The organism is Nonomuraea sp. MG754425 (genome assembly GCF_021699195.1).
Lineage (GTDB): Bacteria > Actinomycetota > Actinomycetes > Streptosporangiales > Streptosporangiaceae > Nonomuraea.
Map to the genome: position 1 here is coordinate 1 of NZ_SSXE01000022.1, position 57,671 is coordinate 57,671.

The 57,671-nt window shown below is 73.6% G+C and carries 47 protein-coding genes (1 of these 47 running past the window's edge); 21 read left to right on the forward strand and 26 right to left on the reverse strand.

Annotation, left to right across the window (positions count from 1 at the left end):
* The first annotated feature begins 117 nt into the window (after positions 1 to 117).
* Positions 118 to 711 (forward strand): NADAR family protein, encoded by a 594-nt coding sequence (locus FAF44_RS10335; RefSeq protein WP_237102847.1) that lies wholly within the window; start codon positions 118 to 120, stop codon positions 709 to 711.
* Here FAF44_RS10335 and FAF44_RS10340 read toward each other — a convergent pair.
* Positions 687 to 1,232, reverse strand: a complete 546-nt coding sequence (locus FAF44_RS10340; protein WP_237102848.1) for an RNA 2'-phosphotransferase — start codon at positions 1,230 to 1,232, stop codon at positions 687 to 689. The genes FAF44_RS10335 and FAF44_RS10340 overlap by 25 nt on opposite strands.
* Positions 1,233 to 1,331: 99 nt before the next feature.
* Between FAF44_RS10340 and FAF44_RS10345 the strand changes: the two genes are divergently transcribed.
* Entirely contained in the window at positions 1,332 to 1,928 is a 597-nt protein-coding gene (locus tag FAF44_RS10345; protein WP_237102849.1) for a hypothetical protein, read from the forward strand.
* A gap of 69 nt (positions 1,929 to 1,997) precedes the next feature.
* Positions 1,998 to 4,973 (forward strand): FAD-binding and (Fe-S)-binding domain-containing protein, encoded by a 2,976-nt coding sequence (locus FAF44_RS10350; RefSeq protein WP_237102850.1) that lies wholly within the window; start codon positions 1,998 to 2,000, stop codon positions 4,971 to 4,973.
* Here the strand turns inward: FAF44_RS10350 and FAF44_RS10355 are convergent.
* Positions 4,970 to 7,123 carry an ATP-dependent RecD-like DNA helicase gene (locus FAF44_RS10355; RefSeq protein ID WP_237102851.1) on the reverse strand — a complete coding sequence of 718 codons (2,154 nt, stop codon included), beginning with the start codon at positions 7,121 to 7,123 and terminating at the stop codon, positions 4,970 to 4,972. The genes FAF44_RS10350 and FAF44_RS10355 overlap by 4 nt on opposite strands.
* 35 nt (positions 7,124 to 7,158) lie before the next feature.
* Entirely contained in the window at positions 7,159 to 8,313 is a 1,155-nt protein-coding gene (locus FAF44_RS10360) for an acetate/propionate family kinase (protein WP_237102852.1), read from the reverse strand.
* A 96-nt stretch (positions 8,314 to 8,409) separates the two neighbouring features.
* On the opposite strand from FAF44_RS10360, the gene FAF44_RS10365 reads away from it, so the two are divergent.
* From FAF44_RS10365 to FAF44_RS10375, 3 genes are read left to right on the forward strand one after another with little or no spacing between them, the layout of a single operon-like run.
* Positions 8,410 to 8,898, forward strand: coding sequence for a (2Fe-2S)-binding protein (locus FAF44_RS10365; protein ID WP_237102853.1), 489 nt, complete (start codon positions 8,410 to 8,412; stop codon positions 8,896 to 8,898).
* Positions 8,895 to 9,866, forward strand: coding sequence for a xanthine dehydrogenase family protein subunit M (locus FAF44_RS10370; RefSeq protein ID WP_237102854.1), 972 nt, complete (start codon positions 8,895 to 8,897; stop codon positions 9,864 to 9,866). The genes FAF44_RS10365 and FAF44_RS10370 overlap by 4 nt, the downstream gene beginning before the upstream one ends.
* On the forward strand, positions 9,863 to 11,893 hold the full coding sequence (locus FAF44_RS10375) for a xanthine dehydrogenase family protein molybdopterin-binding subunit (RefSeq protein ID WP_237102855.1): 2,031 nt from the start codon (positions 9,863 to 9,865) through the stop codon (positions 11,891 to 11,893). Before FAF44_RS10370 ends, FAF44_RS10375 begins: the two co-directional genes overlap by 4 nt.
* 11 nt (positions 11,894 to 11,904) lie before the next feature.
* On the opposite strand, the gene mnhG is transcribed toward FAF44_RS10375, so the two are convergent.
* From mnhG to FAF44_RS10415, 8 genes are all read right to left on the reverse strand, one after another.
* The gene (gene mnhG, locus FAF44_RS10380; RefSeq protein WP_237102856.1) at positions 11,905 to 12,228 is read right to left on the reverse strand and encodes a monovalent cation/H(+) antiporter subunit G; all 324 of its coding nucleotides are present in this window, start codon (positions 12,226 to 12,228) and stop codon (positions 11,905 to 11,907) included.
* Complete coding sequence (locus FAF44_RS10385; RefSeq protein WP_237102857.1) at positions 12,225 to 12,485, reverse strand: monovalent cation/H+ antiporter complex subunit F; 261 nt, start codon at positions 12,483 to 12,485, stop codon at positions 12,225 to 12,227. Before FAF44_RS10385 ends, mnhG begins: the two co-directional genes overlap by 4 nt.
* The gene (locus FAF44_RS10390; protein WP_237102858.1) at positions 12,482 to 13,033 is read right to left on the reverse strand and encodes a Na+/H+ antiporter subunit E; all 552 of its coding nucleotides are present in this window, start codon (positions 13,031 to 13,033) and stop codon (positions 12,482 to 12,484) included. Before FAF44_RS10390 ends, FAF44_RS10385 begins: the two co-directional genes overlap by 4 nt.
* Entirely contained in the window at positions 13,030 to 14,580 is a 1,551-nt protein-coding gene (locus FAF44_RS10395) for a Na+/H+ antiporter subunit D (protein WP_237102899.1), read from the reverse strand. The genes FAF44_RS10390 and FAF44_RS10395 overlap by 4 nt, the downstream gene beginning before the upstream one ends.
* An 86-nt stretch (positions 14,581 to 14,666) precedes the next feature.
* Complete coding sequence (locus FAF44_RS10400) at positions 14,667 to 15,464, reverse strand: Na(+)/H(+) antiporter subunit C (RefSeq protein WP_237102900.1); 798 nt, start codon at positions 15,462 to 15,464, stop codon at positions 14,667 to 14,669.
* A gap of 14 nt (positions 15,465 to 15,478) precedes the next feature.
* The gene (locus FAF44_RS10405; protein WP_237102859.1) at positions 15,479 to 18,283 is read right to left on the reverse strand and encodes a Na+/H+ antiporter subunit A; all 2,805 of its coding nucleotides are present in this window, start codon (positions 18,281 to 18,283) and stop codon (positions 15,479 to 15,481) included.
* 176 nt (positions 18,284 to 18,459) lie between these two features.
* Positions 18,460 to 19,878, reverse strand: coding sequence for an alpha/beta hydrolase (locus FAF44_RS10410; RefSeq protein ID WP_237102860.1), 1,419 nt, complete (start codon positions 19,876 to 19,878; stop codon positions 18,460 to 18,462).
* Positions 19,879 to 20,060: 182 nt separating this feature from the next.
* A complete protein-coding gene (locus tag FAF44_RS10415) occupies positions 20,061 to 20,474 on the reverse strand; it encodes an SRPBCC family protein (RefSeq protein WP_237102861.1) in 414 nt (137 codons plus the stop codon).
* A 136-nt stretch (positions 20,475 to 20,610) separates the two neighbouring features.
* Here FAF44_RS10415 and FAF44_RS10420 point away from each other — a divergent pair, with 136 nt between their 5' ends.
* From FAF44_RS10420 to rhaS, 8 genes are all read left to right on the forward strand, one after another.
* Positions 20,611 to 22,161, forward strand: coding sequence for a TIGR02677 family protein (locus FAF44_RS10420; protein WP_237102862.1), 1,551 nt, complete (start codon positions 20,611 to 20,613; stop codon positions 22,159 to 22,161).
* On the forward strand, positions 22,158 to 23,396 hold the full coding sequence (locus FAF44_RS10425; protein WP_237102863.1) for a TIGR02678 family protein: 1,239 nt from the start codon (positions 22,158 to 22,160) through the stop codon (positions 23,394 to 23,396). Before FAF44_RS10420 ends, FAF44_RS10425 begins: the two co-directional genes overlap by 4 nt.
* Positions 23,393 to 27,442, forward strand: coding sequence for a TIGR02680 family protein (locus FAF44_RS10430; protein WP_237102864.1), 4,050 nt, complete (start codon positions 23,393 to 23,395; stop codon positions 27,440 to 27,442). The genes FAF44_RS10425 and FAF44_RS10430 overlap by 4 nt, the downstream gene beginning before the upstream one ends.
* Positions 27,439 to 28,674 (forward strand): TIGR02679 family protein, encoded by a 1,236-nt coding sequence (locus FAF44_RS10435; RefSeq protein ID WP_237102865.1) that lies wholly within the window; start codon positions 27,439 to 27,441, stop codon positions 28,672 to 28,674. Before FAF44_RS10430 ends, FAF44_RS10435 begins: the two co-directional genes overlap by 4 nt.
* Positions 28,675 to 28,837: 163 nt before the next feature.
* The gene (locus tag FAF44_RS10440) at positions 28,838 to 30,343 is read left to right on the forward strand and encodes a sugar ABC transporter ATP-binding protein (protein ID WP_237102866.1); all 1,506 of its coding nucleotides are present in this window, start codon (positions 28,838 to 28,840) and stop codon (positions 30,341 to 30,343) included.
* Entirely contained in the window at positions 30,340 to 31,365 is a 1,026-nt protein-coding gene (locus FAF44_RS10445; RefSeq protein ID WP_237102867.1) for an ABC transporter permease, read from the forward strand. The genes FAF44_RS10440 and FAF44_RS10445 overlap by 4 nt, the downstream gene beginning before the upstream one ends.
* Complete coding sequence (locus tag FAF44_RS10450) at positions 31,358 to 32,371, forward strand: ABC transporter permease (RefSeq protein WP_237102868.1); 1,014 nt, start codon at positions 31,358 to 31,360, stop codon at positions 32,369 to 32,371. Before FAF44_RS10445 ends, FAF44_RS10450 begins: the two co-directional genes overlap by 8 nt.
* Before the next feature lie 28 nt (positions 32,372 to 32,399).
* Positions 32,400 to 33,461 (forward strand): rhamnose ABC transporter substrate-binding protein, encoded by a 1,062-nt coding sequence (rhaS, locus tag FAF44_RS10455; protein WP_237102869.1) that lies wholly within the window; start codon positions 32,400 to 32,402, stop codon positions 33,459 to 33,461.
* A 29-nt stretch (positions 33,462 to 33,490) separates the two neighbouring features.
* Here the strand turns inward: rhaS and FAF44_RS10460 are convergent, their stop codons facing one another.
* Positions 33,491 to 34,429: a carbohydrate kinase gene (locus FAF44_RS10460; protein ID WP_237102870.1), complete on the reverse strand. Its 939-nt coding sequence runs from the start codon at positions 34,427 to 34,429 to the stop codon at positions 33,491 to 33,493.
* 163 nt (positions 34,430 to 34,592) lie between these two features.
* On the opposite strand from FAF44_RS10460, the gene FAF44_RS10465 reads away from it, so the two are divergent.
* Genes FAF44_RS10465 through FAF44_RS10480 form a run of 4 tightly spaced genes read left to right on the forward strand, consistent with a single transcriptional unit; the run spans position 34,593 to position 38,423 of the window.
* Positions 34,593 to 35,576 carry a sugar ABC transporter substrate-binding protein gene (locus FAF44_RS10465; RefSeq protein WP_237102871.1) on the forward strand — a complete coding sequence of 328 codons (984 nt, stop codon included), beginning with the start codon at positions 34,593 to 34,595 and terminating at the stop codon, positions 35,574 to 35,576.
* Positions 35,577 to 35,578: 2 nt separating this feature from the next.
* Entirely contained in the window at positions 35,579 to 36,550 is a 972-nt protein-coding gene (locus FAF44_RS10470) for an ABC transporter permease (protein WP_237102872.1), read from the forward strand.
* The gene (locus FAF44_RS10475; RefSeq protein WP_237102873.1) at positions 36,547 to 37,359 is read left to right on the forward strand and encodes an ATP-binding cassette domain-containing protein; all 813 of its coding nucleotides are present in this window, start codon (positions 36,547 to 36,549) and stop codon (positions 37,357 to 37,359) included. Before FAF44_RS10470 ends, FAF44_RS10475 begins: the two co-directional genes overlap by 4 nt.
* 53 nt (positions 37,360 to 37,412) lie before the next feature.
* A complete protein-coding gene (locus FAF44_RS10480) occupies positions 37,413 to 38,423 on the forward strand; it encodes a LacI family DNA-binding transcriptional regulator (RefSeq protein WP_237102874.1) in 1,011 nt (336 codons plus the stop codon).
* Between the two features lie 19 nt (positions 38,424 to 38,442).
* Here FAF44_RS10480 and FAF44_RS10485 read toward each other — a convergent pair whose 3' ends face one another.
* The 7 genes from FAF44_RS10485 to FAF44_RS10515 form a co-directional block, all read right to left on the reverse strand.
* Positions 38,443 to 39,594, reverse strand: coding sequence for a sorbosone dehydrogenase family protein (locus tag FAF44_RS10485; RefSeq protein WP_237102875.1), 1,152 nt, complete (start codon positions 39,592 to 39,594; stop codon positions 38,443 to 38,445).
* A 208-nt stretch (positions 39,595 to 39,802) separates the two neighbouring features.
* Positions 39,803 to 40,636 (reverse strand): PIG-L family deacetylase, encoded by an 834-nt coding sequence (locus FAF44_RS10490; RefSeq protein ID WP_237102876.1) that lies wholly within the window; start codon positions 40,634 to 40,636, stop codon positions 39,803 to 39,805.
* 80 nt (positions 40,637 to 40,716) lie between these two features.
* A complete protein-coding gene (locus FAF44_RS10495) occupies positions 40,717 to 42,120 on the reverse strand; it encodes a tetratricopeptide repeat protein (protein WP_237102877.1) in 1,404 nt (467 codons plus the stop codon).
* A 61-nt stretch (positions 42,121 to 42,181) separates the two neighbouring features.
* A complete protein-coding gene (locus FAF44_RS10500; protein ID WP_237102878.1) occupies positions 42,182 to 43,288 on the reverse strand; it encodes a glycerophosphodiester phosphodiesterase in 1,107 nt (368 codons plus the stop codon).
* Between the two features lie 83 nt (positions 43,289 to 43,371).
* Positions 43,372 to 44,985, reverse strand: coding sequence for a GMC oxidoreductase (locus tag FAF44_RS10505; protein WP_237102879.1), 1,614 nt, complete (start codon positions 44,983 to 44,985; stop codon positions 43,372 to 43,374).
* A gap of 10 nt (positions 44,986 to 44,995) precedes the next feature.
* On the reverse strand, positions 44,996 to 45,508 hold the full coding sequence (locus FAF44_RS10510) for a carboxymuconolactone decarboxylase family protein (RefSeq protein ID WP_237102880.1): 513 nt from the start codon (positions 45,506 to 45,508) through the stop codon (positions 44,996 to 44,998).
* Complete coding sequence (locus FAF44_RS10515) at positions 45,505 to 46,584, reverse strand: dihydrodipicolinate reductase (RefSeq protein WP_237102881.1); 1,080 nt, start codon at positions 46,582 to 46,584, stop codon at positions 45,505 to 45,507. Before FAF44_RS10515 ends, FAF44_RS10510 begins: the two co-directional genes overlap by 4 nt.
* Before the next feature lie 229 nt (positions 46,585 to 46,813).
* On the opposite strand from FAF44_RS10515, the gene FAF44_RS10520 reads away from it, so the two are divergent.
* Positions 46,814 to 48,922 (forward strand): ATPase, encoded by a 2,109-nt coding sequence (locus FAF44_RS10520; protein ID WP_237102882.1) that lies wholly within the window; start codon positions 46,814 to 46,816, stop codon positions 48,920 to 48,922.
* Positions 48,923 to 48,936: 14 nt separating this feature from the next.
* On the opposite strand, the gene FAF44_RS10525 is transcribed toward FAF44_RS10520, so the two are convergent.
* Positions 48,937 to 50,271: an amidase gene (locus FAF44_RS10525; protein ID WP_237102883.1), complete on the reverse strand. Its 1,335-nt coding sequence runs from the start codon at positions 50,269 to 50,271 to the stop codon at positions 48,937 to 48,939.
* A 53-nt stretch (positions 50,272 to 50,324) separates the two neighbouring features.
* On the opposite strand from FAF44_RS10525, the gene FAF44_RS10530 reads away from it, so the two are divergent.
* A complete protein-coding gene (locus FAF44_RS10530; protein WP_237102884.1) occupies positions 50,325 to 51,617 on the forward strand; it encodes a hypothetical protein in 1,293 nt (430 codons plus the stop codon).
* Here the strand turns inward: FAF44_RS10530 and FAF44_RS10535 are convergent.
* The 6 genes from FAF44_RS10535 to FAF44_RS10560 form a co-directional block, all read right to left on the reverse strand.
* Entirely contained in the window at positions 51,556 to 52,365 is an 810-nt protein-coding gene (locus FAF44_RS10535; protein WP_237102885.1) for an amino acid ABC transporter permease, read from the reverse strand. The two genes, FAF44_RS10530 and FAF44_RS10535, sit on opposite strands and share 62 nt — an antisense overlap.
* A complete protein-coding gene (locus FAF44_RS10540; RefSeq protein WP_237102886.1) occupies positions 52,362 to 53,030 on the reverse strand; it encodes an amino acid ABC transporter permease in 669 nt (222 codons plus the stop codon). Before FAF44_RS10540 ends, FAF44_RS10535 begins: the two co-directional genes overlap by 4 nt.
* A gap of 6 nt (positions 53,031 to 53,036) precedes the next feature.
* A complete protein-coding gene (locus FAF44_RS10545) occupies positions 53,037 to 53,873 on the reverse strand; it encodes a glutamate ABC transporter substrate-binding protein (RefSeq protein ID WP_272894323.1) in 837 nt (278 codons plus the stop codon).
* Positions 53,874 to 53,881: 8 nt separating this feature from the next.
* On the reverse strand, positions 53,882 to 54,625 hold the full coding sequence (locus FAF44_RS10550) for an amino acid ABC transporter ATP-binding protein (protein WP_272894324.1): 744 nt from the start codon (positions 54,623 to 54,625) through the stop codon (positions 53,882 to 53,884).
* Positions 54,626 to 54,724: 99 nt separating this feature from the next.
* Positions 54,725 to 55,555 carry a glutamate ABC transporter substrate-binding protein gene (locus FAF44_RS10555; protein WP_237102888.1) on the reverse strand — a complete coding sequence of 277 codons (831 nt, stop codon included), beginning with the start codon at positions 55,553 to 55,555 and terminating at the stop codon, positions 54,725 to 54,727.
* Positions 55,552 to 56,235 (reverse strand): response regulator, encoded by a 684-nt coding sequence (locus FAF44_RS10560; RefSeq protein WP_237102889.1) that lies wholly within the window; start codon positions 56,233 to 56,235, stop codon positions 55,552 to 55,554. The genes FAF44_RS10555 and FAF44_RS10560 overlap by 4 nt, the downstream gene beginning before the upstream one ends.
* Before the next feature lie 155 nt (positions 56,236 to 56,390).
* Here FAF44_RS10560 and FAF44_RS10565 point away from each other — a divergent pair, with 155 nt between their 5' ends.
* Positions 56,391 to 57,671, forward strand: the 5' portion of a protein-coding gene (locus tag FAF44_RS10565; RefSeq protein ID WP_237102890.1) for a hybrid sensor histidine kinase/response regulator. 1,605 nt of this gene lie beyond the right edge of the window; only the first 1,281 of its 2,886 coding nucleotides appear in the window; the start codon lies at positions 56,391 to 56,393; its stop codon lies beyond the right edge, outside the window.

Here is a 57,671-nt window from a genome sequence, read left to right on the forward strand (position 1 = left end):
ACCCCCGCCCGAAGTGACCCCGGCCCTCGCGCGCCCCCTCGACCTCCCGACCGCCGCGCGAGCCTGCCGATCAGCGCAAGCCCCGCCGACCGTTGGAGATGTGGCACGCTGGGCGGCATGTCCGACGTACTCCCCCTCACGGTCGAAGAGCTGGTCGCCGCCGAGCGGCGCGGTGCGCGTCTGAAATATCTGTACTTCTGGGGTCACCGGCCCACCCGCGACGGCGACGTCGGCAAGGGCTGCCTGAGTCAGTGGTGGCCGGTGACGTTCACCGAGGACGGTCACACGTTCGCCTCGGCCGAGCACTACATGATGGCCCACAAGGCGTGGCTGTTCGGCGACGAGGAGAGCGCGGCCCGGATCCTGCGGGCGGGGCACCCGAGGGACGCCAAGCTGCTGGGCCGGGCCGTGCGCGATTTCGACCACGCGGTGTGGGAGCGGCAGCGTTTCGACATCGTCGTACGCGGCAGCGTGGCCAAGTTCGGCGGCCACCCCGGCCTGGCCGCCTTCCTGCTCGGCACCGGTGAGCGGGTCCTCGTCGAGGCGAGCCCCACCGACCGCGTGTGGGGCATCGGCCTGACCGCCGACGACGACCGCGCCGGCGCGCCCGAGCGGTGGCAGGGCCTGAACCTGCTCGGCTTTGCCCTGATGGCCGCCCGAGCGAGCATGGCCGCCCGCGCGAACCTTCAGGCGGACGGGAACCTGAGGTAACCCGCGGGCACCCGCTCCACCAGCCAGACCCCGTTGTCGCTGCGCAGGAACGCGTGCCCGTCGGCGTGCATCACCCCCGCCGCCACCACCAGCACCACGGGAGCGCCTCGCCGCGCTCCCACCCGTCCGGCGGTCTCCCGGTCGGGCGACAGGTGCACGTGGTGGCGGTTCATCGGCCGCAGGCCCTCCCGCCTGATCGCCGCCAGGAACCGGCCGACCGTGCCGTGGTAGAGCACCTCGGGTGGTTCGCGCGCGGGCAGTCCGAGTTCCACCGGCACCGAGTGCCCCTGGCTGGCCCGGATCCGGCCGGCTTCGATCGCGTACCGGCGCTTGTCGTTGGCCGCGACCACCTCCCGCAGTTCCTCGGGCGTGATCGGGAAGCCGTGTGCGGCGGCGGCCCGCAGCAGGTCGTCCACCTCGACCCAGCCGGCCGGGTCGAGGGTGAGGCCGATGCGTTGCGGATCGTGCCGCAGATGCCTGGCGAGGTACTTGGAAATGCGTACCATGCGACGTTCGTCCATTAAGTGCAATGGTGCCGTGTCGTGACTGCCCGACGCCAACCGATTACGAAAGAGTCTCAACGTTCCCGCCGTGACGTGGCGGCATGAGAGTGTCTCCCGGTGACCGCGCAAATACCGGACACCGTCGTCGTCGACGGCCTGCCCCACGCGGTGGCCGCGATCGACGGTGACCCGCTGTTCGAGCCGGCCGCGTACGACATCGTGCCCGGACCGTTCCACACCGGCTGCTACCACGGCTACGTGTGCGCGTACGCGGTGGAGGACGACCGGCTGCTGCTGCGGGAGCTGACGCTGGGCCCGCACGCGACGGCGGCGGGCCGCCCCGTCGCCGCCGACACGACGATCTTCGGGGTGCCGCTCGCCGAGGACCTGGCCGACGGCTCCTTCACGGCCGCGCCGCTGCGGGTGGAGCTGCCGTTCTGCGGCAGGCTGCTGGCCGGCCGGGGCTTCATCCGCGAGCTGGGCGTGAACATGGGTTTCGCGCCCGGCTGGAAGTACGAGCAGGTCGTCGAGCTGGTCCTGGACCGGGGCCGGGTGTCGGAGCGGCGGGACCGGTCGGCGGAGGTGGCCGCGATCCGCCTCGCCATCCTCGGCGGCCGGCTGCCCGACCCCGACGGGGACCGGCGCGGCAAGGGCTGGGGCGCCCGCACGCTCGGCCTCGGCTACGAGCGCACCTTCCCGCCCGCGGAACATTAGCCGGCATTCAGGGCACGCCTTGGCGTGTCCTTGACGCCCGGCTGAGCCGTCCCGGGTACGGGCCGGGCTATGGACAGCCTGGTCAGAACGCCCGTGACGCACCCGCCGACGCCGCGCGAGATCGACGTCGAGACCCTGCGGCGGCGGCTGGAGGAAGCCGTGGACGGCGAGGTGCGCTTCGACGCGGGCAGTCGCGCCGCCTACGCCACCGACGCCTCCAACTACCGGCAGGTCCCGATCGGCGTGGTGGTGCCGCGCGACCTCGACGCCGGGGTGGCCGCCGTGGCCGTCTGCCGGGCCTGCGACGTGCCGGTCCTGTCGCGCGGCGGCGGTACCAGCCTGGCCGGGCAGTGCTGCAACGCGGCCGTGGTGATCGACTGGTCCAAGCACTGCGGCCGGGTCGAGTCCGTGGACGTGGCCCACCGGCGGGTCGTCGTGCAGGCCGGGGCCGTGCTCGACGCGGTGAACCACGTGCTCGCCTGGGACGGGCTCATGGTCGGGCCGAAGCCGTCCAGCCATCCGGCCTGCACCATCGGCGGCATGATCGGCAACGACTCGTGCGGGGCGTCGGCGCAGGCGTACGGGAAGATGGCCGAGTCCGTGCTGCGGCTGGAGATCCTCACCTACGACGGCGTGCGCGCCTGGGTCGGGCCGACCGACGCCGAGGAGTACGCCCGCATCCAGGCCGAGGGCGGCCGGACGGCCGAGATCTACCGGCAGCTCCGCGAGCTGCGCGACGACACCATGGAGCTGGTCCGCACCCGCTTCCCCCGCCTCGAACGGCGCGTGTCCGGCTACAACCTGGACCAGCTCCTGCCCGAGAACGGCTTCAACGTGGCCCGTGCCCTCGTCGGCAGCGAGGGCACGCTCGTGACCGTGCTGCGCGCCGAGCTGGCCGTGGTGCCCGTCCCGGCATCCAGGGCGCTGGCCGTGCTCGGGTTCCAGGACATCTTCGCCGCCGCCGACGCCGTCCCCTCCGTGGCCGCGCACCGGCCGATCGCGCTGGAGGCCATGGACGAGCGGATGTACCGGCTGGCCCGCGCCGAGCACCCGGACGACCCGGCGCTGCGCGACCTGCCCCCGGGAGCCGGCTGGCTGCTGGTGCAGTTCGGCGCGGACACCGACGAGGAGGCGCGCCGGCGGGCCGAGGACATGATGCGCGACCTGCGCCGCAGCGACGGCCGGCCCGCGCCGACGCACGCGTTCCTCGGCGATCCGGAGCGGGAGGACGAGCTGTGGCGGCTGCGCGAGTCGGGGCTGGGCGTGGAGGCGTACCCGCCGTCGGGGCGGCAGACGTACGAGGGCTGGTCGGACGCGGCCGTCCCGCCCGAGCGGCTGGGCGCCTACCTGCGCGACTACGACCGGCTGCGGCGCCGGCACGGCTACCGCGACTCCGCCCTGTACGGCCACTTCGGCCAGGGCTGCGTGCACGGCCGGCTCCCGCTCGACCTGCACACCGACGACGGCATCGCCGCCTACCGGCGCTTCGCCGAGGAGGCCGCCGACCTGGTCGCCTCCTACGGCGGGTCGCTGTCGGGCGAGCACGGCGACGGGCAGGCGCTGGCCGAGCTGCTGCCGCGCATGTTCGGCGCGGCGGTGGTGGAGGCGTTCGGCCGCCTCAAGGCCGTCTTCGACCCCCGTGACCGGATGAACCCGGGCAAGATCGTGCACCCGTACCGGCTGGACCAGAACCTGCGCCAGCGGCACTACTACCCCGTCGAGCCCCGGCACACGTTCTTCGGCTACCCGGCCGACCACGGGCGGTTCGGGCACGCGGCCGGTCGCTGCGTCGGGACGGGCAAGTGCCGCAAGCACACCTTCGAGGGCGGCGTCATGTGCCCCAGCTACCGGGTCACCCGCGAGGAGGAGCACTCGACGCGCGGGCGGGCCAGGCTGCTGGAGGAGATGCTGCGCGGCGAGGTGATCACGGACGGCTGGCGCTCCAAGGCCGTGCGCGACGCGCTGGACCTGTGCCTGTCGTGCAAGGGCTGCCGGGCCGAGTGCCCGGTGAACGTGGACATGGCGACGTACAAGGCCGAGTTCCTCGCCCACCACTACCGGCGGCGGCTGCGGCCGCTCGCGCACTACTCCATGGGCTGGCTGCCGCTGTGGGCGGCGCTCGCGGCGGCGGCCCCGGGGGCGGTCAACGCCGTCACCCACGCGCCGATGCTGTCGCGGCTGGTCAAGGCCCTCGGCGGCGTCTCGGGGCGGCGGGAGCTGCCGTGGCTGGCGGAGGAGCGGTTCGCCGACTGGTTCAAGCGGCGCGGTGCCGGGGAGCGCGGTGCGGCGGGCACGCGGGGGCGGGTGGTGCTGTGGGCGGACACGTTCTCCAACAACTTCGACCCGCACGTGGGACGGGCCGCGGTGCGGGTGCTGGAGGCGGCCGGGTTCGAGGTGCACGTGCCGCCGGTGCCGGTGTGCTGCGGGCTGACCTGGATCAGCACGGGCCAGCTCGGGATCGCCCGCCGGGTGCTGGCCCGCAGCGTGCGGGCGCTGCTGCCGTGGGTCGAGGCGGGGGTGCCGGTGGTCGGGCTGGAGCCGAGCTGCACCGCCGTGTTCCGCTCCGACGGGCCCGAACTGCTCGACACGCCGCAGACGCGGCTGGTGTCGGAACGCACGCTGACGCTGGCCGAGCTGCTGGAACGGCACGCGCCCGGCTGGCGGCCGTCCGGCGCTCCGCAGGAGACACCCGGCCAGGACGTGCTCGCCCAGGTGCACTGCCACCAGAGCGCCATCATGGGGTACGACGCCGACCAGGCCGTGCTGGAGCGGTTCGGGTTCCGTACGCGGGTGCTCGACTCCGGGTGTTGCGGGCAGGCGGGCAACTTCGGGTTCGAGCGGGAGCACTACGACGTGTCGGTGGCGTGCGCGGAGGAGGGGCTGTGGCCCGCGCTGCGGTCGGCGCGGGACGAGGAGGCGGTGTTGGCCGACGGCTTCTCCTGCCGCACCCAGATCGCCGCGTCGGGCACCGGCCGCCAGGGCCGCCACCTGGCCGAACTCCTCGCCGCCGCGCTCCGGCCCACCCCTGACGGCCGCGACGGCTAGTGGCCGTCGAGGGACAGGGACAGGCGCCGGGCGAGGCCGGTGTTGCGGCGGTGCCCCAGCCGGTGCACCGCCAGCTCCAGCGCCTCCCGCTGCCCCACCAGCACCACCCACGCCTTGGCCCGGGTCACCAGCGTGTACAGCAGCTTGCGGCGTAGCATGATCCCGCCGGACTCGGCCACGATCGGCGCCACCACGAACGGGTACTCGCTGCCCTGCGAGCGGTGCACGCTGATCGCGTAGGCGTGGGTGAGGTCGTCGAGCTCGTCGAAGCCGTAGCGCACGCTCTCGCCGTCGTCGGTGCGGATCTCGACGGCGCGCTCCTCGCGCACCACGGCCGTCACCGTGCCCGTCTCGCCGTTGAAGACGCCCTTGTCGTAGTTGTTGCGGATGGGCATCACGCGGTCGCCCACCCGGAACACCGTGGCCCCCGACCAGTGCTCGGCCTTGTCGTCGGCGGCCGGGTTGAGCTGGTCCTGGATGAGCCGCCCGAGGGCGGTGGCGCCCGTCTCGCCCTTGCGCATCGGGCACAGCACCTGCACCTGGCCGGGGTCGACGTCCTGCTTGCGGGGGATCGCGACCATCGCCAGGTGGGCCACCCGCCGTGCCACCTGCTCGGGGTCGTCGAGCTCCTCGAACCAGAACCCGCCCCCGCCCGGCATGGCGGGCAGCCGGCCGCCGCGGATGCGGTGGGCGGCCTCGACGATGCCGCTGCCGCCCGCCTGGCGGAAGACGTGGGTGAGCTGCACGCGCGGGATCGTGGTGACGCGCAGCAGGTCGGCCAGGACGTCGCCGGGGCCGATGCTGGGCAACTGGTCGCTGTCGCCGATGAGGAGCAGGTGGCTGCCGGGCCGCACGGCCGCCGCGAGCCGGGTGGCCAGGTGCAGGTCGAGCATGGACGCCTCGTCGACCACGATCAGGTCGGCCTGCGAGGGCCGCTCGTCGAAGAGGGTCTCGGGGTCGGGGTCGGGCTGCTGGGCCAGCATGCGGTGCACGGTCATCGCGGGCAGGCCGGTCAGCTCCGACAGCCGCTTGGCGGCCTTGCCGGTGGGGGCCGTGAGTGTCACCGAGCCTCCGGCGGCCCGCACGGTGGTGGCCACGGCCTTGACCGTGTGGCTCTTGCCGCAGCCGGGGCCGCCGGTGATGATCGAGACGGTGCTGGTCAGCGCCATGGTGACGGCGGCGCGCTGGTCGTCGTGCAGGCCGGGGTCCTCCTGGTAGGCGCGCAACGGGAGGGTCGAGCGGGCCGTCATGAGCGCGGTGAGCCGGGCGGTGAGCGCCACCTCGCGGCTGTGCACGTGTTTCGCGAACGCCACCGGCCGCTCGCCCTCGCGGTGCGCCCCCGCCGGCTCGGGCGCGGTCTCGACGACCAGACGCCGGTCGGCGGCCAGCGCGTCGACCAGCGGCCGGACCAGTTCCTGGGGCTGCTCGATCAGCTCGGCCGCCTCCCTGACCAGGGCGGACACCGGCAGGAAGCAGTGGCCGTCGCGGCTGCCGGCCGCTTCCAGCCGGTCGAGCAGCGCCGCCTTGACCCGCTGCGGGCTGCGCTCGGGCACCCCGGCCTGCAGCGCGATCCGGTCGGCGATGCGGAACGCGACGCCCCGCACCCGCCCGATCAGCCGGTACGGGTCGGTGCTCAGCACCTCGTCGGCGTCCGGCCCGAACACCTGGTAGATCTTGGACGCCAGCAGCGGGCTGACCCCGAGCCCCTGCAACGTCACCATGAGCGCGGCGATCGCCTTCTGCTCCTGCCACGCCAGGACGATCTGCCCCTGCCGCTGCGGCCCGATGTTGACGACCTCGGTGAGCCGTTCGGGCTCGCCGTTGATGATCTTGAGCGTGGCCTCGCCGAAGTGGTCGACGATCGCGTACGCCAGCCGCGGCCCGATGCCCCTGATCAGCCCGGACCCGAGATAGACGCGGATGGCCCGCACCGACGACGGTGGCACCCGCTCGCACCCCGTGACCGCGAAGCGCCGGCCGTGGCGCGGATGCCGGCTCCAGTCGCCGAACAGCCGCACCGTCTCGCCGGGCTGGACGCCCGCCAGCGCCCGGCCGGTGGCCACGAAGTCGGGCACGCCGTCGGCGCTCATGCGGGCGACGGTGTATTCGTCCTCCCGGACGTAGACGAGCTGCTCGACGGACGCTTCCACAAGGGAGATCAAACCATCGGCGACCGACAAACGGCTCATCCGGCCGCGGGGAACGGCTCCGGCTCGTCCTCTTCCAGGGCCTGCGCGCACTCCCGGGCGAGCTGGAGCTCCTCGCGCACCTGGACCGCCAGCACGGGCACGGCGGCGCCGTCCGCGCTGACCGGCCCGTCGTCGTGGCGGCCGGTCAGAACCGGCAGTTGGACGCCGAGCAGGCCGAGACGGCGGCAGACGGCCTCGCGCACCTCGGGCTGGTCCCAGCCGATCTCCCCGGTGAACACCAGCGCGTCGATCCGCCGCAGCGACGTGGCCGCGGCGGCGATCTCCCCGGCGACGCGGCGGGCGAAGACGCGCAACGCCAGCCCGGCCGCGTTGTCGCCGTCGCGGTCGGCGGCCACCAGGTCCCGGGTGTCGCCGGAGCGGCCCCTCGACAGCCCCAGCAGCCCCGAGCGCCGCTCCAGCCCCTCGCTCAGCTCCGCGACCGACAGCCGCCCGGGGGCGAGCAGCCACACCAGCAGGCCCGGGTCCACGCTGCCCGAGCGCCGGCTCATGGGCAGGCCGTCCAGCGGGGTGAAGCCCATCGAGGTGTGCAGGCTGCGCCCGCCCGACACCGCCGTCACCGAGCAGCCGCCGCCCAGGTGTGCCAGCACCAGGTCCAGCTCGCCGAGTGGGCGGCCGAGCAGTTCCGAGGCCCGGTCCGCGGCCCACGCGCAGGACAGGCCGTGGAAGCCGTAGCGGCGCAGGCCGTAGCGGTCGCGCCACTCGGGCGGCAGGGGGTAGACGGCGGCCTCGTCCGGCAGGCTCGCGTGGAAGGCGGTGTCGGGGCAGAGCACGTGCGGCACCGCCGGGAGTTGCCCGCGGGCCGCGTCCAGCAGGGCCAGCGCGGGCGGCAGGTGCAGCGGCGCCAGCTCGACGAGACCGCGCAGCGCGGCGGCCGTCTCGTCGTCGGCGATCGCGGGCGCGCGCACCACGTCGCCGCCGTGCACCAGCCGGTGCGCCACCGCCCTGATGTCGCGGTCGAAGTGGCCCCCGAGGAACGCCGACAGCTCCCGCCCGGCCGAGCCCGGGTCGACGGCGCGCTCGGTGTGCGCGCTGTCCAGCACGCTGCCGCCCTGCACGAGATCGAGGCGCAGGCTCGACGACCCCGCGTTGACGGTCAGGATCGCCGCCGGCTCCGCCACCTGCTCGTCCATGCCCGCCTGGCTACCCGCCGGGAATCCGGCAAAACGGACGGGCGCCTTTACCGGGCTCAGAGGTTGCCCGGCCAAGAGCTCGGGTAGTCGTGCGAAATGAACATCACCCTGCAGGTGAACGGCGTGCCGCGCACGGTGGACGTGGACCCGCGGATCTCGCTGCTCGACCTGCTCCGCGAACGCCTCGGGCTCATCGGCGCCAAGAAGGGCTGCGATCACGGCCAGTGCGGCGCCTGCACGGTGCTGATCGACGGCCGGCGGGCTAACGCCTGCCTGGCGCTGGCCGTGGCGGTGGACGGCTCGGAGGTCACCACCGTCGAAGGGCTGGCCGCGGACGGCGAACTGCACCCGCTGCAGAGCGCGTTCATGGAGCACGACGCCTTCCAGTGCGGCTACTGCACCCCGGGCCAGCTCTGCTCGGCGGCCGGGATGCTGGGCGAGCCGGGCCCGAGCGCCGTCACCGGCGACATCCTCGTCGACCCCGACCTGACGCCCGAGGAGATCAGCGAGCGCATGAGCGGCAACCTGTGCCGGTGCGGCGCGTACGTCAACATCGTCAGCGCGATCGGCGAGGTGGCCCGGTGAAGCCCTTCGAGTACGCCCGCGCCGGCAGCACCGCCGAGGCCGTGCGGGACTTCGGCCCCGGCACCATGTACCTGGGCGGCGGCACCAACCTGGTGGACCTCATGCGGCTCGGCGTGGCGGAGCCGGAGCGGCTGGTGGACGTCAGCCGCCTGCCGCTCGACGGCATCGAGCCCGTGGGCGACCGCGTCCGCGTCGGCGCCACCGTGCGCAACACCGACCTGGCGGCCGACCCGCTGATCCGCACCCGCTACCCGATGCTGGCCCGCGCGGTGCTGGCCGGCGCGTCCGGCCAGGTGCGCAACGTCGCGACCGTGGCCGGCAACCTGCTGCAGCGCACCCGCTGCGCCTACTTCCAGGACGTCACCAGGCCGTGCAACAAGCGCCGGCCCGGCTCCGGCTGCCCGGCCGTCGCCGGCGACCACGCCAACCTGGCCGTGCTCGGCACGTCCGGCGCGTGCGTGGCCACCCACCCGTCCGACATGGCGGTGGCGCTGGCCGCGCTGGACGCCCAGGTGCACGTGACCGGGCCCGGCGGCGACCGCATCATCCCCATGCCGGGGCTGCACCGCCTGCCCGGCGAGGAGCCCGAGCGCGACACCGTGCTGTCGCCCGGCGACCTGATCACCTCCGTCGAGCTGCCGCCCCCGCCGCCTGGGGCCTCCCTCTACCGCAAGGTGCGCGAGCGGGCCTCGTTCGCCTTCGCCCTGGTCTCCATCGCCGCCGTGCTCGACGTCGGCGCCGACGGCGACGTGGCCGACTGCCGCATCGCGCTCGGCGGCGTGGCCCACGTGCCCTGGCGGGCCGAACGCGCCGAGCGGGCCCTGATCGGCGGCCCGGCCACCGGCGAGGCGTTCCTCCAGGCCGCCGAGGCCGAGCTCGAACAGGCCCGCCCGCTGCCGCGCAACGCCTTCAAGGTGCCGCTGGCCCGCAACCTGATCGTCGCCGCCCTCGAGGAGCTCGCACCGTGAACCGCACCGAGGGCCGCGTCAAGGTGACCGGGCTGGCCACGTACGCGGCCGAGTACCCGGTCGAGAACGTCGCCTACGCCTACGCCGTGCAGGCGCAGATCGCCAAGGGCCGCGTCAAGCGCGTGGACGGCACGGCCGCGCTGGAGCAGCCCGGCGTGCTGGCCGTGCTGTCGTGCGAGGCCGCCCCCCGCCTGTCCGGAGACGCCGACCCCGAGCTGGCCCTGTTCCAGAGCCGCGAGGTGGCCTACCGCGGCCAGATCGTCGCCGCGGTCGTCGCCGACACCTACGAGATCGCCCGCGCCGCCGCGGCGGCCGTCCGCGTCGACTACGACGCCGACGACCACGACGTGCGGCTGAGCGCCGACCATCCCGGCCTCTACCAGCCCGAGACGGTCAACCCGGACCTCCCGTCCGAGACCCAGAAGGGCGACGTGGAGGAGGGGCTGGCGCGGGCGGAGCGCTCCGTGGACGTCACCTACCGGACGCCCGTCCTGCACAACAACCCGATGGAGCCGCACGCGGCGCTGGCCTCCTGGGACACCGAGGGCCGGCTGCTGGTCTACGACACCTCCCAGGGCGTCACCGCGAGCCGCGCCACCATCGCCCAGACCCTGGGCCTGCCGCCCGAGCAGGTGCGCGTGGTGGCCAGGCACGTCGGCGGCGGGTTCGGCTCCAAGGGCACGACCCGGCCGCAGGCGATCCTGGCCGCGCTGGCCTCCAGGATGGTCGGCCGCCCGGTCAAGATCGTGCTGACCCGGCAGCAGATGTTCGACGTCACCGGCTACCGCACCCCGACGATCCAGCGGGTACGCCTCGGCGTGGACGCCGAGGGCCGGCTCACGGCGCTGGAGCACATGGCGTACGAGCAGAGCTCCACCCTGGTCGAGTTCGCCGAGCAGACCTCGACCCCGAGCCGCGTCATGTACGCCGCCCCGGCCCTGCGCACCGGGCACCGGCTGGTCCGGCTGGACGTGGCCACCCCGTCGTGGATGCGCGCGCCGGGTGAGTGCCCCGGCATGTACGCGCTGGAGTCCGCCATGGACGAGCTGGCCTACGCGGCCGGCCTGGACCCGGTCGAGCTGCGCGTGCGCAACGACCCCGAGACCGAGCCGGACAGCGGCCTGCCGTTCAGCTCCCGCAACCTGGTGGGCTGCCTGCGGGAGGGCGCGCACCGCTTCGGCTGGGAGCACCGCGACCCGACGCCGGGGATCAGGCGCGAGGGGGAGTGGCTGATCGGCACCGGCGTGGCCGCCTCCACGTACCCGACCAGGAGATGGCCGAGCCAGGCCGTGGTCACCACGCGGGACGGCGACTTCCTCGTCCAGCTCGCCGCCGCCGACATCGGCACGGGCGCGCGCACGGTGCTGGCCAGGATCGCGGCCGGCGTCCTCGGCGTCGCCCCGGAGCGGGTGCACGTCGAGCTGGGCGACAGCGACCTGCCGCAGGCGCCGCTGGCCGGCGGCTCCATGGGCACCGCCTCGTGGGGCACGGCCGTCGTGCGCGCCTGCGAGGAGCTCATGCGCGACGGCAAGGAGGGCCGCGCCGACACCACCGAGGAGATCAAGGCCGACGCCAAGCTGGCCAGGCACGCCTTCGGCGCCCAGTTCGCGCAGGTGCGGGTCAGCTCGGTGACCGGGGAGATCCGCGTGTCGCGGCTGCTGGGCGTCTTCGCCGCCGGGCGCATCGTGGACGCCACGCTGGCCAGGTCGCAGTTCCTCGGCGGCATGACGATGGGCCTGGGCATGGCGCTGATGGAGGAGACGGTCACCGACGAGGAGTTCGGCGGCTTCCTGCACCGGGACCTGGCGCAGTACCACGTCCCGGCCTGCGCCGACGCCCAGCACGTGGAGGCCGTCTGGCTGGACGAGCGCGACGACCGGCTCAACCCGATGGGCAGCAAGGGCATCGGCGAGATCGGCATCGTCGGCACCGCCGCCGCCATCGGCAACGCCGTCCACCACGCCACCGGCCACCGGATCAGGGAACTGCCGATCACGCCGGCGAAGATCCTCGCGCTCAGGCCGTAGCCGCGCCCGGATCACTCGCCGTCGGGGGCGGGCAGCTCGGTGTCGTCGTCGGAGGAGCGGCGCGAGTAGGCCGCCCGCGCCACCATGTACGCCGCCACCGACACCGTGATCACCTGGGAGACGCCCACCAGCAGCAGCGGCCCCGCGTACGCCCAGGTGGGCCGGTGCAGCCACATGGCCAGCAGCACCAGCAGCACGCCGAGCACCTGCGGTTTCGTGCCGGCGTGCATGCGGTCCAGCGTGCTGCGGAAGCGCACCAGCCCGACCCCGGCCGACAGCGCCAGCGCCGAGCCCAGCAGCAGGCAGCCGCCGGCCGCCACGTCCATGGCGGTCATCGCGACCTCCCCGAGAAGAACCGGGCCAGCGACACCGACCCGACGAACCCCAGCAGCGACAGCACCAGCAGGATCGGCAGGTCCGAGTAGTCGTCCCTGGCCACGGCGAACGCGCCGACGCCGCACATCGACAACGACGTGAACACGTCCAGGGCGACCGCCCGGTCCAGCATCGACGGCCCGCGTCCCACCCGGTAGAGCGCGGACGCGGCCCCGCACCACAGCAGCGCGACCGTCACCAGGTACACCGTCGTCATCCCAGCTCCTCCCGGTCCCGGCGGGTGCCGAACGCCCGCACGATCCGCCGCTCCAGCCCGGCCACGTCCGCCCGCACGGTCGCGGCCACGTCCCCGGTCAGCCCCAGCACGTGCACCACCAGCTCCTTGCGGTACGCCTCCACGACCAGCGACCCCGGCACCGTGGCCAGCGCGATCATCAGCAGCACGGTCATGGACTCCGACGACGTGCGCAGCGGCACCCGGACGATCTCCGTCGGCGGCTTCCCGGGACGCAGCACCCAGAACACCACCCGGGCCGTCGAGGTCACCATGTCCCACACGAAGCACAGCAGGAACCACACCAGCGCCACCGGACGGACCCGGACCCCCGGATCCAGGACGGGCAGCGGCAGCAGCCACGTCACCACCAGCCCCGTCGCCAGCCCGCCGAGCACGTTGGCCACCGTCAGGTCGCCCCACAACGTCACCCACACCAGCGTCAGCCAGGCCACCAGCGTCAGCGGCACCCGCCGGCCCAGCAGCCGCGGCGCCAGCAGCCGCCGCACGTCCGCGCGCTCGTCCGTCACGGCTGCCTCCCCAGAACGGCCGAGACGTACGGCTCGCGGGCCAGCAGCTCGGTGGCCGCCCGCTGCGCCAGCCCCACCAGCGGCCCCGCCAGCACCGTGAACGACAGCCCCAGCGCCACCAGCGCCGCCACCGAGACCGGCAGCATCACCGGCAGGGCGGTGGTGGTGACGGTCGCGTCGTCGCCGGTGTGCTCGTCGCTCTCCACGACCCGGCCCAGCCGGTCGGGCCGCGGCCCCCGCCAGAACGCCTTGCCCCATGTCTTGGCCACCGCGTACAACGTCAGCAGGCTGGTCACCAGCCCCACGGCCACCAGCGTCACCGGCAGCCACCCCCCGTGCGCCAGCCCCGCCTGCACCAGCATCAGCTTGCCGAGGAAGCCCGACATCGGCGGGATGCCCGACAGGTTCATGGCCGGGACGAAGAACAGCACCGCCAGCAGCGGCGACGCCTCCATCAGCCCGCCCAGCCGGGTCACCGACGTGGTGCCGGTGCGCCGCTCCACCAGCCCCGTCACCAGGAACAGGCTGGTCTGCACGGTGATGTGGTGCACCACGTAGAAGATCGCCCCCGCCAGCCCCGCCACCGTGGACAGCGCCACACCGAACACCATGTACCCGATGTGGCTGACCAGCGTGAAGGAGAGCATCCGTTTCATGTCCGTCTGGGCGACCGCGCCCAGCACCCCGGTCAGCATCGTGGCCAGCGCCACCCACATCAGCAGCGTCGAGACCGGCCCGCCGGGGAACAGCAGCGCCTCCAGCCGGATGATCGAGTACACGCCCACCTTGGTGAGCAGGCCGGCGAACACGGCGGTGGCCGGGGCGGGCGCGGTGGGGTAGGAGTCGGGCAGCCACGCCGACATGGGGAAGATCGCCGCCTTGATCGCGAAGGCCAGCAGCAGCGTCAGCTCCACCAGGATCTTGACCTGCTCGGGCAGCGTGGCGAAGCGCTCGGCGAGCTGCGCCAGCGACAGCGTCCCGGTGGCGCCGTAGGTGATGGCCAGCGCGATCAGGAACAACATCGACGAGGCCAGCGCCATCAGCGTGTACGTGGCCCCCGCCCGGATCCTGGACTCCGTGCCGCCGAACGTCAGCAGCACGTACGAGCCGCTGAGCAGCAGCTCGAACGCCACGAACAGGTTGAACAGGTCTCCCGACAGGAACGCGTCCGCCACCCCGGCCACCATCACCAGGAACGCCGGATGGAAGACCGCCATCGGCGCGTCGTGCTCCTGCTCGTCGTACGCGCTGACGACCGAGTACACCATGACGCAGAACGTCACCGCCGACGACACCACCAGCACCAGCGTCGAGAGCCGGTCGGCCACCAGGCAGATGCCGATCGGCGACGGCCAGCCGCCCAGCTCGGTCACCAGCGGGCCGCGCGTGTCGGCCGCCACCATCAGCACCACCGACACGGCCAGCGAGATGCCGAGCGTGACCAGGCTGATCAGCGACTGCAGCCGGCGCAGCCGCCCGCCGATGGCCAGCTTCACCCCGGCGGCCAGCAGCGGCAGCAGCACGGGCACGCAGATGAGGCTCTCCAGCGTGATCGGGCCGTCCGCGGGGACCTCCACCGGGGCCTCCAGCAGCACCGCGCCGGTCACGAGGCGCTCCAGCAGCACCGGGCCGTTCACGAGTCGTCGCCCTCCAGCTCCGGGTCCTGCGCGAGGGCCTGCCGCTCGCGCTCGTCCCTGATGGCCGCGCGAAGCTGCCGGCGCGCGTCCCGCTGGCGGGCCTTCAGCTTCTTGCGCAGCTCCCGCTCCCTGCCCGCCTGCTCGGCCCGGCCCCGCTCGTGCTCCTCGCGGAGCTGCTCGATGCGTTCCAGGTTCGACATCGCGCCGGGGTCGTCGCGCAGCCCCGCCTCCTCCAGCCGCTGCTGCAGCTCGTCCTCCGTCATGCCCTCGTAGCGCAGCTCGCGCATCCACTGGCCGAGCTCGTCGTGCACGCGGGCGATGCGCCGCTCCAGGTCGGCCTCCTCCAGCCGTTCCCGCTCGGCCTGCTCGGCCTCCAGCTTGGCCAGCTCGGCCCGCTGCTCGATGACCAGCCGCCGGTAGGCGTGCTGCCGGGCCCGTACGGCGTCGCTCAGCTCGCCGCGCCGCGAGCGCAGCCGGATCCGGCGGTCCTCGGTGTCGTCCTGGACCTCGTCGCTGCCGGTGAGCTGCCACGACCGGTGCACCATGGCCAGCAGGAACGCCGTCACCCCCAGGGTGATCACGATGGCGGTCAGCACCATGGCCTGCGGCAGCGGGTCGGCGATCCCGGTGCCGTCCACGAACGGCGGGCCGCCCGCGTCGCCGCCGGAGGTGACGATCAGCAGGTTCACCCCGTTGCCGAGCACGATGACGCCGGCCAGCACGCGGACCAGGCTGCGTTCGAGCAGCAGCGTCACCCCGCAGGTGATCAGCACGCAGCAGGCGGCGAACGGCATCAGGGCGACGCTGTTCACTCGACCCCCTCTCCCGCGTCGATCTGCCGGTCCAGCTCGGCCCCGAGGGCGCGCAGCACGTCCTGGACCATGCCGATCACGGACACGTACACGCCCAGGTCGAACAGCAGCCCCGTGGACAGGTGCACGTGGCCGAGCAGCGGCACGCTGACGTCGGTGGCCAGCATCTCCAGCGCCGCCCGGCCGAACAGCAGCCCGATCAGCGCCGTGCCCGCCGACAGCGTCAGCCCCATCCCCATCAGCACGCCCGCGTGCACCGGCACGGCCGCGGCCAGCTCGTTCCGGCCGCCCGCCAGGTAGCGCACCGTGATCGCCAGCCCGGCCACGATGCCGCCCGCGAACCCGCCGCCGACCCCGCTGTGCCCGATGAACAGCAGGAACACCGACAACGTCAGCACCGTGTGGAACGTCAGCCGCGCCGCCACCTCGAACGCCAGCGCCCGCTGCCCGCGCGGCAGCGTGGCCGCCAGCCAGTGCGTGCGCTCCTCCGGCCGGTGCCCGCTCTCGGCCCGCTCGATCGCGAACGACCTGCGGCGCAGGAACACCAGGCTGGTCACGCCCAGCGTCAGCACGATGATCACCGCGCTCTCGCCCAGCGTGTCCCAGGCCCGGATGTCGAGGATGATGGCGCTGACGATGTTGCGGGCGCCGGCCTCCCGCGCCGCCTCGGCCATGAACGCGCCCACCGGCTCGGTGCCGCGCGCCGCCATCGCCAGCATGCCGCCGCCCGTGGCCACCACCCCCACCGCCAGCCCGAGCGCCAGCCGGACCGGGAAGGCCAGCCGCCCCCGTACCGGCCGGATCGGCAGCCGCCGCAGCACGAGCGCGAAGATCACCAGGCTCAGCGTCTCGGCCAGGAACTGGGTCAGCGCCAGGTCCGGCGAGCCGTGCACGAGGAACAGCAGCGCCGTGCAGTACCCGATCAGCCCGACGACCACGGCGAGCAGCACGTACGCGGGGGAGAACAGCGCGAGCACGGCCGCGGCCGTCAGCAGCGAGACGATGACGGGCTGCTCGGGCCGCTGCCAGGCGATCACCGGCACGTCCAGGTGGGGCGCGCCCCCGTAGGCGACGGAGAACATCCCCACCCCCACCGCGGCCAGGAGCGTCAGCGTCAGGTAGTCGGGCACCGAGCCGCGCTGGATGAGACCGGTGAGCTGGATGGCGAAGCGGTCCAGCCGCCGCACGGCCGCCCAGAACACCAGGCTCGAGTCGACCAGGTGCAGCGCCGCCCCGAGCTGCGCCACGGGCTCCCTGGCCAGGAACAGCAGCAACCCGGCCGTCAGCGCCGCCGCCGACAGCAGCAGCGGGGGCGACCAGCCGCTCCAGGCCGCCAGGTGGGAGTGGTGGCCCGGATCGCGGAACGTGCCGGTGTAGCCGGACATGGCGCCCTCGTACCAGGAGGCGAAGGGCGCCAGCACCAGCCCCAGCGCCGACAGCAGCGCCGCGGGCGCGAACATGGCCGCGGGCACCTGGCGCACCGGCCGCGCCTCGATCTGCGCCTCGGGGGCGGGCACCGGCGCGTGGCTGCTGGACACGCGCGCCTTGGAGGCGAAACCGCCCCAGAGGAAGCGCAGCGTGTAGGCGGCCGTCAGGGCCGAGCCCGCCACCACCGCGGCCAGCACGAGCGGCGTGTCCAGCAGCGCCTCCAGCGCCGCCTCCTTGCCGGCGAAGCCCGCCAGCGGCGGCAGCCCCGCCATCGACGCCCCCGCCACCACCGCCACCGCGCACACCCACGGCATCACGCGCCACAGGCCGCTCAGCCCGCGCAGGTCCCGGGTGCCCACCGCGTGATCGATGATGCCCACCACCAGGAACAGCGCCGCCTTGAACAGCGCGTGCGCCAGCAGCATGCCCACCCCCGCCAGCGCCGCCCCCTCGGTGCCCATGCCGAACAGCACCACGAGCAGGCCGAGCTGGCTGACCGTGCCGTAGGCCAGCAGCCGCTTCAGATCCGTCTCCCGCAGCGCCCGCCACCCGCCCAGCAACATCGTCGCCGCGCCCAGCGGCACCGCCAGCGCCCGCCACGTCATCAGGTCGCCGAACGCCGGGCCCAGCCGGGCCAGCAGGTAGACGCCGGCCTTCACCATGGCCGCCGCGTGCAGGTAGGCCGAGACGGGCGTGGGCGCGGCCATCGCGGCGGGCAGCCACGTGCTGAACGGGAAGACGGCCGACTTCGACAGCGCCCCCGCCATCACCAGCGCCACCGCCACCGGAGCGGCGGCGGGCGGGTGGGCCAGGATCCCCGAGATCTGGTACGTGCCGGCGGCCTGTCCCAGCACCACGAACCCGGCCAGCATGGCCAGCCCGCCGAGCGTGGTGACCACCAGCGCCTTCATCGCGGCCTGCCGGCTCATCCGGTTGCGCGGGTCGTAGCCGATGAGCAGGTAGGAGAAGACCGTGGTCAGCTCCCAGAAGACGTACAGCAGCAGCAGGTCGTCGGTGGCGACCAGGCCCAGCATCGAGCCGGCGAAGGCCACCATGGCGCCGCCGTAGCGGCCGAGCCCGCCGTCGCCGGCGGGGAAGTACCGGGCGCTGTAACACAGGACGAGCGCGCCGACGCCGGTGACCAGCGCCATCATCAGCACCGCGAGGGGATCGGCGCGGAACGACAGCTCCATGCCCAGCGTGTACGGGGTGCTCTCGCGCACGGGCAGCCCCCGCACCGCCAGCCACACGGTGTAGCAGAACCCCGCCGCGGGAGGGACGGCCATCAGGAAGAAGGAGGCCCGGCCCATGCGGGCCGCCAGCCAGGGAGCGCAGACCGCCGCGACCGCGTGCAGGACCAGCAGCGACTCCATGGGCTCCTCAGGCGGTCTTCCACCGGCGTCATCCCGGTGTCGGCCGGTGGGAATTTCCGGCTACGTCCGCCCAATCTCTCCCGTCGCCGCCGCGGTCATCACGCAGGCGCGGCCAGGGTTGACCCGAACGTCACCAGTCCCACACCTCGGTGTGGGACTGGTGCAGGGTCGTCGTGTCAGGACCGCGGGTGCGGCGCGTCGCGGCACTGACCGGCCTGCGGGGCCCGCGCCGTGATCAGGTACTGGTCCACCTTGCGGTCCAGGCAGTCCGAGCCGCGGCGGTAGCCCGTGTGGCCGTCGGCGTCGTTCGTCAGCAGCACGCCGTGCGCGAGCTGCCCGGCCAGCGACTCGGCCTGCTTGTACGGCGTCGCCGGGTCCCGCGTCGTGCCCACCACCACGATCGGCGGCGAGCCCTCGGCGCGCACCTTCCTCGGGTACCGGCTGCCCTTGACCGGCCAGTACGGGCACCCGTTCTCCGGATGGTCCACGCAACTGATGGCCATGAGGGCCTCGAAGCCGTTGTCGTAGCGACCGTCGGTGCGCCGCCCGTTGCTCTCGTCGGCCAACTGCAGCAGCTTCGTGCCGTCGCCGCGGAAGGCGTCCGTCAGCGCCTGGCGCAGCCGCGGCCAGGTGGCGGTCGAGTACATGGAGTAGTCGACGGCGGCCCGTACGACGGCCTCGCTGACCGGCCTGTCGTCGTGCCCGTTGCGCAGCGGCGACCGGTCGGCCCCCTCGTAGAGCCGCTCGAGCCGCTTGGCGGCGGCCTTGACCGTGTGCGTGCCGAACGGGCAGTCGCCGGCCGTGAAGCAGTCCTTCAGGAACGACTCCGTCGCCACCCGGAAGCCCGCGTCCTGGTCGGCGGCGAAGTCGGAGGCGTCCTGGGCGGGGTCCTCGGCGCCGTCCAGCACCATCGCGCGCACCCGCTTCGGGAACTGGTCGGCGTAGATGGAGCCCAGGTAGGTGCCGTAGGAGAAACCCAGGTACGTCAGCCGCTGGTCGCCGAGCGCGGCCCGCATGACGTCCATGTCGCGGGCCGCGTCCACGGTGCCGACATGAGCCAGCAGCCGCTTGCCCGAGTTCTTCGCGCAGGATTTCGCGAACCGCTTGTCCCAGTCCTCGGCCTTCCGTACTTCGGCCTTCGTGTCGGGGGTCGGGTCGAGCGCGAAGTAGGCGTCGAGATCGGCGGTGTCGAGACAACGCACCGGCGACGACTCGCCGACCCCGCGCGGGTCGAAGCTGACGACGTCGAAACGCGCCCTGACGGCGGGGGAGACGATGTCCTTGCTCGCCTTCATGGCGGCCACGCCGGACCCGCCGGGGCCGCCGAAATTCAGCACGATCGAGCCGATCTTCGGCCCCGTGGCGGGCAGCCGGACCATGCTGATCCCGATCTGCTCGTCGGCGGGCTTCCCGTAGTCGAGCGGCACCGTCAGTTTCGCGCAGTCGTACCCGTCGCCACATTCCGACCAGGCCGGACGCTGGTCGTAGAAGGAGTCGAGACGGCCCGGCGCGGCGGCGGACGCCGTCCCGGCCAGGGCGGGGACGGCCATCAGGGCGGCGAGGACGGGAGAAAGGACTTTGCTCAGTCGGCGCATGGGAGAACAATGGTTGGCGACAGTTTCGGCATTCTTTATAGGCGCTGTGCCGCAACCATGGCAAACCGCAAAAGATCCATCGCACGAAATGTCTCCGCGACAGACGGGCGCAGCCCCGGGTACGCCGTCCCGGAGCCGCCTGGGTAAATCTATTCGGCGGAAATGCGCGCGGGTAAAGAATGTCAGCCCGAGACGCGCCTGCGCACCTCGTCGGCCAGCCGGTCGAGCGAGCGCTCCAGCAGCGCGCGCACCTCGCCGGCCCGGCTGCCCGGCTCGGTCTCGTCGAGCAGGCTCAGGTGCACCGTCACCTCGCTGAGGCCGCCGGCTGAGTCGGACACCTGCAGCCACCCCGCGTAACCGGGATGGTCGCGCCCGCCCCACTCCACCCGGAGCTGCTCCTCCGAGGCGCGGAACAGCCCCTCGTGCCGGCCCGCGCCGGGCACCAGCGAGCCGTCGGCCTCGATCGTGCCGGGCCCGCTGCCGTGCACCGACAACCCGCGCGGCAGCCACCGGTCCATGATCTCGACGTCGGACGCGACCCCGAAGACCACCATGCTCTCCGCCGGCATCCCGCGGGTCGCCTCGAACTCCGCCATACCGTCCCCCAGTGCCCCCCGAGTTCCAATTCCAGCGCCGTACCCCTGTGATCTGGTCGCAAACAGCGGTCGTCACGGAGGTGTCTCCCGCTACCGTTGCGTGCGCGGGTAGTCGAGCGGTGAGGGGAGAGGGGCGATGGCGGAGCCGCCACGGGTGCCGCCGGAGATGTTCCGGTTCACCACCACCGAGCGGGCAGACCTGCACACCGCGGTCCTGTACGCCTTCGGCGAGGCCAACGAGCGGCTCGAGACCGCCCTGACCGTCGAAGAGGTGCGCGAGCGGCTGCGCACGGTGGGCTGGTACGCGCCGGTCGGCGAGCAGGACCTGGCCGCGACGCTCAAACAGCTCGCGGGCTGGGGCCTGCTCGACGTGATCTTCAACCACGCCGGCAGCTTCGCCACCGCCGAGGAGTACGAGCGCAAGAACCTCCAGTACTCCCTGACCAGGCGCGGCGAGGCCGCCTTCGCCGGCGTGCAGCACGCCATGGGGATGCTGGCCTCGGCCGGCGCGCTGCAGACGGCCGTGCTCGACGCCATCGCCGACCGGCTGGGCGAGCTGGAGGAGCTGCTGCGCGACCCCGACCCCGGGCGCAACCGGCGGATCTTCACCAGCCTCCAGGAGCTGGAGGGGCACCTCGACGGCCTGCGCGGCAACACCAAGCAGTTCAACGGCGAGCTGCAGCGGCTGCTCCGGGTCGAAGGCGCCGACCTGGCCACGTTCCACGAGGTCAAGGCCGCCACGGTGGCCTACCTCCAGGAGTTCGTGACCAACCTGGAGCAGCGCGGCGACACCATCGCCACCGCGCTGCGGGCGCTCGCGCGGCACGGCGTCAGCGTGCTGCACGCCCGCGCGCTCGACGGGGCCGACCTGCCGAAGGTGCCCGGAACCGACCACGCCACCGCGTGGCTGGCGGTGCGGGCGGCGCGCTGGGAGGGGCTGCGCGCCTGGTTCGCCCCGGGAGACGAGCCCGGCGTGCCTCGGGTGCGGCAGCTCCACGACGTGGCGCGGCGGGCCATCGTGTCACTGCTGCAGGTGCTCGACCGGATCACCGACTCGCGCCGCCGCTCCTCCAGCGCCGCCGCCGACTTCCGCACGCTGGCCCGCTGGTTCGCCACCGCGCCCGGCGAGGACGACGCGCACCGGCTGTGGGAGGCGGCGTTCGGGCTCGGCCCGGCCAGGCACGCCCACCTCGGGCACGCCGACGCCGAGCTGATCCCGGCCGGGGTGCCGTGGGCGCAGGCCCAACCGGTCGAGGTGTCGGCCCTGCTGCGCTCACGGGGACGCACGGAACGCATGGGACGCACGGGGAAGGTGCGCGACGTGGCCGCCGTCCGCGCCGAGCGCCGGGCGCGGGCCGAGAAGGAGCGGGCCGAACTGGAGGCCGCGTGGACGGCCCTGGCCACGACGGGCGCGCTGCGGCTGTCGCAACTCGGCAAGCTCGACCACGACACGTTCGGCCGGCTGCTCGACCTGCTCGGACGGGCCCTGGCCGAACGGCCCGACTCCACCGGCTTCCGGCGGGCGGTCACCTCCGACGGCAGGGTGGAGATCGTGCTGCGCGCGCCCGACGACGGTGCCGTGGCGGTGCTGCGCACGTCCGAGGGCTGGTTCCGGGGGCCCGACTACCTCATCGACGTGCGCGCCCTGGGCGAGGCGCGGGACCACGGGCGGGCGGCGGGCGCATGAGCAGCCTGGCCAACCAGCTCGTCAGGGCCGAGAAGGAGGAGATCGCGCGGGCCGTCCGGACCTTGCTCGGCCGGCCCCTAGTGTCCCTGCACGACGACCCCGCCGCCTTCGACCTGATCAGGAAGCGGCGGCAACCGCTGATCCAGTGGTTCGACTACTTCTGCGGCTGGCGGCTGGTCGTGGAGCCACGCCAGGGCTACGCCCGGCTGGTCAAGATCGGCTCGACGCCGGGCGCGACCCGGCCCGCCCGGCGTCGCCGCACCACCCGCGCGCCGTTCGACCGCCGCCGCTACACGCTGCTGTGCCTGTGCGCGGCCGAACTGCTCACCTCCCCGGTCACCACGATCGGGATGCTGGCCCAGCGGGTGGTGCAGGCCGCCGCCGTCGAGCCGGACGTGCCCGCGTTCGACCCGGTCAGGAACGACGAGCGGGCCGCCTTCGTGGACGCGCTCAGGCTGCTCGAACACTACGGCGCGCTCGTCGCCATGGACGGCGCCACCGACGCCTACCTGGCCGACGAGGACGCCAAGGTGCTCTACCGGGTGGACACCACCAGGGTGATCCGGCTGCTGGCCGCCCCCGTGCCACCGTCCAGGGTGGCCGCCGCGCTGCCCGGCCACGACGCCTGGCAGGACACGGCGGCCGATCCCGACGGCGCGCGGGGCGTGCCGGCGGCGCTGACCACCGAGGCCAGGTACGGCGGCGACGAGCCCACCGAGACCCAGCGCAACCTGTGGGCCCGCCACTCCCTCATCCGCCGCCTGCTCGACGAGCCCGTCGTCTACCGCGACGAGCTCACCCCCGCCCAGTCCGCCTACGCCGCCTCGCTCACCGGCCGCCAGATCCTGCGCAGGGCCGCCGAGGAGGCCGGGTTCGTGCTGGAGGAGCGGGCCGAGGGCTTCCTGCTCGTCGATCCCGACGCCATCGCCACCGACGTCAGGTTCCCCGACGACGGCGGCCACGCCAAGGTGGCCGCCCTGCTCCTGCTCGACCTGCTGGTCACCGCGGGCCCGGTCACCGCCGGCCGGCTCGACGCCGAGGCCGCCGGGCTGCTGCGGCGCTTCCCGCAGTGGGCCAAGGCGTACCAGTCCGACGGCGGCGGGCCGCGGCTGGCCGCCGACGCGCTGGAGGTGCTCACGCTGTTCGGGCTGGCCCGCCGCAGCGGTGACCGGATCGCCGCCCTGCCCGCCGCGGCCCGCTACCGCGTCGATCGCGCCGTACAGGAGGATTCGTGACAGTCACCGAGCTCGCAGCCCCGCGCGGCGCGCAGGGGGTGGAGGCCCGCTGGATCCCCGTCCGCGCGGGGATCCTGAACGTCTGGCGCTACTACGACGAGGTGTTCGAGTTCCACCGGGGCCGGCTGCTGCTGCGCGGGCCCAACGGCAGCGGCAAGTCCAAGGTGCTGGAGCTGCTGCTCCCGTACGTGCTCGACGCCAGCCTCAAGCCGAGCAGGCTGTCCACGTTCGGCGGCACCGAGCGCACCATGCACTGGAACCTCATGGGCGACGGCGCCTCCGGCGCCACCCGGGTCGGCTACGTGTGGCTGGAGTTCCGGCACGCCGACGGCCGCTGGTTCACCTGCGGCGCCCGGCTGCAGGCCACCGTGCACACCAAGAACGTCACCGCCGCCTACTTCACCACCGACGCCCGCGTCGACACCCCCGACGGCGTCCGGCTCACCGGTGACGGCGGGCAGCCGCTGACCAAGGCGCAGCTCGTGGAGGAACTCGGCCCGTCCGGGACGGTTCACGAGTCGGCCGACTCCTACCGGGCCGTCGTGCGCCAGACGCTCTACCGGGCGTTGAACGAGCAGCGCTACGACTCGCTGCTGACCGCGCTGCGCCAGCTTCGCACGCCCAAGCTGTCCGAACGGCTCGACCCCGGCCTGCTGTCGGAGCTGCTGTCGAGCGCGCTGCCGCCGCTGGGGGAGGGGGAGATCCACGAGATCGCGGAGGGGTTCGAGCGGCTCGACCGGCAGCGCGAGGAGCTGCGGCTGCTCGACCGCGACGTGGAGGAGGCCGAGCGGCTCGCCGGCTGCCAGCGCGGCTACGCCCGGCGCGTGCTGCGGGCCGCCGCCGCGGCGGTGACCTCGGCCGGGTACACGCTGGAGTCGCTGGCCGCCGAGGTCAAGGCCAAGCGGGAGGCACTGAAGGAGGCCGAGCACGAGCTCGACGCGACCACCGCGCGGCTGGGGGAGGAGGAGGCGCAGGAGCTGGCCCTCGCCGCGCAGATCGACGGGCTCAAGGAGAGCGGGGCCTACCAGGCGGGCGGCGACCTGCACCGGCTGCGCACCGAGGCGCAGGCCGCGCACGAGGCCGCGGCCCGGCTGCGCGACCAGGCGGCGGAGTCGGCGCGGGCGGTGACGGCCAAGCAGGAGGTGTCGGCCCACGCCGCCGCCTCAGCCCGTACGGCGGCGGCGCTCGCCGACCGCGCCCGCGCGGAGGCCCGCCACGCCGCCGAACGCGCCGGCCTGCTCACCGTCCACGAGGAGACGGAACGCGCCGGCCGGCCCGTCCCGCACGACGGGACGGAGGGGCCGGACAGCGAGGCGGCCGTGCACCGGGCGCGGGAGCTGCTGCGCGCCGCCGTCACCAGCCGCTCCGCCCAGATCAGGGAGGTACGGGCGGGCGCGATCCAGCACGAGGAGGCGATCAACCGCCGTACCGCCGCCGAGCACGATCGCGACCGGGCCCGCGACGACCTCGCCACCGCCCAGGAGGCCCACGAGCGGGCCGGCCGCCTGCGCGACGACCGGGCCCGCGACCTGGCGGCCGGGCTGGCCGACTGGGCGGGCGGCTGCACCCAGCTCCAGCTCGACCCCGGCACCCTCGCCGGGCTGGCCGACGACTTCGAACAGGCCGACGAACTGGTCGCCACGGCCCGCACGATGGCCGCCGTCGAACTGGCCGCCCGCGAGCAGCACCTCAGCGCCCGGCGCGAGGGGCTCACCGCCGAGCGGGCCGAGCTGGCGCGCGAGCGCGAGAGCCTCAACGACCGGACCGTGCTGGAGCCGCCCGTCCCGCACACCCGCGGCGCCGCCGCCAGGGCCGGACGGCCGGGCGTCCCGCTGTGGCGGGCCGTCGCCTTCCGGTCCGGGCTCGACCCCGTCGCCCAGGCCGGGGTGGAGGCGGCGCTCGAGGCGTCGGGGCTGCTCGACCTGTGGCTGCGGCCCGACGGAGGGTTCGACCCCGGGGAGCACGACGCGTTCGCCGTGGCCGCGCTGTCCAAGCCCGCCCCCGGCTACAGCCTGGCGCACGTGCTGGTCACCGAGGCCGAGTCCCCGGTGCCCGCCGATCCGGTGCTGGCCGGCATCGCGTTCGCGCCGACCGCGATCGGGGTCGACCACCCGGCGGTCGTCGGCGCCGACGGCACCTGGCGGCTGGGTCCCGCGGCCGGGCGGTGGGTCAAGCCGGAGCCCTCGTACGTCGGCGCCACCGCCCGCGAGCGCGCCCGCCGCCGCCGCGTCGCCGAGCTGGACGACCGGCTCGGCGAGCTGGCCGGGCGGATCGCCGAGTGCGACCACCTGCTGGCCGTGGTGGACCGCGAGCGCGACACGCTGACCGCCGAGCTGCGGCGCAGGCCCGACCGCAGGCCGTACGCCGAGGCGGTCCAGGCCCACGACGAGGCCGTGCAGCGGGTGGCGCTGATGGAGGACCAGCTCAGGGCGTACGAGGGGCGGCTGCACGAGCGCGAGCGGGACGTCACCAGGTCGCTGCGTCACCTCACCGAACTGGCCGCCCGGCACGCCCTGCCCACCGCGCAGCCCGCGCTCGACAACCTGGAGCGGGCGCTGCGCACCGCCGAGACGACCGGCACCGTCTGGCACGACCGCCGCGCCGACGCGCGTGCCGCCGCCGAACGCGCCGGCCTGTCGGCCGAGACCGCCGCCGAGTACGAGCAGCTCGCCGTCGAGGCCGTCGAGCGCGCCGAGGAGGCGGCCGGCGCGGCCGTGGCGCTGGCGGAGCGGCTGGCGGCGATCGAGTCGACGGTCGGCGCCGAGCACCTGCGCGTCCTCGACCGGCTGCAGCACGCCCAGCACGCCTACCAGGCGTGCCGCCGCCTGATCAAGTCCGTCAACGACGGCCTGGCGCGGCTCAACGCCCGGCTCGGCCGGCTCAGGGGCGAGCTCGGCACCGCCGAGGACAAGCACGCGCAGGCCGGACGGGCGCGCGACGAGGTGTCCGACCGCTTCCGCCGCCTGGCCGCCGGGCACCTGCCGGTGGACGCGAAGGTGCCGCTCACGCTGGCCCCCGAGTCCGGGGTGCGGGCCGTGCTGGAGGCGGCCAGGGCAGCGGCCGAGCAGCTCGCGTCGGTGCCGTACGAGCACAAGAACGTCAGGGAGGCCGAGGCGCGGCTGCAGGACGCCTTCCACCACGCCAGGGAGGTGCTGGCCGACCGGGCCGACCTGGAGCTGGCGCCGGACGACGACGTGCAGGTGCTCACCGCCACCGTCAACGGCGTGCGGGCGGGCGCGGCGGCGCTCAGCGAGGCGCTGCGCAAGGAGCGCGACGAGCGGCGCTCCGACATCACCGAGGCCGAACGCGACCTGTTCGACCGCACCCTGGCCGGCGACACGCGGCGGCACCTGGCCGACCGCATCAGGCAGGCGACGGCCCTGGTGGAGGGCATGAACCAGCGCCTCGAACGGGTCCGCACGGCCTCCCGGGTGGCGGTGCGGCTGGTGTGGCAGGTCGATCCCACCCAGTCGGCCGGCACCCGCGCCGCCCGCGACCTGCTGCTGCGCGACCCCGCCGGGCTGTCGGAGGCCGACAAGGAGGCGCTGTACGTCTTCTTCCGGGACCGTGTGGAGGAGGCCAGGGCCGACAACTCCTCGGCGAGCTGGGAGGACCAGCTCATGAAGGTGCTCGACTACACGGCCTGGCACCGGTTCGTGGTCAAGCTCGACCGGGGCGACGGGCACGGCTGGCAGGACCTGACCAGGAAGCTGCACGGGGCGCTGTCGGGCGGGGAGAAGGCGATCGCGCTGCACCTGCCGCTGTTCGCCGCCGTGGCGGCGCACTACCGGACCGATCCGGGGTGCCCGCGCTTCATCCTGCTCGACGAGGTGTTCGTGGGGGTGGACCGGACGAACCGAGGGCAGGTGTTCGACCTGCTGGTCGATCTGGGGCTGGACCTGGTGCTGACGTCCGACCACGAGTGGTGCGAGTACCGCGAGCTGGACGGGATCGCGATCCACCAGCTCATCACCGGGGACGGCGACGACGCGGTGACCACGGCCCGCTTCGTGTGGAACGGCTACCGGACGGTGCCCACCGAATGACCGGCGGCGACCACGACCACGCCCCGGCCGCGCCGACGCCGGGGCCGCCGCGGACCGGGGCTCCGGCGCGGGTGCCGGAGCGGTTGTGGGCGGCGGAGCTGCGGCCGGTGTGGGCGGCGGTGCACGCGCGGTGCTGCTCAGGCCGGCCGGTCAGCCGGGTCAGGGTGCGCGGGCTGGCGCAGGCGCAGCAGGCCGCCGTGGCCGACCTGCTCGGCCTCGACCGCTACCCGGGCCCGGCCGTCACGATCGAGGTGGCCCGGCTCGACGCCGCGCTGGGCGGCGGCCTGGACGCGCGCACCGTCGCCGAGGCGGTGATCGGCCCGATCGACGACCGGGGGCGCAGGCGGGCCGAGCGCAGCCGGGACCGGGACGCGCTGCTCGGCTGGTTCGCCGCCCACCCGGTGGTCACGGCCCAGCCGGCGCTGCTGACGCTGTCCGCCGCGCGTGCCGGTCGCGACCTCATGGAGCGGGCGCTCGGCGTGCTGGCCGCGCTGCCCGCCTCGGGTCGGCCGCTGCCGGAGGTGGCCGCCCGCCTGACCGGCGACCCGCACGCCCTCGACGACGGCACGCGGCTGTCGTCCCTGGTGCTCAAGGCCCTGTCCCTGCTGTACGACGTGCCGCCGCCCGAGGACGCCGAGGCGCGGCGCGCGTTGTGGGCGCGGGCGGGCGTGGCCTGTGACGCGCTGTCCACCACGGTGCTGGTCGCCGGGTTACGTCCCGCCGGGGACGGCATCCTGGCCAGGGTGTTGCGGGCCTGGGACGGCGAGCCGAGCGTGATCACCCTGGCCCAGCTCCGGGACGTGCGCGCGCTGGAGCCGGCGGAGCGGACCGTGTGGGTGGTGGAGAACCCGACGGTGCTGGCGCTGGCCAGGCGGCGGTTCGGCACGACGCAGGGCCCGCCGATGGTGTGCACCTCGGGCTGGCCCAACAGCGCCGCCGTCCGCCTGCTGCGCGCGCTCGCCGCGGCCGGGGCGGAGCTGCGCTGCCACGGCGACTTCGACGGGGCGGGGCTGCGGATCGCCGCGTACACGATGGCCAAGACCGGCGCGTTGCCGTGGCGCATGTCGAGCGCCGACTACCTGGGGGCGCTGGCGGACCGCCCGCCGCCCGGCCCGGCCCTCGGGCCGGTGAGCGACGCGCCCTGGGACGCGGGGCTGGCTCCCGCGATGCGCGCCCACGGGGTGGCGGTGCCGGAGGAGCTCGTGGCGGAACGGCTGTTCGACGACCTGTGAGCGCCGTTCGTCCGGCATTGCTGAATCGTTTTTACAAATACCACGGTAAACGGGAAAATCTACCCGGACGCCCGTGGATTGACGAGGTATTGACACCCAACATGCGCCCGTTTTACGTTCTGGGCACCTTAAAACGTTTTGCCAAAACGTTGCCGGAGGGCGCATGCGTGAATCACCTCCCATCCTTTCACTACGCAACGTCAGCAAGTCTTTCGGCGCCGTCCACGCACTCACGGACGTGCGGCTGGACCTGCGGGCCGGTGAGGTCCACGGGCTGGTCGGCGAGAACGGCGCCGGCAAGTCGACCTTGGTGAAGATCCTCGCCGGCGCCCACCCGGCGGACGCGGGCACGTTGACCGTCGACGGGAAGGAGCTGAGGCCGTCCGGCCCCGCGGACGCCCGCGCCGCCGGCATCGCGGTCATCTACCAGGAGCCGACGCTTTTCCCCGACCTGTCCGTGGCCGAGAACATCTTCATGAGCCGCCAGCCCCTGCGCTCGCTGCGCCGCATCGACGCCGGGGCCATGCGCGCGGCCACGGCCGGCCTGTTCGCCCGGCTCGGCATCCACCTCGACCCCGGACGTCCCGCGCGCGGGCTGTCCATCGCCGACCAGCAACTCGTGGAGATCGCGAAGGCGCTGGCGTTCGACGCGCGGGTACTGATCATGGACGAGCCGACCGCGGCGCTGTCGGGGGTCGAGGTCGAGCGACTGTTCTCGGTGGTGGCCTCGCTGCGCGAGTCGGGCGCGGCCGTGCTGTTCATCTCCCACCGGTTCGACGAGATCTTCGCGCTGTGCCGGCGGGTCACCGTCATGCGGGACGGCCGCTGGGTCTCCACCGACCCCGCCGCCGGGCTCACGGTGGACGACCTCGTCCGCCGCATGGTCGGCCGCGAGGTGTCCTCCCTGTATCCCAAGACCGAGACGGCTCCCGGCGAACCCCTGCTGGAGGTCCGCGGGCTGACCCGGCACGGCGTGTTCGACGACGTCTCCTTCACGGTGCGCGGCGGCGAGATCGTCGCCCTGGCGGGGCTGGTCGGGGCCGGGCGGAGCGAGGTGGCCCGCGCGGTGTTCGGCGTCGACCGCTACGACGCGGGCGAGGTCCTGGCCGGCGGCGGCCGGCTGCCCAAGGGGGACACGGCCGCGGCCATCGCCGCCGGGCTGGCCCTCGTCCCGGAGGACCGCCGCCAGCAGGGCCTGGTGATGGAGCTGTCGGTGGAGCGCAACGCCACCCTCACCCGGCGCTGGTCGCTGAGCAGGCTCGGACTGCTGCTCGGCGGCGGCGAACGGGCGGCGGCCCGCGAGTGGAGCGAGCGGCTGCGGGTCAAGGCCGCCCGGCTGAGCGACCCCGTCGCCACGTTGTCCGGCGGCAACCAGCAGAAGGTCGTCCTGGCCAAGTGGCTCTCGACCGGGCCGAAGGTGCTCATCGTGGACGAGCCCACGCGCGGCATCGACGTGGGCACCAAGGCCGAGGTGCACCGGCTGCTGTCGGAGCTGGCCGGGCAGGGCGTCGCGGTGCTGATGATCTCCAGCGAGCTGCCCGAGGTGCTCGGCATGGCCGATCGGGTGCTGGTGATGCACGAGGGCCGGCTGGTCGCCGACCTCCCGCGCACGCGCGCCGACGAGCAGTCGGTGCTGCTCGCCGCCACCGGCCAGGGCGGTGCCGGATGACGGCGGCCGGCGTGCTCGGCGGGGAGCGGGAGGGCGCCCGCCTGGTCCAGCGCGTCCTGGTGGTCAGGGAGCTGGGCATCGTCCTGGCGCTGGTGCTGCTCGTCGGGGTGACGGTGCTGGTCAACCCGCGCTTCCTGACCGCCCAGGGCGTCAAGGACCTGCTGCTCGGCTCGACCATCCTGGCCGTGCTCGCGGTCGGCCAGAGCGTCGTGGTCATCACCCGCAACGTGGACCTGTCGGTGGGCTCGGTGCTCGGCCTGTCGGCGTTCGCGACGGGCAGCCTGCTCGTGGCCAACCCCGGCCTGCCCGTCCCGGTCGCGCTCGCGGCCGGCGTGCTGCTCGGCGCCGTCTGCGGGGCGGTGAACGGCGCGCTGATCGCCGCCGCCCGCGTCCCCGCCCTCGTCGTCACCCTCGGCACCCTGTACGTCTTCCGCGGCCTCGACTACACCTGGGCCACGGGCCGGCAGATCAACGCCGCCGACATGCCGCCCGGGTTCCTGCGGATGGGCGGCGCGACCGTGGCGGGCGTGCCCGTGCTCGCGCTGTTCGCCGTGGTGGTGCTGGTCGCCGCCGGCTACTACCTGCGCTCCTACCGCAGCGGGCGTGAACTGTACGCGATCGGCTCCAGTCCCGCCGCCGCCCGCCTGGCCGGCATCCCCGTCGGCCGGCGGGTGTTCGCCGCGTTCGTCGCCAGCGGCGCGCTGGCGGGCCTGGCCGGCGTCCTGTACGCGGCCCGCTTCGGCACCCTCGACGCCAACGCCGGCAACGGCTTCGAGCTGAACGTGGTGGCGGCCGTCGTGGTCGGCGGCGTGGCGATCTTCGGCGGCAGCGGCTCGGTGTACGGTGCCGCGCTCGGCGCGGTGCTGCTCACCACGATCAGCAGCGCGCTGCCGGTGCTCGGGGTCAGCCCGTTCTGGCAGCGGGCCGCCGTCGGCGCGCTCATCCTGGCCGCGATCGGCCTCGACCGGGCGCTGTCGGCGCGGCTGGCCCGCTCACTGAGAGGAAGGAAGGGCCATGGCTGAGCGGATCTCGCGCCTGCGCTCGCTCGTCGGCTCCTGGGACGCCGCCCTGCTCGTGGCCCTGGTCCTGGTCGTCGCGGTCGGCGCGGTCACCGTCGAGGGCGTGGCCAGCCCGCGCTTCTGGCGGTTCGTCACGCTGGAGGTCATCCCGATCGCGCTCATCGCGCTGCCCATGACGCTGGTCATCGTCACCGGCGAGATCGACCTGTCGGTGGCCAGCGTCCTCGGCCTGACCTGCACGGTCATGGGGCAGCTCTGGCTGTGGGGCGTCACGTCGCTGCCCGTGCTCGTCGTCGCCGGGCTGCTGCTGGGCGCCCTGCTCGGCGCGGTCAACGGACTGTTCGTGACCGTGTTCGGGCTGCCGTCGCTGGCCGTCACGATCGGCACGCTCGCCCTCTACCGCGGGCTGGCGTACGTCGTGCTGGGCGACCGCGCGGTGGCCGACTACCCGCCGCAGTGGACGGCGGGCGCGATCGGCGCGATCCCCGGCCTGACCATCCCCTGGGCGATCATCGTGGTCGTGGTGCTCGCCGTGGCGTTCGGGATCGTCCTGCACGCCACCCCGATCGGCCGCGGCCTGTACGCCATGGGCAACAACGCCGAGGCCGCCCGCTTCGCCGGGATCTCCGTCGTCCGGACGAAGTTCTGGCTGTTCGTCGCCACCGGGGCCATGTCGGCGCTGGCCGGCGTCTTCTGGACGCTGCGCTACGCCAGCGCCCGCGCCGACAACGGCAGCGGACTCGAACTCGCGGTGGTGGCCGCCGTGCTGCTGGGCGGCGTGTCCATCTTCGGCGGCCGGGGCGGCCTGATCGGCGTCATCGCCGCGGTCGTGCTGCTCGGCACGCTGCGCAACGCCCTGCAACTGGCCTACGTCCCGGCCAACACCCTCACCATCATCACCGGATCCCTGCTCATCGTCTCCGTCGTGGGACCCAACGTCGCCGGCCTGCTCCGCGAGCGGCTACGTCGCCGGCGACCCGCCGCCACCCCCGTCACCCAGGCCGAGTGATCAGCCGCAGGGCACGAAAGGACACATCATGGGAGCCAGAAACCGGGTCATCGTTCTCGCGGCGCTCGCCGCGCTCAGCCTCGCCGTCACCGGTTGCGCGAGCCAGGAGCCGGCCGCCACCGAGCCCGCCCCCGCAGGCTCAGGAGGCGCGGCGGCGACGATCAAGGAAGGGCTGAAGGTCGCCTTCCTCCCCAAGCAGGTCAACAACCCGTACTTCGACGCTTCCGACAACAAGGGCGGCAAGGTCGCGGTCGAGGAGTTCAAGGGCGTCTACAGCCAGACCGGCCCGTCGGAGGCCAGCCCGTCGGCGCAGGTCAGCTACATCAACACGCTGTCGCAGCAGGGCACCGACGTGATCGTGGTCTCGGCCAACGACAAGGACGCCATCTGCGGGGCGCTCCAGGAGGCCCGCACCGCCGGAGCCAAGATCGTCACCTACGACTCCGACACGAACCCGGCCTGCCGCGACGCCTTCATCAACCAGGCCAGCCCCGAGGGCATCGCGGCCTCCCAGATCAAGCTCATCTCCGAGGCCGTCGGCCCGGACGGCGGCGAGATCGCGATCCTGTCGGCGACGGCGAACGCGACGAACCAGAACGCCTGGATCGAGATGATGAAGACCGAGCTGGCCAAGCCGGAGAACGCCAAGCTGAAGCTGGTCACCACCGTCTACGGCGACGACGACGACCAGAAGTCCTTCCAGGAGACCCAGGGCCTGATGGCGAAGTACCCGAACCTGAAGGGCGTCATCTCGCCCACCACGGTCGGCGTCGCCGCCGCGGCCCGCTACCTGTCCACCTCGGAGTACAAGGGCAAGGTGCAGCTCACCGGCCTCGGCACGCCGAACCAGATGCGCGAGTACGTCAAGGACGGCACGGTCAGGTCGTTCGCCCTGTGGAACCCGTCCGACCTCGGCTACCTGGCCGCCTACACCGGTGGCGCGCTGGCCTCCGGGATGATCAGCGGCAAGGAGGGCGACACGTTCACCGCCGGCAAGCTCGGCGAGTACACCGTCGGCAAGGACGGCGCGGTGCTGCTCGGCGACCCGTTCGTGTTCACCAAGGACAACGTGGACGACTTCGACTTCTGACGCCAGGCAGGCGCGGCCCCGCTCCGGGCTCAGACCTGGTGCGCCCAGGGCGGGTCCGCGCCCCTGACCGAGCAGGTACGCGCCGCCACCCTGGCCGCGTACCCGGCCGCCGTCACCACCGTGTCCAGGTCGAGCCCGTCGAGCCGGCCGCCGAGCAGGCCCGCGGCCTCCAGGCCGTGCAGCAGCCCGGCGGTGAACGCGTCGCCCGCGCCCACCGTGTCCACGACCGGCACGCGGGGCGCGGCGATCGTGGCCCGCTCGCCGTCCAGCGACACCAGCGCGCCCGCCGCGCCCAGCGTGACGACGACGAGCCGGGCGCCCGCGGCGTGCCAGACGTCGCAGGCCCGCTCCGGCGGCACGCCGGGCAGCAGGAAGGCGAGGTCGTCGTCGCTGAGCCTGAGGATGTCGGCGAACTCGCACCACCGCTCCACCTGGTAGTCGTGCCGCGCGGCCAGGCTGGGGCGCACGTTGGGGTCGATCGAGACCGTGGCCCGCGCCGCCGCCGCCCTGGCGAACTCCTCCACCGCCGACCGTCCCGGCTGCCTGACCAGCGCGAGCGAGCCGGTGTGCAGGCAGGAGGCGGGGCCCAGCCGGTCGGGGGTCAGCTCGCCGGGGGTCCAGCGCCAGTCGGCCGTGCCCGTGGCGTAGAAGGTGTACTCGGCCCGGCCGCGCTCGTCGAGGGCGGCGACCGCGAGCGTGCTCGGCTCGCCGGCCCGCACGCAGGCGCTCAGGTCCACCCCCGACGAGGACAGGTGGTGGCGGAACATCGTGCCGAAGACGTCGTGCGACAGGCGGCCGAGGAAGCGGGCCGGCGTGCCCAGCCGGGCCAGCGCCACCGCCGTGTTGGCGGGGCCGCCGCCGGGATGCGCCCGCAGCTCCATGGCGGTGCCGGCGGCCGTGCGCCCCGTCGCGGGGGGCTCCCAGCGGGTGAAGGCGTCGGCGACGCACTCGCCCAGGACAGCGATCATCGGGCCAGCCTCTCGGACGGCGGGATGCCGACGGGTGACGGCAGGGGTGACGGCAGGGGGGGCATTGACGTTTCCCGGATCGGAGCCCATCATCGCAGCACGGCCGATGTCAACGTTGGCATATGTCAACGATGACATCGAATCCCCCCTGATAGGAACCGCCATGAACGCGAAGCTTCCGGCCGGACTCCTCGTCACCGCACTCCTGATCACCGGCTGCGCCGGCACCGGGCAGGACGCCGCGCCCGCCGCCCCCAAGGTCGGGCTGATCACCAAGACCGAGACGAACCCGTTCTTCGTCAAGATGAGAGAGGGCGCGCAGCGGGCGGCCCAGGCCGGCGGCCTGGAGCTGATGAGCGCCGCGGGCAAGTTCGACGGCGACAACGCCGCCCAGATCACCGCCATCGAGAACATGGTCGCCGCCGGGGTGAAGGGCATCCTCATCACCCCGAGCGACACCAGGGCCATCGTCCCCGCGATCAAGAAGGCGCGTGACGCGGGCGTGCTCGTCATCGCCCTCGACACCCCCACGGAGCCGCAGGAGGCCACCGACGCGCTGTTGGCCACCGACAACTTCAAGGCCGGCGAGCTGATCGGCCGCTACGCCAAAGCCGCCCTGGCCGGCCGGCCCGCCAGAATCGCCACGCTGGACCTGGCCCCCGGCATCACGGTCGGGCAGCTCAGGCACGACGGCTTCCTGAAGGGGTTCGGCGTCCAGGAGGGCGACCCGTCCGTCGTGTGCTCCCAGGACACCCGCGGCGACCAGGCCAAGGGCCAGACCGCGATGGAGAACTGCCTGCAGAAGGACCCCGGCGTCAACCTCGTCTACACCATCAACGAGCCCGCCGCGCTCGGGGCGTACACGGCGCTCAAGGCCAAGGGCAGGGAGAAGGACGTGCTGATCGTCTCCGTGGACGGCGGCTGCGCCGGCGTCAGGGCCGTGCAGGCCGGGCAGATCGCGGCCACCAGCCAGCAGTACCCGCTCAAGATGGCCGAGGACGGCGTCAAGGCCGTGGCCGCCTTCGCGAAGAACGGGCAGAAGGCCGCCGGATACACCGACACCGGCGTCACGCTCGTCACCGACCGGCCCGTCTCCGGCGTCGAGGCCGAGGACGCCGCCTTCGGCCTGGCCAACTGCTGGGGCTGAGGATGGCCGCGCTCGAAGCCTCGCTGCCGCGCCGCCTGGCCGGCGCCCCAATCGCCGGACCGCTGGCCGCGCTCCTGCTGGCCTGCCTGTTCTTCGGCCTCAACAGCGGCCAGTTCTTCACCGGGCCCAACTTCTCCCTGATCATCCAGCAGGTCATGGTGGTCGGCACGCTGGCCATCGGGCAGACCCTGATCATCCTGACCGCGGGCATCGACCTCGCCTGCGGGGCCATCATGGCGTTCGGCGGGATCGTGATGACCAGGCTGGCCGTGGACTCCGGCCTGCCGCCGCTGCTCGCCCTGGCCGCCGGGCTCGCCGTGTGCGCCGCGTTCGGGCTGGTCAACGGGCTGCTGGTGACGCGGATCGCGTTGCCGCCGTTCATCGTGACGCTCGGCATGCTGAACGTGGTCTTCGCCCTGACGCACATCTACTCGCAGGAGCGCACGGTCACCGGCCTGCCCGCGACGCTCACCTTCCTCGGGCAGACCTTCCGCCTCGGGCAGACGAACGTCACCTACGGCTCGCTGCTGACGATCCTGCTGTTCCTGCTGTTCGCGTACCTGCTCGGCTCGACCGCGTGGGGCCGCCACGTGTACGCCCTCGGCAACAACCCCGAGGTGGCCCGCCTGAGCGGCATCAGGACCGGCCGGCTGACCGTCGGCGTCTACACCCTGGCAGGTCTCGTCTACGGCGTCGCCGCCCTGCTCCTGGTCTCCCGCACCGGCGTCGGCGACCCGCAGGCCGGCCAGACCGACAACCTCGACAGCATCACCGCCGTCGTGCTCGGCGGCACCAGCCTGTTCGGCGGCCGGGGCCTGGTGCTGGGCACGCTCATCGGCGCGCTCATCGTGGGCGTGTTCCGCAACGGCCTGCAGCTCATGGGCGTGCCGTCGATCTACCAGACCCTCATCACCGGCGTCCTGGTGATCCTCGCCGTCGCCGTCGACCAGCTCTCCCGCAGGAGGACCCGATGAGCGAGCCCGTGCTCCAGGCGCGCGGCCTGGTCAAGCGGTACGGCCACGTGACCGCCCTCGACGGAGCCGACTTCGACCTCATGCCCGGCGAGGTGCTCGCGGTCATCGGCGACAACGGCGCCGGCAAGACCAGCCTCATCAAGGCGCTGACCGGCGCGCTCCAGCCCGACGCGGGCGAGATCCGGCTCGACGGGCGGCCCGTGCGCTTCCGCGACCCCCTCGACGCCCGCCGGCACGGCATCGAGACCGTCTACCAGGACCTGGCGATCGCGGCCTCGCTCGACATCGCCGCGAACATGTTCCTCGGCCGCGAGCTGCGCCGGCCCGGCGTGCTCGGCAAGGTGTTCCGGATGCTGGACAAGAAGCGCATGCGCGCGGAGTCGGCCCGGCACATGGCCGAGCTCGGGATCGTGCTGCGCTCGCTCACCCAGCCGGTCGAGTCGCTGTCGGGCGGGCAGCGGCAGGGCGTGGCCGTGGCCAGGGCGGTGGCGTGGGCCAGGCACGTCGTGGTCATGGACGAGCCGACGGCGGCGCTCGGCGTCAAGGAGTCCGCCCAGGTACTGGACCTGATCAGGCAGGTCCGCGACCGAGGCACGCCGGTGGTGCTGATCAGCCACAACATGCCGCACGTCGTCGAGATCGCCGACCGCGTGCACGTCCAGCGGCTCGGCCGCAGGGTCGCCGAGCTGAACCCGCGCGAGCACAGCATGGCCGAGGTGGTGGCCATCATGACCGGCGCGCTCCGGATGACGGGTGGCCGGACGGTGGTGGCGGACGAGGAGGCGGCCAAGGCCATCGGCCTGTCCTGACGTGTCGTGACCTGTCCTGACGTGGTGTGGCTGGGGTCACTAGCATGGGCCGAGTGCGGCGTCCGACGATGACAGACGTGGCCCGCGAGGTCGGCGTCACCGCGAAGACCGTCTCCCGGGTGCTCAACGACGAGGGCCCGGTCGCCGTGGAGACGCGCGAGCGGGTGCTGGCGGCGGTCACGAAGCTGGGCTACCGGCCCAACCTCATGGCCCGCAACATGCGGGTGGGCGCGCGGGACGCCACGGTCGGCCTGGTCGTCCCCGAGCTGGGCAACCCGTTCTACGGCACGGTCGCCGGCGGCGTCGAGGGGGCCGTGCGGCCCCGCGGGCTCACGCTCATCGTCGGCTCCTCCGGCGAGACGGCCGGCCACGAGCAGTCGCTCATCGCCACGTTCCTGGCCCGCCGGGTCAGCGCCCTCATCGTCGTGCCCGCCGCCGCCGGCGACCACCGCCACCTGCGCTCCGAGCGGGTGGCCGGGCTGCCGATCGTCTTCCTCGACCGCCCGGCCGTCGGCCTGACCGCCGACTGCGTGGTCAGCGCCAACCGGGACGGCGCGCGGGCCGGGGTCAGCCACCTGATCGCGCACGGGCACCGCAGGATCGGCTTCGTGGGCGACCTGCCCGCCGCCCTCTACACGCGCCGCGAGCGGCTCCAGGGCTACCGCGACGCGCTCGACCTGGCGGGGCTGCCGTTCGAGCGCGCGCTGGTGGAGACCGGGCACGACCCCGAGGCCGCGGGCCGGGCCACGATGCGGCTGCTGGCCCTGGCCGACCCGCCCACGGCGCTGTTCGCGGGCAACAACCTCGCCTCCATGGGGGTGGTGGTGGCGCTGTCGCGGGCCGGGCGCAAGGACGTGGCGCTGGTCGGGTTCGACGACCTGCCGCTGGCCGAGGCGCTCGACCCGCCGCTCACCGTGGTCGCCCAGGACCCGGCCGCCGTCGGGGCCGCGGCGGCCGAGCTGGCCCTGTCGCGGCTGGACGGCGACCGGTCCAGGGCCCGCCGCACCCTGGTGCCGACCCGGCTGATCACCCGCGGCTCCGGCGAACTGCCCCCGCGGACGTGACGCGGCCGGGCCGCGGGGCTCAGGTCGGCGAGGCCGAGGTGGGCGTGGTGCCCGCGGCGGACGGGCCGGGTGCGGACGGCCTCGCGGTGTCCGTGCCGCCGGTCGCCGGTGGGACGCGGATGATCCGGTCGTCCTGGGCCACCGGGACGCCGCGGCCGTCACGGTTGCTGGTCGCCACCCAGAGCCAGCCGTCCGGCCCGGCCGCCACCGCGCGCAGCCGCCCGTACGCCGACTGGAACTCGGCCACCGGCGTGCCGGCCCCGCCGCCCGAGGTCAGGGGGACCGCCCACAGCCGCTGGCCGCGCAGCGCCGCCGCGAACAGCGTGCCGTTCGCGTACGCCAGGCCGCTGGGCGACGCCTGGGCCGTCGTCCACGTGACGATCGGGTTGCGGAAGGAGCCGCCCGAGCAGGTGCCCTCGCAGGTGGGCCAGCCGTAGTTGCCACCCGCGACGATCTGGTTGACCTCGTCCCAGGTGTTCTGGCCGAACTCGGTGGCGTACATCCGGCCCTGCTCGTCCCAGGCCAGGCCCTGGACGTTGCGGTGGCCGTAGCTCCAGACGCGGGAGCTGGCGAACGGGTTGCCCGCCGGGATCCCGCCGGTCGGCGTCACGCGCAGGATCTTGCCGCCGAGGCTGCCGAGGTTCTGCGCGTTGGCGGTGTTGCCGGCGTCGCCGGTGGCGACGTACAGCATGCCGTCGGGGCCGAAGGCGATCCGGCCGCCGTCGTGGATGGTCGCGCTCGGCACGCCCGACAGGAGCACCGTCTGTGTCTGCGGGGCGGTGAGCTGGAACCTGACCAGGCGGTTGTCGCCGCCGGTGCTGGTGAAGTACGCGTACACCCAGCCGTCCTGCGCGTACGACGGCGAGAGCGCCAGGCCCAGCAGGCCGCTCTCGCCCGACGCGCTCACCCCGTTGACCGTGGCGACCTGCACGGCCGCCTGGCCGGGGCGGACCCGCATGACCCGGCCCGTGTTCCGCTCGGAGACCAGCGCGGCGCCGTCCGGCAGGAACGCCATGGCCCACGGTGTCTGCAGGCCCGTGACGGACACCTCCGCCCTGGCGAAGTCGAATCCGCCGACCACCTGCGCGTACGCCCGCGGGACGGCGGCGCCGAGGACGAGCAGGTTGGCCAGCAGGGTCAGGACCAGGGCCGGGACGACACGGGCGCGCATGACAAGCTCCTTGACCGGATCGGTGCCGCCACCGTAAACGGGCGGCGGCCCGACCACAACCGCGACACCGCCCGTGATCCACGGATCTGCGGCGACACCGTGAAACTTTCACCCACCCACACCCGTGCACCGGGGCCGCCCCGCCCTGGGGGCAGGTGGTCGCGCGGGCCCGGCTCGCACGGCAGGTGGTGCCCGGTTCGGCGCTGGGTCAGGCGGTGGTGTCGCGTAGGCCCGCGAACAGGTCATCCTCCCGCTTGGGAGACTTCACCTTGCTCAGCACCCGTTCGAACGCCTCGTGCGAGAACGCCTCCTGCTGCGCCTCCTCCGGCATGCGCAGCAGGAAGATGTTCTCCCCCTGGCTCTCGTGCGCCCGCAGCGACTTGAGCTTGCGCTCGGCGTAGGGGGTGACGTCGACGATGCTGGTGACCTGCTCGTCGGGGGTGCCGAAGTCGTCGGAGGGCGTGAAGTCGCCGAGGTCGACGCCGTGCTCGCCCATCATCTCGAACATGCGCTTGATCGCCGACCGGGGGATGGCCGTGTAGTAGAGCTTGTCGGGGATGCCGGTGCGCTCGGTGGCGGCCACCGTGATGCGGTGGGCCTGCACGTGGTCGGGGTGGCCGTAACCGCCGCCGCCCGTCGCGTCGTAGGTGACCACGACCTGCGGCCGGTAGTGCTCCATCAGGGCGGCGAGCTTCCCGGCGGCCGTCTCGACCGGGACGTTGGCGAAGGCGTCGGGGTGGGCGTTGGCCTCCCAGCCCTCCATGCCGGAGTCGCGGTAGCCGAGCAGCTCCAGATGGTTGAGGCCCAGGTGACCGACCGACTCGCGCAGCTCGCCCAGCCGCCGCCGGGCCACCGCCGCGTCGTCGTGGCCGGGCTCGCCCGGCTTGCGGCCGCCGTCGTCGTCGCCCTGCTCGCCGTTGGTGCAGGTGACCAGGACCGTGCGGATGCCCTCCTCGGTGTAGCGGGCCAGGATGCCGCCGGTGCTCAGGCACTCGTCGTCGGGGTGGGCGTGCACGACCATCAGGGTGAGTTGCCGATCCATGCGTGGAACCCTACTCGGCGGGTCCGACAAACGGCCGCGCAGGTCGTCCGGGCACGTTCGCCGACCGCGAAGCCCCCCTGTCAGCAGTCGCGCAGGGCGGCGCGGGCCAGGTCGCCGGCCCGGTCGCGGGCGACGGCCGCGACCGCCGCGTCGCCGAGCGTGTCGGCCAGCGCCGCCTGCTTGAGCCAGTTGTACGGGCTGCACGGCCGCACGCCGATCCGCTCGCTCACCAGCACCCTGGCCACCTCCCGCCGCCCCGCCCGCAGCGCCGCCTCCAGCAGCGTGCGCTGGACGGCGTCCCGCTGCGCGTGGCTGCCGCCGAACTCGTTGACCCGGTGCCTGATCGGCAGCAGCAACTCCACCGCGGCCTCGTACTCGCCCCGCCCGAACGCCACGATCGCCCGGCACACCGGCAGTCCCACCCTGAGCGTCATCTCGCGGTTGGTGACCCCGGGACGCGGCTCGGCGACGTACGCCTCCCGCGCCGCGATCAGTTTCTCCGCCTCGCCGACCCGCCCGGCCCCGACGTACGACATCACCGCGTGCATGTCGTTGAAGGCGTAGAACGGCTCGGCCACCCGCGCCGGCCAGGCGTCGGCCAGCGCCCGCCAGCGCGCGTGCTGGTCGGATCCCTCCAGGTGGAGCCGCCACAGCAGCGCGGCGGCGTCGAGCAGCTCCATGCAGGACTGCCCGTCCGCGAGGACCGCGTCGTAGATCGCCAGCACGCGGGCGACGTCGCCGGTCTCCAGCGCGTACAGGCAGTAGTGCCACCAACTGTGGACGTTGAAGAACGTCCCGGTGGACCAGTCGGGCACCCGCGCGTCGAGGTAGCGCAGCCCGTCGCCGAAGCGGCCCTGCATCTCGTACGTGTGCGCCACCGCGTGGATGCCCCACACGTCACGCGGGTTCAGCTCCACCGCCCGCAGCCCGACCTCCTCGGACCGGTCGTAGTGCCCGGCCTCCTCCAGGCCGAAGGCGTACATGCCGAGCAGGTGCCCGTAGTGGCGGTCGTCGGCGCGCCAGGAGGTCAGCGCCCCGCCGACCCGGTCGCGCAGCATGCGGGCGTCGCCGGTGAAGAAGTCGATCTGGTGCCCGGCGATCAGCGCCAGCGCGTCGCGCGGGTGCGCCGTCGTGATCTCGGCGAGCAGCGCCCCGCAGGTCAGGAAGTCGCCGCCGAGCAGCGCCCGCACGGCGGCCAGGTGGGCGCGCTCGCGGGGCAGCAGCGCGGTGGCGTCGATCCGGCGCAGGAACGCCTCGAAGCGCACCCGGGCGGTGCGCGCGTCCTCGACCTCGGTGGTCAGCAGCCCGAGGTAGGCGGCCAGGACGTTGCCCATCGGGAAGTCGGGCGACTCGGCCAGCGCGGCGTTCGCCTCGGCGTCCACCTCGGCCCTGAAGTGCAGCAACTCGTCGATCGCCCGGTCGTAGTGCCGGACCGCCGCGGCACTCGCACCCGTCATGGCCGAACCGTGCTGGTCGTGGGTCACCGCACCACTGTAACCAGCCGGATCGTTCCTGACAGGGCTCTACGGGCAAGCGGATCCCGGGCTACCCGGCGCGCCGCGACACGACGGCGCGGCCCATGGCCGGGTCGTCGCAGAACGCTCCGTCCACGCCCAGTTCGACCAGCCGCGACAGCCAGCCCATCACGTTCCCCGTCGCCCGCGGGTACACGGCGCTGGCGGGGTCGCCGAGCCGGTAGTCGGCGGGGAGCTGCGCGTTCTCGTTGCGCACCGTCCAGACGTGCACGTCCAGCCGCCTGCGGTGGGCGTCGGCGACCAGCGTGGTGGGCTCCAGGGTGGCCCCCGAGGCGTCCACCGGCACGACCCGCCGGGTGTCCACGCCGATCCCGTCCGCGTAGGAGGCGACCTCGCGCAGCCCGTCCGGGGTGACCATGTCGTCGTAGGTCATGGTGCTGCCGGCCGCCACCCAGTCGTAGGGCGCGCCGCCGGAGGTGATGAGCTGGATCAGCGGCAGCCGTGTCCTGCCCCTCAGCTCGCGCAGGTTCGCGGTCTCGAAGGACTGGATGTACGCCTTGCGCACCCGGTGCCGGTTCAGCACGTCGAGCAGCGGCTCCTCCAGCGACAGGCCGATGGAGTCGAAGTAGGTGGGGTGCTTGGTCTCGGGGTAGACGCCGACGCCGTGCTCCAGCGCGAGCCGCACGACCTCCTCGAACGTCGGGATCCGCGCCAGCCCGTCGAAGGCGGTGTTGCCGGGGCGCAGGTCGGGCACGCGTTCCTTGGCGCGCAGCGTCCGCAGTTCGGCCAGCGTGAAGTCCTCGGTGAACCAGCCGGTGACCGGCCGGCCGTCCACGGTCCTGGTGGTGCGCCGGCCGGCGAACTCGGGACGCGCGGCCACGTCGGTGGTGCCGGAGATCTCGTTCTCGTGCCTGGCCACCAGTACGTGGTCCTTGGTGGAGACGAGGTCGGGCTCGATGTAGTCGGCCCCCATCGCGATGGCCGCCTCGTACGACAGGAGCGTGTGCTCCGGACGGTGGGCGGAGGCGCCCCGGTGGCCGATCACGATGGGGGACCGGCCACGGCGCTCGGCCGTGCCGGAAGAGGTCGCGGAAGAGGTCTGGGTCAGCACGACGGCGACCGTACCGCCGGCGAGGACGGTGGCGAGCACGCTCGCGAGCAACCTGCGCATCGTCATGCGCGCACCGTAGACCGCTCAGGTGGACCACGCGTGACGCGCGGGCGGACGACGTCCGGCGTGTCGCGCGTGGCCCGGAGGCGTCACAGGTCGGTGGCGATGATCCGCTCGATGTTCCGCTCGGCCAGGGCCGTGATCGTGACGAACGGGTTGACGGTCGTGTTCCCCGGGATCAGCGCCCCGTCGATGACGTACAGCCCCGGGTAGGCGGTCAGCCGTCCGTAGTTGTCGGTGGCCCGGTTGAGCACGGCGCCGCCGAGCGGGTGGTAGGTCAGGTGGTCGCCCCAGATCTTGTAGACGCCGAACAGGTCCGTCCGGTAGATCGTCCCCTCCTTGGAGTTGATCTTGTCGAAGATGCTCTTGGCCATGTCGATCGACGGCTGCTTCCACGCGGTCTGCCAGTTCAGCTCCACCTGCCCCGTCCCCGCGTTCCAGGAGAACTGCGCGCGGTGCGGGTTGGCGGTGATGGACAGGTAGAACGACGCGAACGTCTCGATGCCGGTCGGCAGCGGCGCGACCTCGGCGAACGCGCCTCCGGCCGTCCAGTTGTCGATGCCCGAGCACGGGATGGCCGACTGGAGCTTGCCCGTGGGGTCCCACAGGTGGTTGGCCCGGCCGCACATGACGTTGCCGTTGTCTCCCCAGCCCTTGCCGATCTCGCCGTTGAGCGCGGGCAGCGCGCCGGTGGCCTTCAGCTTGACCAGCAGCTTGCTGGTGCCGACGCTGCCCGCCGCGAAGAAGACCCGGTCGGCGGTGACCGTCTTGGTGGCGACGGTGGCTCCGGTCGTGTCGAGCTGCTGGATGGTGACCGTGTACGAGCCGCCCCCGGCGGGGGTGACCGAGGTGACCCGGTGCAGCGGCGAGATCGTCACCCGGCCGGTGGCCGCGGCGCGGGCGAGGTAGGTCTTCTGCAGCGACTTCTTGCCGTGGTTGTTGCCGTAGAGGATCTCGCCGGCCAGCGCCGACTGGGGGACGGTGCCGGCCGCCTCCTGCTTCATGTAGTCCCAGTCGTAGACGTCCGGCACGAACACGAACGGGAAGCCGGAGCGCTGGGCGTGCTTGCGGCCGACCCGCGCGTACTGGTAGTAGTCCGTCGTCTCGAACCAGGCCGGGTCCACGGTGCCCACGCCGAGCGCGGCGTTGGCGCGCGGGTAGTAGACGTCGTACATCTCGCCGGGGTCCACGGAGGGGAGCACGGAGGCGAAGTTCTCCCGCTTGGGGGTGACCGCCATGCCGCCGTTGACGAGCGAGCCGCCGCCGACGCCGCGCCCCTGGTAGACGGTGATGCCGCCGAACTCCTCCGCGTCCAGCACGCCCGTGTGCCGGGGGATGTCGCGGTCGATGGGGAAGCCGAGGAAGTAGTTCAGCGGGGCCTTGGTACGGGTGCGCAGCCAGTAGGAGCGGTAGTCGGGCTCGCGCGTGTTGCAGAAGATCTTGCCGTCGGGGCCGGGGGTGTCCCAGGCCAGGCCCATCTCGATCAGGTGCACGTCCACGCCCGCCTGGGCCAGGCGCAGGGCGGCCACCGAGCCGCCGTAGCCGGTGCCGATCACCAGGGCCGCGACGTGCGCGCCGGAGGAGATGGGGCCGGCGGCCAGGCTCGCGGCGCGGGCGGCGGGGGAGGGGACGCCGAGGGCGGCGGTGCCGAGGAGGGTTCCGGTGGCGGTGAGGAAACCGCGGCGGGAGACGTCGTCGCTCATGGGGGCGTCCTCACTCTCGGTTCGACGTGGGTGACGTGGGTGACGAGCCGCGCGGCAGGCGGCAGACGGTGTCCAGGCCGAGGACGCGGTTGAGCCGGCCGAAGGCCAGCCACGAGCCGATGCACATGCTCAGCTCCACGATCTCGGTCTCGGTGTAGTGGGCGCTCATCCGGCCCCAGAACTCCTCGTCGAGCCCGTGGTGGTCGAGGGTGTAGCGTTCGGCGTACTCGGCGGCCAGCCGGGTGCGCTCGTCGAAGTCGCCGGCGGTGCGCCACACGGCGACCGAGTCGGCGAAGTCGTCCTCGACCGTGTCCCCGTCCCGCTCGGTCCGCCAGTCCAGGCAGAACGCGCAGCCGTTGAGCTGTGCGATGCGCAGCCTGGCCGCCTCGAACTCGCGCAGCCCGAGCGTCGTGTGCGTGTACACCGCGAGGGAGAGCCGTGAGGCGGCGGGCCCGATGCCGGGCACCATCTCCCCCCACACGTACTCGATCGCGTCCTTGCCCTCAGGGATGTCGATCTTCACGCGCCTCTCCTTCCGAGTTTGCCGGTTGCGGGGCGGATCGGTACGTCGAGCGCGTCGTAGAGCCCAGGCCCGGCCTGCACGAGCCAGTCGATGGCGCCCACCAGGCGGCCCGCGGCCGTGGCGTTGCCGCCCGCCGAGCTGTTGCCGTCCTCGTCGGCGGCCTCCACCGTGACCTCGATGCGCGGCCGGCCCTCGATGATCACCCGGTGCGCGCCCGTGCCGCCGGGCGGGACCGGCCAGTCGGGGGCGCAGGACGGGTGGATGCGGGTGACGTGCTCGATCACGATCCTGGGCGTCCCGCCGACGACGCCGCGCACCTCGAAGCGCGCCGCGCCCTGCGTGCCCGCCTCGAACGCGCCCATCGAGGCGGTCGTGACCGTGGCGGCCAGCGGGCGGCGCTCCACGTGCTCGCGGATCTCGTCCAGTTCGGCGCCGAGGGCTCTGGCGATCAGCCGCACCTGGCCGCCCCACACCATGGACGGGACGCCGGGGGCGAGCATCGGCGGCTGGTAGTCCATGGGCAGGCCCATGCCGACCAGGTGGCGGACGGCGTCCGGCTGGTCGTAGGTGGAGTAGTCGAACAGCTCCTGGCAGCGTACGGAGTCGACGGTCGCGGCCAGCCCGCTGACCAGCAGCGGCAGCACGTCGTTGGCCCAGCCGGGATCGACGCCGGAGACGAACAGCGAGCCGCCGCCGCGTGCGACGGCGGCCAGCACCGGTTCGCGGGTCTCGGGCGGGGCGCTGCGGTGGTCGTACAGGGCGTACAGGGAGGGGGTGACGACCACCGCGCCCGCCTCCAGGGCGCGGACGACGTCGGCCAGGGCCTCGGCCGGGCGGATGTCACCGGAGGCCGCGTACACGACGGCGCGCGGGCCGGCCGACAGCGCCGCGGCGGCGTCGGCGGTCGCCGCGACGCCCAGGCGACGGCCGAGCCCGGCCAGTTCGCCCGCGTCGCGGCCGGCCTTGGCCGGGTCGTGGACGACGACGCCGGTCAGTTCGAGCCCCGGATGGGCTTCGACGGCGCGGATGGCGGCGCGGCCGACGTTGCCGGTACCCCAGACGATCGTGGACACCATGGGCGGAGCGTAGCAAGCGCTTGGTTAAGTGGGAAGGGCCCGCCGGAACCGCCGTTCCCGACCGTCGAACCCGAGGTCACGCGCACGCCGCGAGCACGAGGGGAGTTCGGAGATGTCCGTAACCCGGCATGGTGGGTAGTCACTTTCTCACTTTTCGTGGCGGATCCGGCCCGCGTCCGGCAAGCTGCTGTCACCGAACGCGGCGGACCGACCCGGACAGGTGAGGATCATGAGCATGGGTGGGCGGCACGCCGGGAATCTGCCGGCGGAGACGACCAGCCTGGTGGGCCGCCGCGGAGAACTCGCCCGGATCCGCCGGTTGTGCAGGGAGTACCGGATGGTGACGCTGACCGGCGTGGGCGGGGTCGGCAAGACCCGGCTCGCGTTGCGCGCCGCCGCCCTCATGCGCTCCGGCTTCGGCGACGGCGCCTGGTTCGTCGCGCTCTCGGCGCTCGACGAGGGCGCGCTGGTGCCCTACGCCGTCGCCGAGACGCTGCCGCTGGCCGACCGCTCCACCCGTCCCATGCTGGAGGTGCTGACCGAATACCTCGAGGACCGGCACCTCCTGCTGGTGCTCGACACCTGCGAGCACCTCATCGACGACTGCGCGGGCGCCGCCCGCGAACTGCTGGTCGCCGCCCCCCGGCTGTCGATCCTGGCCACCAGCCGCCGCCCGCTGGGCGTGCCCGACGAGCAGGTGCTGATCATCGACCCGCTGCCGGTCCCCGACCCCGGCGGCGGCGGCCGGCAGGAGGCGGTGGTGCTGCTCGCCGAGCGCACCGCCCGCACCGTGCCCGGCTTCGCCGTCACCGACGGCAACCGGGCCGAGCTGGCCCGCCTGTGCCGCCGCCTGGAAGGGCTGCCGCTGGCCATCGAGCTGGCCGCGGCCCGGCTGCGCGAGCTGCCCGCCGCCGAGCTGTGCGAACGGCTCGACGACCGCTTCGCCCTGCTGGGCGACACCGACACCGTGGCGGGCGACGCCGACCCGCCCTGGCACCAGGCGCTGCGTACCGCGATCGGGTGGAGCCACCAGCTCTGCACGCCGCAGGAGCGGCTGCTGTGGGCGCGCGCCTCGGTCTTCGCGGGCAGCTTCGACGGCACGGCCGCGGCCGAGGTCTGCGCCGACGACCTGCTGCCCGCCGACGCCGTCCCCGGCCTGCTGGCCGGGCTGGTGGACAAGTCGATCCTGATCTGGTCGCCCACCGGCGGCGGCGAGCGGTACCGGATGCTGGACACCATCCGCGAGTACGGCGCCGGCTGGCTGCGCGCCCTGGGCGAGCAGGAGGGGCTGCGCCGCCGCCACCGCGACTTCTACCTGCGCCTGGCCCGCCGCGGCGACGCCGCCTGGCTGGGGCCCGACCAGGTCTCCTGGAACGACCGCACCACCGCCGAGCACGACAACCTGCGCACGGCGCTCGACCACAGCCTGTCGGCCCCCGGCGACCACGTCGCGCTGGAGCTGGCCGCCGCGCTGTGGTTCTTCTGGTACCCCTGCGGCTTCCTGCGCGAGGGCCAGCACTACCTGGAGCGCGCCCTGGCGCTGGACACCGAGCCGGGCACGGTGCGCAACCGGGCGCTGTGGGTGTGCAGCCTGACCCTCATGGTCCAGGGCGACCCCAGCGCCGGCATGGCGTGGGCCGCCGAGTGCGCGGGAGCCGCCGAGCAGCTCGGCGACACCGCCGCCGCGCACGCCGCCCAGGCCATGGTGATGGCCGCCGCCACCATCAGGGGAGATCTCACGCTGGCGCTGGCCCTGGCCGACAGCCTGCTCGCCGTGCACCGGCCCGAGCACGGCCTCACGCTGCCGACGCTGCTCGCCCGGCTCGGGCAGAGCCACGTGCACACCGCCGCGGGCCGCGTCGAGGAGGCGGTCAAGGCGCTGGAGGAGATGTGCGCCGAGTGCGACGAGCACGGCGAACGCTGGATGCGCTCCTACGCCGACCTCTTCCGCGCCCTGGCGGAGCTGTCACTCGGCCGTAACGAGGCCGCGCAGGTGTCCGCCGGCTCGGCGCTGGAGGTCAAGTACCGGCTGCACGACAGCATCGGCATCGCCCTCGCCCTCGACATCCTGGCCTGCGCCGCGTCCGCCTCGGGGCAGGGCGAGGTCGCCGCCCGCCGGCTCGGCCTGGCCCAGCAGGTGTGGGACACGCTCGGGCGGGCGCAGGTCGGGATCCGCGAGTGGGTCTCGGCCCGCGAGAACTGCGAGCGGCAGGCGCGCGCCGCGATCGGCGACGACGCCTACCGGGCGGCCTTCACCGAGGGCTACGACATCGGGCTGGACGCCGGGATCGTGCGCGCCCTGGCCCCCATCACCCCCCGCCCGGCCACGGAACGCTGACCTCCCGGACGTCCTCAGGCCCCGGTTGTGACCCCGGCGGCCACCGCGAACAGCCGGGCCTCCGCACCCGGGCGGGCCACGAGCTGCAGCCCGACCGGCAGCCCGGCCACCGTGCCCGCCGGGACGGTCAGGGCGGGCAGGCCGAACACGTTCCACGGGCTGGTCAGCGACAGCAGCGCGGGACGCACCGCGACGGGCCGCCCGTCCAGCTCCAGCTCGCGCTGGCCGAGCAGCGGCGCGACGATCGGCGCCGCCGGCAGCGCGAGCACGTCGTGCCGCCCGAACAGCGCCTCGGCGGCCTCGGCCAGCTGGTCCCGCGCCTCCAGGGCGCGCACGTACCGCCAGCCCGGCAGCTCGGCGGCGACCCGCAGCCGCTCCAGCACCTCGGCCTCGAACAGCTCGGGGGCCCGCGCCAGCCGCTCGGCGTGCACGGCGGCGGTCTCGGCGCTCTGGATCGCCGTGTACGTCTCCCGCACCTCCTGCGCGAACCCCTCGGGCAGCTTCACCTCCTCCATCCCGCCGATGCCCGCGTCCGCCGCCGCCCGTACGGCGTCCGCCACCCGGACGTCACCGTCGGACAGCCCGGCGGGATCGAGCCAGCCCACCCGCACGGCGCCGGGTTCGGCCCGCGCCACGTCCCCGCCCAGGCAGCGGTAGGCGAGCAGGCAGCCGGCCGCGTCGCCCGCCATGACGCCCACGTGGTCCAGGCTGCGCGACAGGGGGAACACCCCGCCGGCCGGGATCGCCCCGTACGCGGGCTTGAACCCGGCGATCCCGCACAGCGCGGCCGGGATGCGCACGGACCCGCCGGTGTCGGTGCCGATCGCGAGCGGCACGATGCCCGCCGCCACGGCCGCCGCGCTGCCGCCGCTGGAGCCGCCCGACATGCGCGCCGGGTCCCGGGGGTTGCGCGAGGGGCCGTTCGCCGAGCGGTCGCCGGTCGGCCCGTACGCGAACTCGTGCGTCGTCGTCTTGCCCACGATGACCGCCCCGGCCTCGCGCAGCCGCGTCACGCACACGGCATCGGAGCCGGGCACGTGGTTCGCGAAGTGCCGCGAGCCCATGGTCGCGGGCAGCCCGGCCACCATGATCAGGTCCTTGACCGCGACCGGCAGCCCGTGCAGCGGCCCCCGGTCGGCGCCGGCGGCCAGTTCCTCGTCCGCCCGGCGTGCCGCCGCCAGCGCCCCGGCGGCGTCCACGGTGACGAACGCGTTCAGCGCCGGGTCGAGCGCCGCGACGGCGCCGAGCGCCCGCTCCACCAGAGCGACGGAGGTGACGCGCCCGTCGCGCAGGTCCCGGGCGAGGTCGGACAGGGTGCGGCCGGTGAAGGGGCCAGGAGGAAGCGGCATGAACCCATCATGACGGGCGGATCGGCCCGCTCGCCGCCACTACGATCGACGGGATGTCCGCCGCCCGCCGCCTCCTGCGCTGGTCCCGCCGGTTCGCCGCCGTCCTGGTCAGCCTGTTCGCGCTCGCCGGGGCCGTGCGCCTGACCGTGCCCGCCGTCCCCGACGGTCCCGGCGGGGAGCCGCCCGGGGTGCGCCGCCAGCTCGCCTTCCTGCGCGCGGCCCTGGACTCCGGCGCGGGCGAGCGGGCGCAGGAGCTGTTCCCCGAGGGCTACTTCTTCCTGCACGCCCTGTACGGCCTGACCTGGGTCGAGCTCGCCCTGCGCGAACCGGGCGAGGCGGCGGTGCGGGCGAGCGCGCTGCGCGAGGCTAGGTGGGCGCTGGACCGCCTCGACGGTCCGGCCGGCCGCGCCCCGTTCAGCCCTGACCTCACGCCGTCGTACGGGGTCTTCTACCGGGGCTGGTGCAACTGGCTGCGCGGCGGCGTGCTGAGCCTGCAGCCGCCCGACCGGCGCGACCCGGGTGAGCTGCGCCGCTTCACCGACGACTCGGCCGCGCTGGGCCGGGCGTTCGCCGCGTCGCGCTCGCCGTTCCTGACGGCCTACCCGGGCCGGTCGTGGCCGGTCGACTCGGTCGTGGCGGTGGCCTCGCTGCGGCTGCACGACGTGCTGCGCCCGCCCCGTTACGCCGGAGCCGTCGCACGCTGGCTGCGCCTGACCCGCGAGCGCCTCGACCCGGGCACCGGGCTGATCCCGCACGAGGCCGAGCCCGGCACCGGCGTCCCGGCCGAGGTGGCGAGGGGCTCCTCGCAGAGCATGATCCAGCGCTTCCTGGCCGACGTCGATCCGGCCTTCGCGGCGCAGCAGTACGCGCGCTTCCGCGAGCGCTACGTCGTCACCCCGCTCGGGCTCGGCCCGGCCGTCCGCGAGTACCCCGTGGGCATGGACGGGCCGGGCGACGTCGACTCGGGGCCGCTGCCGCTGGGCGTGAGCCTGTCGGCCACGGCGGTCACCGTGGGCGCGGCCCAGGCGCGGGGTGACACCGCGCTCGCCGGGGCCCTGGCCGGCTACGGCGAGCTGGCCGGGCTGCCGGTCGGCACCCCGTGGACCAAGCGGTACGCCTTCGGCCTGCTGCCGATCGGGGACGCCTTCCTCGCCTGGTCGAAGACCGCCCGCCCCTGGGTGTCGAGGGCGGGCGAGCCGCCGCCGGCGAGCGTCCCGTGGTGGTGGCGGGCCCCGCTGCTGGCCCTGCTGACCGTCGTCGGGGCCGCGCCCTGGCTGCCCGCGCTCAGGCGGCGCCTGACGAGGCCGCGCCCAGGCGGTGCGCCAGCCGGTCCAGCGCCATGTTGATCACGATGAAGACGCCCGCGATCAGCACCGCCGCCGGGATGACGTTGGAGAAGTTGGCCGCGATCCCGTTCAGCCCCCGGTCCACCAGTTCGTCGTAGCCCACGATGAAGCCCAGCGCCGAGTCCTTCAGCAGCACCACGAACTGGCTGACCAGCGCGGGCAGCATGGCCTTGACGCCCTGCGGCAGCAGGACCAGCCGCATCGCCTGCCCCTTGCGCATGCCGACCGCGTACGCGGCCTCCCGCTGCCCCTTCGGCAGGCTCAGCACCCCGGCCCGGATGATCTCCGCGATCACCGACCCGTTGTAGAGCGTCAGCCCGAACACCACGGCGGCGAAGGCCGAGACGTTCACGCCGATGAGCACGAACGACCCGAAGAAGGCGAAGAAGATCAGCAGCAGCAGCGGCACCGAACGGAAGAACTCCACCACCGTGGCCGCCGGCACCCGGATCCAGGCGTGGTCCGACAGCCGGGCGGTGGCGAACACGATACCGAACAGCGCGGCCAGCACCACCCCGGCGACGGCCGCCGCCAGCGTGCCCGCCAGCCCCGGCAGGATGAAGGTGAGCCACACGTCGCCCCGCAGCAGCGGCGTCCACTTCTCGGCCGTCCACTGGTCCTTGGCGTCGAAGCGCGTGTAGACGAAGTACCCCACCGCCAGCAGCGCCAGCGCGACGAACGCCGTCAGCACGCGGTTGCGGGCCACGCCGCGCGGCCCCGGCGGCTCGTACAGGTTCGCGTAGCTCACCGGGCCACCGCCATCCGCTTGGACAACCAGCCGAACAACAACCCCATGGGCAGGCACAGCAGCACGAACCCGGCCGCGAACCCGAGGAAGATCTCGATGACCTGGTCACCGTAGGTCTCGATCATCTCGCGCATCCGCACCGACGCCTCCGCGACGCCCACCACCAGCGCGATCGTGGTGTTCTTGGTCAGCGCGATGAGCAGGCTGCCCAGCGGCGCCACCACCGCGCGGAACGCCTGCGGCAGCGTGATCAGCGCCAGCGTCTTGACGAAGCCCAGCCCCAGCGAGCGGGCCGCCTCCGCCTGCCCCACGGGCACCGTGTTGAGCCCCGAGCGCAGCGCCTCGCAGACGAACGCCGAGGTGTAGGCGGTCAGCCCGATGACGGCGAGCCAGAAGTTGTTGGTCGCGATGTCGTCGGACAGCTCAAGGCCCAGGTTCGCGCCGATGCCCAGGCCGGTGAACAGCAGCACCAGGGTCAGCGGGGTGTTGCGGGCCACGGTCACGTACGCGGTCGCCGTGGCGCGCAGGGAGGCCAGCGGGGCCACCCGCATGGCGGTCAGCAGCGTGCCCAGCACCAGCGAGCCGAGCGCGCTGACCGCCGTCAGCCGCACCGTCATCCAGAAGGCGGCCAGGATGGTGCCGCCTTCGGTCAGCAACGCTTCCATCGCGCCTCAGTACCGCTCGAGCTGCGGGGCCTGCGGCAGGGCGAAGCCGGAGGCGCCCACGCTGGCCTGCAGCGCCTGGGTCCAGCTCCCGTCGGCGAACATCTTCTCCAGGGCGTCGTTGACCGCCTTGCGCCCGGTAGTGTCGTCCTTCTTCAGCCCGATGCCGTACTTCTCGGTGCTGAACGGCTTGCCGACCACCTTGAGCTTGCCGCCGTGCTGCGCGGCGTACCCGGCCAGGATGACGTTGTCGGTGGTGATGGCGTCGAGCTGGCCGCCGAGCACGCGGTCCACGCACGCCGAGTACGTGCGCTCCTCCTGGAGCTGCACCTCCTTGGAGTACTCCGACTTGACCTTCTGCGCCGGGGTCGAGCCGGCGACCGAGCACAGCTTCTTGCCGTCGAGCGCCTCGGGCCCGGTCAGCCCCGACTCGTCGGCGCGCACCAGCAGGTCCTGCCCGGCCACGAAGTACGGCCCGGCGAAGGACACCTTCTCCTTGCGCGCGTCGGTGATCGAGTAGGTGGCCACCACCATGTCCACCTGGCCCTGCTCGATGAACGCCTCGCGGTTGGCCGAGACGGTCTCCTTGAAGGTGATGGCGTTCGCCTCGACCCCGAGCTGCTTGGCCACGTACTTGGCGACCTCGATGTCGAAGCCGGCGAAGGCGCCGTCCGGCGTGCGCAGGCCGAGGCCCGGCTGGTCGGCCTTGACGCCGATCACCAGCTTCTTGTCGTTCTTGGCCTTGTCCACGAGGGAGGCGCCGGCGTCCGAGCCGCCGCCGCACCCGGTGGCGGCGGCGGTGACGGCGAGCACGGCGAAGGCGGCGTAGAGGGATCTGCCGAACATGGCACTCCTTAGTGCGTGAGGATCTTGGCGAGGAAGGACTGGGCGCGGTCGCTGCTGGGCGCGCCGAAGAAGGCGTCGGGGACGTTCTGCTCGACGATCTCGCCGTCGGCCATGAAGACCACCCGGTCGGCCGCGCGGCGGGCGAAGCCCATCTCGTGGGTGACGACGACCATCGTCATGCCCTCGCGGGCGAGCGCCGTCATCACCTCCAGCACCTCGTTGACCATCTCCGGGTCCAGCGCCGAGGTGGGTTCGTCGAACAGGATGGCCTTCGGGTCCATGGCCAGCGCCCTGGCGATGGCCACCCGCTGCTGCTGCCCGCCGGAGAGCTGGGCGGGGAACTTGCCGGCCTGGCCGCCGATGCCGACCCGGTCGAGCAGCTCACGGGCCTTGCGCACGGCCGCGTCCTTCGACCGCTTCAGCACGTGCACCTGCCCCAGGACGACGTTGTCCAGGACGGTCTTGTGCGCGAAGAGGTTGAACGACTGGAACACCATGCCGACCTCGGCGCGCAGCCGGGCCAGCTCCTTGCCCTCGGCCGGCAGCGGGGTCCCGTCGAGGCTGATCGTGCCGGAGTCGATGGTCTCCAGCCGGTTGATCGCCCGGCACAGGGTGGACTTGCCCGCCCCGGACGGGCCGATGACCACGACGACCTCGCCCTGCCGCACGCTCAGGTTGACGTCCCTGAGCACGTGGTGGTCGCCGAACCGCTTGTTGACCTGGTCCAGGACGATCAGGTCCGCCTGTGTCATGCGGCACGCTCCTTGTCTCGGTCAGCGTTGGCGTAACCGTAGGAGCCGGGTGTGCCGCAGGGGCGGCTTGTGATCGTTCTGCTCAGCGAATGATCGAATTCACCGGTTGGAGGGCCGGGCGGAGCTGGAGGTGACGCCGCTGACGCCGATGGTGGCCATGTAGGCGCGGTCCCACTCGCCGTCGCGCAGCCAGCGCGCGATCAGGCCGTTGAGGTAGCCGCGGAAGGCGGCGTCCTGCTTGCGCAGCCCCATCCCGTACGGCTCGCGCCCGAACGGCTTGCCGACCAGCCGCAGCGTGTCGGGATGCTGGGCGAACAGCCCGAGCAGGATGGTGTCGTCGGTGCTGAGCGCGTCCACCCGCCCGGCCACCAGCGCCGGCACGCAGATGCTGTAGGCGTCCACGATCTCCAGCTCGGCGGTGGGCACCGTGGAGCGCAGGCGGTCGACGGAGGTGGAGCCCGTCGCCGTGCAGACGGTCTTGCCGTCCAGGTCGGTGACCTGGTTGATGGTGGTGTCGCCGACGCGTACCAGCATGTCCTGCCCGGCGATGTAGTACGGGTCGGTGAAGGAGACCCGCTCCGAGCGCACCGGCGTGATCGAGTACGTGGCGATGACGAGGTCCACCACGCCCTGCTCGATGAAGTTCTCGCGCTCGCGCGAGACGGTCTCGACGAAGCGGATGTTGCGCTCGCTGCCGGTGAGGTCCCGCGCCACCAGCCGGGCCATCTCCGCGTCGAACCCGGTGATCCGGCCGCTCGACGGGTCCTTGTAGCCGAACATCGGCTGGTCGAACTTGATGCCCACGGTCAGGACGCCGCGCTCCTTGATGCGGGCCATCGTAGAGCCCTCGGGGAAGGCGCCGGCCTGGCCGCAGCCCGTGGGCAGCAGGCCGGCCAGCAGCGCCACGAGCAGCACCCGGAGCGCTCTCATCGGATGCGGTACCGGTTCTGGGGGCGTCCGGTGGTGCCGTACTTCGGGCGGCCCTCCAGGAGTCCGCGCTCGGCCAGGTGCTCCAGGTAGCGGCGGGCGGTGGCCCGGCTGACGCCGATCATGGCGGCCAGCTCGTCGGCGGAGGCGTCCTCGACGTCGGCCAGCGCGTCGAGCACCCGCTGCTCGGTGGCCGCGGAGATGCTCTTGGGACGGGTGCCCGCGTCGAGGTGCAGCGAGCGGAAGATGTTGTCGATCTCCTGCTGGTCGGTGAAGCGGGGCTCGGACTCGAGCTGCCGGACGCTGAGGGCGTAGCGCAGCAGGGCCTGCTCCAGGGTGCCCGCCCTGGTCGGCTTGACCAGGTAGTTGAGCGCGCCGCGCTGGATGGCCGCGCGGACGGTGGCCGTCTCCTTGCGTCCGGAGATGACGATGATGTCGGCGGGCGGCTGCTCGGGGCGGCGCAGCCGGTGCGCCACCTCCAGGCCGGGCATATCGGGGAGGTGCAGATCGAGCAGGACCAGGCGGGGCGCGAAGCGTCCGGCGGCGGCCAGCGCCGCGTGCCCGGTGTGCGCGATTCCCACGACTCTGAACCCGAGCACCCGGTTCACCTGCGCCTGCAGGGCGGCCGTGACGACCGGGTCGTCGTCCACGATGAGAACGGTGATGTCCCTGAGCTCAGGCACCGCCACGCTCCTCGTCAATCTGGTAGATCTTTGCAGCTTAAGCGGCTTTTGCTAAAAAAGATCGACTTTTGTGCGTTCTGCTTACGGGGAACCGGCGCGTGCGCCGGTTACCTCCTACCCTGGACACGAGCGAGTGGGGGGAGGGACGGACGCCCGTGCGATGGCTGCTCGCGGTGACGGCCCTGTGGACCCTGCTCGGCCTGCTGCCCCTGGCACTGCTCACCTCCTCCAGCATCTCGCTGGCGGAGGACGCGGTGAACGAGCAGGTCAGCGACCGCGTCAAGACCACCGCGTCCGTCGGCCGGGTCGTGGTCGAGCAGCAGATGGACTCCCTCAAGCAGCTCGTCACCGCCTTCGCCCACCGGCCCCAGGTGCGCGAGGCCGTGCACGACGTCACCGCCGACGCGATGCGCGACTGGCTCGGCGAGCTGCAGCGCATGCGCGACGGCGTCAGCGGGCTGATCGTGAACTCGCCGGACGGCCACATCAGGGGCGCCGAACCGCCCACCGTGCTGCCGCAGGACATCACCAGCACCGACTGGTACCGCGCGGTGCGCGACCAGCGCCAGGCCCACGTCTCGCAGGCGTACACACCCACCATGGTAGGCGTGTCGCGGGCGGTCGCGGTGACCGCGCCGATCCCGAGCGCCGACGGCAGCCGCATGCTGGGCATGTTCACCGTCGTCTACAGCCTGGACGCCATCCAGGAGTTCGCCGTGGAGGCCGCCGACGCGCAGAGCATCCAGCTCCTCATCACCGACAAGGCCGGCGTGCTGGTCGCCGACCCCGGCAGGAAGCTGTACGCGCTGACGTCCCTGCGCGAGGACCCCCGGGTGGACGCCGCGCTGGCCGGGCGGCAGTGGAGCGGCGAGTTCCGCGGCGTCGAGGGCACCGTGCTGTCGGCCTCCGAGCCCATCCCCGGCATCGGCTGGACCGTCACCGCCCAGGTCTCCGCCGCCGAGGCGATGGCCTCCTCCGAGCAACTGCGCACGAACGTGCTCACCGTCGCGCTCCTGCTCGCCCTGCTCATCCTCATCGGGCTCGGTCTGCAGATCCACAGCACCCACGGCCGGCGCCGGGCGCAGGCCACCCTGTCCCGCTACGCCGCCGAACTGGCCGCGGCCAGGGACGAGGCGGTCAGCGCCTCCAGCGCCAAGTCCGAGTTCGTGGCCAAGATCAGCCACGAGATCCGCACCCCCATCAACGGCGTGCTCGGCATGAACTCCCTGCTCATGGGCACCCGCCTGGACGAGGAGCAGCGCTACTACGCCAGCACCGCCCAGGAGTCGGCCCACAACGTGCTGCGCCTGCTCGACGACTTCCTCGACCTGTCCCGGATCGAGGCCGGGCACCTCCAGGTCGAGGCCGTGCCGTTCGACCTGCCGCGCCTGTGCGACGAGGCCGTGGCCCCGTTCGCGCCGCACGCCTACGAGCAG

Bases quoted from the DNA above. Each gene is read 5' to 3' on its own strand.
- FAF44_RS10335 (WP_237102847.1), top strand. From the start codon at position 118: ATGTCCGACGTACTCCCCCTCACGGTCGAAGAGCTGGTCGCCGCCGAG.
- FAF44_RS10340 (WP_237102848.1), bottom strand. From the start codon at position 1,232: ATGGACGAACGTCGCATGGTACGCATTTCCAAGTACCTCGCCAGGCAT.
- FAF44_RS10350 (WP_237102850.1), top strand. From the start codon at position 1,998: ATGGACAGCCTGGTCAGAACGCCCGTGACGCACCCGCCGACGCCGCGC.
- FAF44_RS10360 (WP_237102852.1), bottom strand. From the start codon at position 8,313: ATGGACGAGCAGGTGGCGGAGCCGGCGGCGATCCTGACCGTCAACGCG.
- FAF44_RS10365 (WP_237102853.1), top strand. From the start codon at position 8,410: ATGAACATCACCCTGCAGGTGAACGGCGTGCCGCGCACGGTGGACGTG.
- mnhG (WP_237102856.1), bottom strand. From the start codon at position 12,228: ATGACCGCCATGGACGTGGCGGCCGGCGGCTGCCTGCTGCTGGGCTCG.
- FAF44_RS10385 (WP_237102857.1), bottom strand. From the start codon at position 12,485: ATGACGACGGTGTACCTGGTGACGGTCGCGCTGCTGTGGTGCGGGGCC.
- FAF44_RS10400 (WP_237102900.1), bottom strand. From the start codon at position 15,464: ATGCCGTTCGCCGCCTGCTGCGTGCTGATCACCTGCGGGGTGACGCTG.
- FAF44_RS10405 (WP_237102859.1), bottom strand. From the start codon at position 18,283: ATGGAGTCGCTGCTGGTCCTGCACGCGGTCGCGGCGGTCTGCGCTCCC.
- FAF44_RS10410 (WP_237102860.1), bottom strand. From the start codon at position 19,878: ATGCGCCGACTGAGCAAAGTCCTTTCTCCCGTCCTCGCCGCCCTGATG.
- FAF44_RS10415 (WP_237102861.1), bottom strand. From the start codon at position 20,474: ATGGCGGAGTTCGAGGCGACCCGCGGGATGCCGGCGGAGAGCATGGTG.
- FAF44_RS10420 (WP_237102862.1), top strand. From the start codon at position 20,611: ATGGCGGAGCCGCCACGGGTGCCGCCGGAGATGTTCCGGTTCACCACC.
- FAF44_RS10425 (WP_237102863.1), top strand. From the start codon at position 22,158: ATGAGCAGCCTGGCCAACCAGCTCGTCAGGGCCGAGAAGGAGGAGATC.
- FAF44_RS10435 (WP_237102865.1), top strand. From the start codon at position 27,439: ATGACCGGCGGCGACCACGACCACGCCCCGGCCGCGCCGACGCCGGGG.
- FAF44_RS10440 (WP_237102866.1), top strand. From the start codon at position 28,838: ATGCGTGAATCACCTCCCATCCTTTCACTACGCAACGTCAGCAAGTCT.
- FAF44_RS10445 (WP_237102867.1), top strand. From the start codon at position 30,340: ATGACGGCGGCCGGCGTGCTCGGCGGGGAGCGGGAGGGCGCCCGCCTG.
- FAF44_RS10450 (WP_237102868.1), top strand. From the start codon at position 31,358: ATGGCTGAGCGGATCTCGCGCCTGCGCTCGCTCGTCGGCTCCTGGGAC.
- rhaS (WP_237102869.1), top strand. From the start codon at position 32,400: ATGGGAGCCAGAAACCGGGTCATCGTTCTCGCGGCGCTCGCCGCGCTC.
- FAF44_RS10460 (WP_237102870.1), bottom strand. From the start codon at position 34,429: ATGATCGCTGTCCTGGGCGAGTGCGTCGCCGACGCCTTCACCCGCTGG.
- FAF44_RS10465 (WP_237102871.1), top strand. From the start codon at position 34,593: ATGAACGCGAAGCTTCCGGCCGGACTCCTCGTCACCGCACTCCTGATC.
- FAF44_RS10470 (WP_237102872.1), top strand. From the start codon at position 35,579: ATGGCCGCGCTCGAAGCCTCGCTGCCGCGCCGCCTGGCCGGCGCCCCA.
- FAF44_RS10475 (WP_237102873.1), top strand. From the start codon at position 36,547: ATGAGCGAGCCCGTGCTCCAGGCGCGCGGCCTGGTCAAGCGGTACGGC.
- FAF44_RS10485 (WP_237102875.1), bottom strand. From the start codon at position 39,594: ATGCGCGCCCGTGTCGTCCCGGCCCTGGTCCTGACCCTGCTGGCCAAC.
- FAF44_RS10490 (WP_237102876.1), bottom strand. From the start codon at position 40,636: ATGGATCGGCAACTCACCCTGATGGTCGTGCACGCCCACCCCGACGAC.
- FAF44_RS10500 (WP_237102878.1), bottom strand. From the start codon at position 43,288: ATGACGATGCGCAGGTTGCTCGCGAGCGTGCTCGCCACCGTCCTCGCC.
- FAF44_RS10505 (WP_237102879.1), bottom strand. From the start codon at position 44,985: ATGAGCGACGACGTCTCCCGCCGCGGTTTCCTCACCGCCACCGGAACC.
- FAF44_RS10515 (WP_237102881.1), bottom strand. From the start codon at position 46,584: ATGGTGTCCACGATCGTCTGGGGTACCGGCAACGTCGGCCGCGCCGCC.
- FAF44_RS10520 (WP_237102882.1), top strand. From the start codon at position 46,814: ATGAGCATGGGTGGGCGGCACGCCGGGAATCTGCCGGCGGAGACGACC.
- FAF44_RS10525 (WP_237102883.1), bottom strand. From the start codon at position 50,271: ATGCCGCTTCCTCCTGGCCCCTTCACCGGCCGCACCCTGTCCGACCTC.
- FAF44_RS10530 (WP_237102884.1), top strand. From the start codon at position 50,325: ATGTCCGCCGCCCGCCGCCTCCTGCGCTGGTCCCGCCGGTTCGCCGCC.
- FAF44_RS10540 (WP_237102886.1), bottom strand. From the start codon at position 53,030: ATGGAAGCGTTGCTGACCGAAGGCGGCACCATCCTGGCCGCCTTCTGG.
- FAF44_RS10545 (WP_272894323.1), bottom strand. From the start codon at position 53,873: ATGTTCGGCAGATCCCTCTACGCCGCCTTCGCCGTGCTCGCCGTCACC.
- FAF44_RS10550 (WP_272894324.1), bottom strand. From the start codon at position 54,625: ATGACACAGGCGGACCTGATCGTCCTGGACCAGGTCAACAAGCGGTTC.
- FAF44_RS10555 (WP_237102888.1), bottom strand. From the start codon at position 55,555: ATGAGAGCGCTCCGGGTGCTGCTCGTGGCGCTGCTGGCCGGCCTGCTG.